35 protein-coding genes and 3 pseudogenes are annotated in these 45,640 nt (G+C 68.6%); 17 read left to right on the forward strand and 21 right to left on the reverse strand.

Going from position 1 to position 45,640, the window contains the following annotated elements:
• Window positions 1-333 precede the first annotated feature (333 nt).
• Window positions 334-1,305, forward strand: a complete 972-nt coding sequence (locus ACFYZE_RS35150; RefSeq protein WP_389003477.1) for a hypothetical protein — start codon at window positions 334-336, stop codon at window positions 1,303-1,305.
• Window positions 1,306-1,354: 49 nt separating this feature from the next.
• Here the strand turns inward: ACFYZE_RS35150 and ACFYZE_RS35155 are convergent.
• From ACFYZE_RS35155 to ACFYZE_RS35185, 7 genes and pseudogenes are all read right to left on the reverse strand, one after another.
• A pseudogene (locus ACFYZE_RS35155) lies at window positions 1,355-1,919 on the reverse strand (transposase).
• A 358-nt stretch (window positions 1,920-2,277) separates the two neighbouring features.
• Window positions 2,278-3,120, reverse strand: a complete 843-nt coding sequence (locus ACFYZE_RS35160; protein ID WP_389003480.1) for an SDR family NAD(P)-dependent oxidoreductase — start codon at window positions 3,118-3,120, stop codon at window positions 2,278-2,280.
• 34 nt (window positions 3,121-3,154) lie between these two features.
• The gene (locus ACFYZE_RS35165; protein WP_389003483.1) at window positions 3,155-3,709 is read right to left on the reverse strand and encodes a flavin reductase family protein; all 555 of its coding nucleotides are present in this window, start codon (window positions 3,707-3,709) and stop codon (window positions 3,155-3,157) included.
• Window positions 3,710-3,714: 5 nt separating this feature from the next.
• A complete protein-coding gene (locus ACFYZE_RS35170) occupies window positions 3,715-4,233 on the reverse strand; it encodes an acyl-CoA thioesterase (protein ID WP_389003485.1) in 519 nt (172 codons plus the stop codon).
• Window positions 4,230-10,088, reverse strand: coding sequence for an SDR family NAD(P)-dependent oxidoreductase (locus tag ACFYZE_RS35175; RefSeq protein ID WP_389003488.1), 5,859 nt, complete (start codon window positions 10,086-10,088; stop codon window positions 4,230-4,232). Before ACFYZE_RS35175 ends, ACFYZE_RS35170 begins: the two co-directional genes overlap by 4 nt.
• Window positions 10,085-10,291, reverse strand: a complete 207-nt coding sequence (locus tag ACFYZE_RS35180; RefSeq protein WP_389003491.1) for a hypothetical protein — start codon at window positions 10,289-10,291, stop codon at window positions 10,085-10,087. Before ACFYZE_RS35180 ends, ACFYZE_RS35175 begins: the two co-directional genes overlap by 4 nt.
• Before the next feature lie 26 nt (window positions 10,292-10,317).
• A complete protein-coding gene (locus ACFYZE_RS35185) occupies window positions 10,318-12,159 on the reverse strand; it encodes an NAD(P)/FAD-dependent oxidoreductase (RefSeq protein WP_389003493.1) in 1,842 nt (613 codons plus the stop codon).
• Window positions 12,160-12,538: 379 nt separating this feature from the next.
• Here ACFYZE_RS35185 and ACFYZE_RS35190 point away from each other — a divergent pair, with 379 nt between their 5' ends.
• A complete protein-coding gene (locus ACFYZE_RS35190; RefSeq protein WP_389003496.1) occupies window positions 12,539-14,056 on the forward strand; it encodes an MFS transporter in 1,518 nt (505 codons plus the stop codon).
• 276 nt (window positions 14,057-14,332) lie between these two features.
• Window positions 14,333-15,151, forward strand: coding sequence for a maleylpyruvate isomerase family mycothiol-dependent enzyme (locus ACFYZE_RS35195; protein ID WP_389003499.1), 819 nt, complete (start codon window positions 14,333-14,335; stop codon window positions 15,149-15,151).
• An 82-nt stretch (window positions 15,152-15,233) separates the two neighbouring features.
• Here the strand turns inward: ACFYZE_RS35195 and ACFYZE_RS35200 are convergent, their stop codons facing one another.
• A complete protein-coding gene (locus ACFYZE_RS35200; protein ID WP_389003502.1) occupies window positions 15,234-15,953 on the reverse strand; it encodes a helix-turn-helix transcriptional regulator in 720 nt (239 codons plus the stop codon).
• A 414-nt stretch (window positions 15,954-16,367) separates the two neighbouring features.
• On the opposite strand from ACFYZE_RS35200, the gene ACFYZE_RS35205 reads away from it, so the two are divergent.
• Window positions 16,368-16,775 (forward strand): SgcJ/EcaC family oxidoreductase, encoded by a 408-nt coding sequence (locus tag ACFYZE_RS35205; RefSeq protein ID WP_389003505.1) that lies wholly within the window; start codon window positions 16,368-16,370, stop codon window positions 16,773-16,775.
• Window positions 16,776-16,867: 92 nt separating this feature from the next.
• Here the strand turns inward: ACFYZE_RS35205 and ACFYZE_RS35210 are convergent, their stop codons facing one another.
• Entirely contained in the window at window positions 16,868-18,403 is a 1,536-nt protein-coding gene (locus ACFYZE_RS35210) for a GMC family oxidoreductase (protein ID WP_389003508.1), read from the reverse strand.
• A 141-nt stretch (window positions 18,404-18,544) separates the two neighbouring features.
• On the opposite strand from ACFYZE_RS35210, the gene ACFYZE_RS35215 reads away from it, so the two are divergent.
• On the forward strand, window positions 18,545-19,612 hold the full coding sequence (locus ACFYZE_RS35215) for an LLM class flavin-dependent oxidoreductase (protein ID WP_389003511.1): 1,068 nt from the start codon (window positions 18,545-18,547) through the stop codon (window positions 19,610-19,612).
• Window positions 19,613-19,667: 55 nt separating this feature from the next.
• On the opposite strand, the gene ACFYZE_RS35220 is transcribed toward ACFYZE_RS35215, so the two are convergent.
• Together ACFYZE_RS35220 and ACFYZE_RS35225 are read right to left on the reverse strand one after the other, a co-directional pair.
• The gene (locus ACFYZE_RS35220; RefSeq protein ID WP_389003514.1) at window positions 19,668-20,867 is read right to left on the reverse strand and encodes an acyl-CoA dehydrogenase family protein; all 1,200 of its coding nucleotides are present in this window, start codon (window positions 20,865-20,867) and stop codon (window positions 19,668-19,670) included.
• Between the two features lie 40 nt (window positions 20,868-20,907).
• Complete coding sequence (locus ACFYZE_RS35225) at window positions 20,908-21,762, reverse strand: SAM-dependent methyltransferase (protein WP_389003517.1); 855 nt, start codon at window positions 21,760-21,762, stop codon at window positions 20,908-20,910.
• Window positions 21,763-21,968: 206 nt separating this feature from the next.
• On the opposite strand from ACFYZE_RS35225, the gene ACFYZE_RS35230 reads away from it, so the two are divergent.
• A complete protein-coding gene (locus ACFYZE_RS35230; protein ID WP_389003520.1) occupies window positions 21,969-23,516 on the forward strand; it encodes a GMC family oxidoreductase in 1,548 nt (515 codons plus the stop codon).
• A gap of 64 nt (window positions 23,517-23,580) precedes the next feature.
• Here the strand turns inward: ACFYZE_RS35230 and ACFYZE_RS35235 are convergent, their stop codons facing one another.
• The 5 genes from ACFYZE_RS35235 to ACFYZE_RS35255 all read right to left on the reverse strand — a co-directional run bounded on the left by ACFYZE_RS35235 (window position 23,581) and on the right by ACFYZE_RS35255 (window position 27,905).
• The gene (locus tag ACFYZE_RS35235) at window positions 23,581-24,450 is read right to left on the reverse strand and encodes an SDR family NAD(P)-dependent oxidoreductase (protein ID WP_389003523.1); all 870 of its coding nucleotides are present in this window, start codon (window positions 24,448-24,450) and stop codon (window positions 23,581-23,583) included.
• Window positions 24,447-25,055, reverse strand: coding sequence for a carboxymuconolactone decarboxylase family protein (locus tag ACFYZE_RS35240; RefSeq protein ID WP_389003526.1), 609 nt, complete (start codon window positions 25,053-25,055; stop codon window positions 24,447-24,449). Before ACFYZE_RS35240 ends, ACFYZE_RS35235 begins: the two co-directional genes overlap by 4 nt.
• Window positions 25,056-25,061: 6 nt before the next feature.
• Complete coding sequence (locus ACFYZE_RS35245; protein WP_389003529.1) at window positions 25,062-26,378, reverse strand: ABC1 kinase family protein; 1,317 nt, start codon at window positions 26,376-26,378, stop codon at window positions 25,062-25,064.
• Window positions 26,379-26,511: 133 nt separating this feature from the next.
• Window positions 26,512-27,480, reverse strand: coding sequence for a sigma-70 family RNA polymerase sigma factor (locus ACFYZE_RS35250; protein ID WP_389003532.1), 969 nt, complete (start codon window positions 27,478-27,480; stop codon window positions 26,512-26,514).
• 104 nt (window positions 27,481-27,584) lie between these two features.
• Complete coding sequence (locus ACFYZE_RS35255) at window positions 27,585-27,905, reverse strand: NIPSNAP family protein (protein WP_389003535.1); 321 nt, start codon at window positions 27,903-27,905, stop codon at window positions 27,585-27,587.
• 197 nt (window positions 27,906-28,102) lie between these two features.
• Here ACFYZE_RS35255 and ACFYZE_RS35260 point away from each other — a divergent pair, with 197 nt between their 5' ends.
• Entirely contained in the window at window positions 28,103-29,167 is a 1,065-nt protein-coding gene (locus ACFYZE_RS35260; RefSeq protein WP_389003538.1) for a DUF1702 family protein, read from the forward strand.
• A gap of 6 nt (window positions 29,168-29,173) precedes the next feature.
• A complete protein-coding gene (locus ACFYZE_RS35265) occupies window positions 29,174-30,544 on the forward strand; it encodes a cytochrome P450 (RefSeq protein ID WP_389003541.1) in 1,371 nt (456 codons plus the stop codon).
• A 67-nt stretch (window positions 30,545-30,611) separates the two neighbouring features.
• On the opposite strand, the gene ACFYZE_RS35270 is transcribed toward ACFYZE_RS35265, so the two are convergent.
• The 3 genes from ACFYZE_RS35270 to ACFYZE_RS35280 all read right to left on the reverse strand — a co-directional run bounded on the left by ACFYZE_RS35270 (window position 30,612) and on the right by ACFYZE_RS35280 (window position 34,420).
• A complete protein-coding gene (locus tag ACFYZE_RS35270) occupies window positions 30,612-31,622 on the reverse strand; it encodes an enediyne biosynthesis protein (protein ID WP_389003544.1) in 1,011 nt (336 codons plus the stop codon).
• Window positions 31,619-33,592, reverse strand: a complete 1,974-nt coding sequence (locus ACFYZE_RS35275; RefSeq protein WP_389003547.1) for an ASPIC/UnbV domain-containing protein — start codon at window positions 33,590-33,592, stop codon at window positions 31,619-31,621. Before ACFYZE_RS35275 ends, ACFYZE_RS35270 begins: the two co-directional genes overlap by 4 nt.
• A 102-nt stretch (window positions 33,593-33,694) precedes the next feature.
• Window positions 33,695-34,420, reverse strand: coding sequence for a TetR/AcrR family transcriptional regulator (locus tag ACFYZE_RS35280; protein WP_389003550.1), 726 nt, complete (start codon window positions 34,418-34,420; stop codon window positions 33,695-33,697).
• A 112-nt stretch (window positions 34,421-34,532) separates the two neighbouring features.
• Between ACFYZE_RS35280 and ACFYZE_RS35285 the strand changes: the two genes are divergently transcribed.
• On the forward strand, window positions 34,533-35,708 hold the full coding sequence (locus ACFYZE_RS35285) for a carotenoid oxygenase family protein (protein ID WP_389003553.1): 1,176 nt from the start codon (window positions 34,533-34,535) through the stop codon (window positions 35,706-35,708).
• A gap of 403 nt (window positions 35,709-36,111) precedes the next feature.
• On the opposite strand, the gene ACFYZE_RS35290 is transcribed toward ACFYZE_RS35285, so the two are convergent.
• On the reverse strand, window positions 36,112-37,308 hold the full coding sequence (locus ACFYZE_RS35290) for a hypothetical protein (protein WP_389003556.1): 1,197 nt from the start codon (window positions 37,306-37,308) through the stop codon (window positions 36,112-36,114).
• Window positions 37,309-37,881: 573 nt separating this feature from the next.
• On the opposite strand from ACFYZE_RS35290, the gene ACFYZE_RS35295 reads away from it, so the two are divergent.
• Entirely contained in the window at window positions 37,882-39,387 is a 1,506-nt protein-coding gene (locus ACFYZE_RS35295) for an MFS transporter (RefSeq protein ID WP_389003559.1), read from the forward strand.
• Between the two features lie 553 nt (window positions 39,388-39,940).
• Here ACFYZE_RS35295 and ACFYZE_RS35300 read toward each other — a convergent pair.
• The gene (locus ACFYZE_RS35300) at window positions 39,941-41,008 is read right to left on the reverse strand and encodes a hypothetical protein (RefSeq protein WP_389003562.1); all 1,068 of its coding nucleotides are present in this window, start codon (window positions 41,006-41,008) and stop codon (window positions 39,941-39,943) included.
• A gap of 10 nt (window positions 41,009-41,018) precedes the next feature.
• Between ACFYZE_RS35300 and ACFYZE_RS35305 the strand changes: the two genes are divergently transcribed.
• The 7 genes and pseudogenes from ACFYZE_RS35305 to ACFYZE_RS35335 all read left to right on the forward strand — a co-directional run bounded on the left by ACFYZE_RS35305 (window position 41,019) and on the right by ACFYZE_RS35335 (window position 45,454).
• Window positions 41,019-41,699, forward strand: a complete 681-nt coding sequence (locus ACFYZE_RS35305) for a hypothetical protein (RefSeq protein ID WP_389003565.1) — start codon at window positions 41,019-41,021, stop codon at window positions 41,697-41,699.
• A 474-nt stretch (window positions 41,700-42,173) separates the two neighbouring features.
• Window positions 42,174-42,686, forward strand: a pseudogene (locus tag ACFYZE_RS35310) (winged helix-turn-helix domain-containing protein); the annotation flags it as partial.
• 75 nt (window positions 42,687-42,761) lie between these two features.
• Window positions 42,762-43,040: pseudogene (locus ACFYZE_RS35315) on the forward strand (transposase); the annotation flags it as partial.
• A gap of 495 nt (window positions 43,041-43,535) precedes the next feature.
• Window positions 43,536-43,835: a hypothetical protein gene (locus ACFYZE_RS35320; protein WP_389003568.1), complete on the forward strand. Its 300-nt coding sequence runs from the start codon at window positions 43,536-43,538 to the stop codon at window positions 43,833-43,835.
• Window positions 43,836-43,987: 152 nt separating this feature from the next.
• Window positions 43,988-44,458, forward strand: coding sequence for a hypothetical protein (locus ACFYZE_RS35325; RefSeq protein ID WP_389003571.1), 471 nt, complete (start codon window positions 43,988-43,990; stop codon window positions 44,456-44,458).
• A gap of 52 nt (window positions 44,459-44,510) precedes the next feature.
• A complete protein-coding gene (locus ACFYZE_RS35330) occupies window positions 44,511-45,020 on the forward strand; it encodes a hypothetical protein (protein ID WP_389003574.1) in 510 nt (169 codons plus the stop codon).
• Window positions 45,021-45,046: 26 nt separating this feature from the next.
• Window positions 45,047-45,454: a hypothetical protein gene (locus ACFYZE_RS35335; protein ID WP_389003577.1), complete on the forward strand. Its 408-nt coding sequence runs from the start codon at window positions 45,047-45,049 to the stop codon at window positions 45,452-45,454.
• The last annotated feature ends 186 nt before the right edge of the window (window positions 45,455-45,640 follow it).

A 45,640-nucleotide genomic window follows, 5' to 3' on the forward strand; every position in this document is an offset into this window, starting at 1 on the left:
CCGAGTACGAACGCGAGTGGTGGCGACAACAGGAAGCCACCCCCCAGTCCGCCTAAAACAAGATCACCGGACTCCACGAAACTCGGGGCAGCTCAAGTCAGCGGTGCCTTCTGTTGTGTATCCGACGCCCAGCCTGCGGCCGCGGCCGGGGAGGGCTACCTGACGCCTGTAGGCCCGCGCCTGTCTGCCGACCTGGTCCACCGACTGCCCAGCCACGTTCCGGAGACGTCCCCGCCTTCGGAAAGGCAAGCTCAAAGTAGTTGCGCCAGCAGCCGTCCCCTCACCATCGGCAGTCGTGACGTCCAGCACGCCAGGCCGCAGGAGGACACTTTCGTGAGTGAGATCCCCACAGTTCCGGTACCTGTCATCAGATCGCACAAGACCTCCCTCTTCGTCCCCGACAGCTTCCCGCGCAGGCGGGGGCTGATCGTGTTGCTCAGTCTGATCGGCGGGCTTTTCCTCGCTTACGCCTGGTCCGCCAAGCTCGTGGACGATGAGATCGGATTCAACACCGCCGACACGCTCCTCGGGCACGACGCAGGAGCCACGCCTATCGGCGGTATCGCCGCCGGAGTCGTCTTCGCGTTCGTCACCGGCCTGGCCGGGTCCTTCACGGCGTGCAACATCGCGGTCTTCGGAGCGGTGGGGCCGCTGATCGGGCAGAGCCAGTCGAGAGGAACCCGCTTCCTGCACACCGTCAAGCCGCTGGGATGGATGGCCGTCGGCATGATTCCGGTATCCGCTGTCTACGGAATGACAGTCGGTGTGGTCGGCACGCACATGCCACAGTTCTCGAACACCGTGAATCCCGCCGGAGGTGTCACTCCCAAGATCGCCCAGGCGATGATCACGTTCGGTCTCATCGGGCTCGTAATGATCGTCCTTGGCTTGGCCGCCATTGGTCTGGTCAAAGACCCGCTGGCAGCCGTCTCTCGTCGGTTCCGAAACGCGCCGCTGATCCTGATGGGTGCACTGGTCGGCGCCTTTCTGATAGGGCGGCCTTATCCTCTGTTCCGCAACCTGTTCCGGCACGCTGCGACCACCCACAACCCGCTGTACGGCGCGGTCGCCTTCTCCCTGCAGTCCATCGGCAACATCCTCGTCATGTCGTTGCTGTTCATCGCACTTTCTTACGGAGTCGGCGAACGGATACAACGCTGGCTGACCGCCAAGCCAGGGAGAGGCGCCACGTTGACTGCCTCGGCGTTCCTGGTCACCGGCGTCTTCACCCTCGTCTACTGGACCGTGCGGATTCTCGGCAGGCTCGACTACATCTGGTTCCCGACGGCGCCCTGGAACAACTGACAGCAGGGCTCTGCGTCGTCACGCTCGGATGCCCGAAGGCCGGCCGCCATCACCCTGGTGACCAGGCATCTCGCCCGGAAGGGCGCCACCTTCGGCCGACCGCGGAAACCGGCGCCGGCCGACGGCTGGTCACGGCCGCGAGCGTCCAGGACTCCGCCGCCGCAACCGCCCGCGGATTACACCGGCCACGGGAAAGGGCCCGCACGTGCGGGCCCTTTCCCGTGGGTCTCGGTGTGCTGGATGAGCCGTTGGTAGTCCCTCGCGTGACGGCGGGCGTGCATCATCCACGCCAGCGAGCGTTCGACGACCCAGCGGCGGGGCAGCACGACGAAGCCGGAGGCGCCCTTGGGGCGGCTGACGGGCCTGATGGTGAGGTTGAGGTGCCGTTTCGCCCAGTCGACGAGTTTTCCGGCATGGGGCGGGAAATCCGCCGACGGGCCCCGCCACTTGCAGCCGGTGGCCACGGCATAGCGGACCGCATCGACGATCTCGCGGCGGGGATGCTTCTCCGGCCGGTCGCCGTTGCTGGGCTCGCAGGCCGGGGTGGGCAGCAGTGGTTCGGTCAGCGCCCATTCGGCGTTCGTGGTGTCCGAGGGGTAGCGGCGACGACGCATGACAGGGGCCTTCGAATGCGGCGGGACCTCCCTGCGAGCGGCCCCGCCGCAGGTCAGGAGCTGGCGATGAGGTCGAGGGTGGACTTACACAGCGTCCGAGCGGCGACCGACGCCGACCACCCAGCGGGCCCCGCACTCCGGGCACTCCACCTGACCGGCCTTGCCCTGAACAGCTGCCAGGCGCTTGGGGCAGCCGCCGTTCCTTCCGCCACTGCCTGGACCGAGACACCGATGAACAGAACACGGCCCCAGGCCGCGCGTCCGGCCTGAGCCGTTCACTGCAACCCCAGCAGTTTTTTCCGGGCCGAAACTCATCCCATGCCAGCCCGATCGGTGCCGGTGACTGGTCGAAAGGTGGTCAGGGCGCCGGAAACTGCCTGGCCACAAACTTGTCAAAGGCGGCATCCGGCAGCGCTCGACGAAGCCCCAGCGCGCCGCGTGCCAGCAGGCCGACCGGGTAGCGGGCACGCGGGCGCCGCGAGACGGCCGCCCGCTCGACCACTCGGGCCACCGCCTCCGAGGTCAGGGCGAGTTGCCCGGCGGCCGTGCGCCCCTCGTGCACATCAATGGCCCAGGCCGCCAGCTTGTCGTAAAAGGCTTGGTAAGCGGAGTCCGAGCGGCCGGCGAACTGGGCGATCGCCGTGGTGAAGAACTGCGTGCGGACCGTGGCGGGTTCGATCAGGCTGACCCGGACATCGAAGGGAGCCACTTCCACGTGCAGCGTGTCGGCGTAGGCTTCCAGCGGGTGCTTGGTGGCGTGATAGAGCCCGCCACCGGGTGGCGAGAATCTGCCGAGGATCGATGAGATCTTCACGATGCGCCCGGTGTGCTGGGCGCGCATCCCCGGCAGCACCAGCTGAATGAGTCGTATCTGCCCGAAGACGTTGGTCTCGAGCGCCGGGCGTACGGTGTCCAGGGGAACGTCCTCGACCGTGCCGTGTACTGCGCTGCCGGCGTTGTTGACCAGCACGCCGACAGCACCGTGATCCTCGGTGATGCGTTTGACAGCGGTGACCATGGACTCCTCGTCCGTGACGTCCAGGCGCAGGGTGTGGATGCCCTGCGCCGTCAGGGCGTCAAGGGTGCCAGGGTCGCGGGCGGTCGCGTGGACGGGCAGTCCGGCCGCATGCAGCCGCAGCGCGGCAGCGCGACCGATGCCGGTGGAGCAGCCGGTGACCAGGGCTGCGCGGGAGGCTGCCATCAGCGTTTTCCTTTCCGGGGAGTGAGGGAGTTCCTTATATGGTGTGGTCGCGCCAGTCGGCAGGTGCTTCCAGCCGTCGGTAGGAGCCGGCGAAGAAGAGGAGAGCGTCGTCGTCGGTGCCGTCGCCGAGCTCCAGTACCTGGCCGAGGAATATCGAGTGGTCACCACCGTCGTGGACAGCCGCCAGGCCGCACTCGAACCAGGCCAGTGAGCCGGGCAGGACCGGGGCGCCGGTGCGAGGTGCGGGTACCGAGTCGACGGTGGCGAACTCGGCAGCGCCGCGTGGCCGGCTGCCGTCGGCGAAGTGGCGCGCCACACGTTCCTGCCGGTCGGAGAGCACCGACACCGCGAACGACCCGTGCTCCAGAATCGCCGCATGCATCGAGGCGTCTCGCATGACACACACGAGAATCATCGGTGGGGTCAACGACACTGATGTGAACGAGTTCGCGGTCATGCCGCGTGGCTCGTCCCGGCCGACGGTGATGACGGTGATCCCCGTGGCGAAGCGTCCGAAGACCCGGCGGAGTTCCCGAGGAGAGAGGTCCGATCCCAGCGCTGTCCCGGCGTGTCCGCGCTTCGCTGCCATGGCGATCAGGCCTCTCCGGGCCGCGTCGCCCCGTTCGCGGCGACGGGCATCGGCGCTCCGGCACGGTGCGCCGAGGAGGCGCCACGTGCCTGGTACCGGGTCAGTGCTCTGCGCAGTGACTCCGGAACCGGCGTGGGCAGGGTCGCCGCGTTCGGGCCGCGCATACACGCGACCCGTTGCCGCCCGCGTGCCACCAGTTCTTCCAGCCCCTCCCGCAGCCGCACGTAGTCGAAGGAGAACTCGACCTGTGTCTGGGTGAGGTCCTCCAGGCGCATCCGGATCGACAGCTCGTCGAACGCCGTGATCTCGGCCAGGAACTCGCAGTCCACCTTCAGGGTGAACAGCTTCAGATCGTTCTGAAGGTCGGCGATCACGTCCCGAGCGTGCTCGCGCAGGAACATCTCCCGGCACCGTCCCTGCCAGCGCAGGTAGTTGACGTAGTAGACGTTGCCCACGAGGTTGGTCTCCTCGAAACCGACCACGTGCCGGTACTCGTAGTACTGCCTCGGCCCGTACTGCTTCACTTGTCCGCCTCGCCTTCGCCCATAGCCATCGACACCGTGAACACCACCGGCTCCGCGACGCCGTCCAGCCGTGTCGCGAAGGAGGCGATCGACGTGAAGCCGCTGCGCAGTGCCGCCCACGGCCCGCTGTCACCGCCCGTCGATTCGGCGGTCAGACCCACCCGCGCATGACCGGTCTTGCGCAGGCACTCCACCGCGCCCCAGACACGGGTCGCCGCGACCGCATAGTCCTCGTCCCGCTCGGTGGCGAGCAGTGCGGCCAGTGCGGCACCTTCCGCGCCCAGCAGGGCGCGCCACTGGTCCTGGGTCCGGGGCGTGGCGACCTCCACGTCGCAGCCGATCGGACGGTCCCCGGCCACGGCGAATGTAACGCCCGCGCCGTGGGAGGCGGAGACCCGGAACCCGGGCACCAGCGGCATGCCGTCCGGCCGGTACCTGACTTCCGTCGGATGACCGAGAGCCCAGCTCAGCGCCCGCTGTGTGCCGGCGCGCCGTGCTGCGCGCGAGGCTGTCACCGACGGGTCGTCCGGGAACACCGCGGCGCGCAGCCCGGTCCCCAGGATCGGTTCGGCGTTGCGTTCGAGATAGGTGGTCACCAGGGCCGCTCGCCATGGGCCGGCGCCGCTCTGTTTCCGCACCGCCTGCAGTGTCAGCCCTTCCCACCGCTCGACCAAAGCACCTTCGGGATCGCGGACATCGACGTCGTACACGTACGTGTCACCGTCCCGCGACACCTCGGTGGCGTGCACCGCCACCTCCGTGGCTCGCTGCAGCCGATCGGCATCCGCAAGGAGCAGCCGTTTGACCGATGCCGGCAACAGTGTCGCGTCCGGCACACAGCACTGGATCGAGTGCATCAGTGCGTCTCGCGTCCCGGGATCGGTCAGCACCAGATCGGCCGGGTGGAACTCTCCGAACCAGTCGCGGCGTGAGAGGCTGGAGAGCTGTGCGACGCAGCTGCGGGCCGTGAGCTGCCGGTAGCCCAGCAAGCGCTGGAAGCGTGCGCCTTGGAAGAGAACGGATCCGTAGAGTTCGTCGGCCGGCCGCAGCGGGATTTCGGGATCCGAGGTCTCGACCGGTCCAGCGGCATCGGTGGTCGAGGAGATGTCGTAGCGCAGTGTGGCCCGGAAGTGGTCGGTCTGGAACCCTGTCTCACTGGAGCGCACTGCCGCGCGGACCGTGTCCGGGCCGTCGGCCAGGACGAGGACGCGCGCAGTGGTGCGGCCGTCGGCCGGCACGACGATCGGGCGCAGGAACTCCACATCCGTCAGCGCGGGCACCGTCGTGCGACCGGTCAGTGCCGAGGCGGCCTGGGCCAGGGCTTCGAAGCCGAGAACCGCCGGAAACAGCAGATCGCCGTCGAGTGCGTGGTCGCCGAGGTAGGGATCGTCTGCGGCGGACAGGTCGGCGTCGGCAATGAGCTCGATCCCCGGGTAGTGGACGCGCGGCCTTTCCAGGAACCGTCCCAAGGGCAGCTCGCGCGGCTCCAGCGTGATGGTGGGGAGCCCTTCGGCGCGTCCCATGACGACGACGGCGCTGGGGGTGTCGGGGTCTGTGATGAGGTCCTTGAGTATGGCGACGCCGTCTGCCACGGGGATCGGGGAGATCCCTTCGCGCATCAGCGATTCCAGGACACCCAGCCGCTCGCCCATTCCGGAACCGGACCACACCGACCACTCCACGGCCAGGCAGCGGCAGCCGGGGTTCTCTTCGCCGTAACGGCGCGTCAGGTCGGTGAGCCAGTCGTTGGCAGTGGCGTAGTCGCCTTCACCACGCAGCCCGGCCCGGCCGATGATGCTGCCGAAGGTGACCAGCAGGCGCAACGGCGCGTCGTCGATGGCCGTGAGGACGGTCTTCAGGCCGTCGATCTTCGGTGCGAGTGTACGGCGGAAGGTGTCCTCGTCCAGGTTGACGAGGGCCTGCGGCTCGTTGCGCCCGGCGCCGTGCAGCACCGCCGTGACGGGCCCCAGCTCGCGGCGGACCTCTTCGAGGGCGGCCTTGACCTCGTCCGCGGCGGTCACGTCGGCTCGGATGTAGCGGAACCGGACACCCGAGGCCCGCACGCGCTTCAGGTTCGCGGCCAGCTCAGCGTCCTCAGCCGGATCCGAGCGGCCCAGCAGGGCCAGCGCGGCGTCCGTGTCCTGCACAAGGGCCAGCGCGGCCTCCGCGGTGATGCCCTTGCCGCCGCCGGTGACCAGCAGCACATCGTCCTTGCCGAACATCGAAGGGGCCGCGGCGGAGCCCGCCGCCGGCAGGGCCCGCAGCACCGGCACCGAGCGCCGTCCGGTGGCGTCGTACCAGACCTCGGCGAAGTCCTCAGTCATCGCCGCGTCGGCCGCGATCCGGGCGGCCAGCTCAGCCGCCTCCTCCTGCGTCAGCGCCTCCGGGTCAGGCAGGACCACGACGGTCGTGGTGACGTCCGGTGCCTCCAGGTGCAGCGTTTTGGCCATGCCCGCAGCGCCCCGCCGGCCGCCGACGGTGACGAACCGTACGGGAGCGCTCCGGACCCGGGACAGCGCGGCCCGCACTGCCGTGATGAGCAGGGGGACATGTTCCTCGTCCGCTTCGCGCGGCAGACAGAGCAGCACGCCGTCACCGATCCCGGCCGTGCGCAGAGCCCGACACAGCGGCTCGGCCAGCGGGTGGGCCGCGGTGGCGAACAGCTCCCACTCGCCCCAGGGAGCGTGCGGAGCGTGCTGGGGGACAGGAACAGCCGGCTCGGTGGGCACCAGGTCCACGGCGAACGACCGCACCCACGGCGCGACTCCCGCAACGTATTCGCGCTCCCCCTCCCCGTCTCGTGCCGTGGCGGCGAGTTCGTCGAGCATCCTCGCCAGCTCGGCCAGGGTCGATGTGGCGTACGCGGACGTCGCCATGACCGCCGTCACACCGAGCTCCCCAGCGGCCTGCGTCACGATCTGGCCGACGGTGATGGAGCTGAGATGCAGCTCGTCGATCGGGTTGCTGTCGGGGGACACCGCGGTGATCGGCAGCTCCGCGCGTTCGGCCGCCAGGCGTCGCAGGACGGTCAGAGTGTCGGATTCCGCCGCAGGCCGCCGCCCCGGTGCGGCCACGATCTCAGCCGCTGCGGAATCGAGCGGCTCTTCGGGTGTCGCGAAGTCGGCCTCCGGCGCCGCCTCACAGGGACTGGCCAGGAACGAGAACTGTTTGTCCAGCGGCAGGGCCTTGACGTACCGGTCGCGGAACAGTTCCCCGTGCCGGACGGGTGCTCCGAGCACATGGGCCGCGGCAACCGCGTGGAACAGCCCGGCCAGCGACATGCTGTCGGATTCGATCGAGACCGCGGGCACGGCCGGCGCGATCTGCTGGACCAGGTTCCCCAGCACCCGCCCGGGCCCGACCTCGATGAACAGGTCCGTTTCGGCGGCCAGGGTCTCGACCGCGTGGCTGAATCGCACCGGGTCCAGGATCTGTCGGGTCAACAGCTCACGCACATCGGTGTCCGGCCGCAGCGGAGCCCCGGTGACCGTGGACACCACGGTCTTGGCCGGCGGAGCGAAGTCCTCCCCGGCCAGGTACTCGCGGAACGCCTCGGCGGCCGGGGCGACGGCCTTTGAGTGGAACGCGTGCGAGACGGCTATCCGCGTGGCCGGGACACCGCGGGCCCGGGCCCGCGCCATCACTGTCTCCACTGCCGGCGCCGGACCGCTGACCACCGTCTGCACAGGGCTGTTGAGACCGGCGATGACCACTGGGTCAGTGCCTATCAGGGCCTGCACCTCGGCTTCCGGGGCGGCGATCCCGGCCATCGCCCCGCCACCGGCACTGGCGGTGCTCATGATCCGGCCGCGCGCGGCCGCCGCACGCAGGACAGCGTCCTCGCTGAGTGCTCCGGCCCAGTGCAGCGCTGCCAGTTCGCCGAGACTGTGTCCCGATGCGCCGACGGCCTCGATGCCGAGTGCCGACAGCGCACGCAGTCCTGCCACCGCACCGGCGATGATCCGTGGCTGCGCGACCGCGGTCGCGACCTGGTCACCGCCGCTCGGCAGGTCCAGTTTGTCGTACAGCTGGTCCACCGTGGCGAATCGACGTCGCAGGGCACCACCGTCCGCCCCGCGTCCCGAGCCCTGCCCCGGGAACAGGTAGGAGATGCGTGGCGGCTTTCCGCCGGCACCGAGAAAGACGCCGCCGATCGGATCGAGTACCTGGCGCGCGCCGTCGTCGAGAAGCGCGATGAGCTTGCCGAGGCGCAGTTCCGCCTCCTCCGGAGAACGTGCAACGACCGCGGCCCGCACCGGCAGGCCCGTCAGGTCGTGCGACAACGTGGCGGCCAGATCTCCGAGTTCGGCGAACGACAGCTGCGGTACGAACGCCGCGAGCTGGGCGACACGGTCGCGCATCTCGGCGGTGCCGGATGCGTCGAGCAGCAGCAGCTCGGTGTCCTGGCGGGACCGCACAAGGCGCCGTGTCACCGACCCGAGGCTGCTGCGGCGCACACCGTCGGCGTGCTCGACGACGAGATGCGCGTTGATGCCGCCGAAGCCCATCGAGGAAACGGCGGCGCGGACCGGGGCGCCTTCCGGCCACAGTTCGGCGGTGTCCGGCACTCGCAGCATGGATGCGTCGCCGCCCAGCGCCGGATGCGGTTGGCGGTGTCCTGTGGCGGGCGGGATGATCTGGTGCCGGACCGCGAGAACCGCCTTGATCAGCCCGGCGGCTCCGGCCGCGCCTTTGGTGTGACCGATGTTGCCCTTGACGGTGCTGATCGCTGCGGGCGCCGCCGTCGGATCAGCGGCGCGGCGTGCGCCGGAGATCGCCTCCAATTCGGTCGCGTCTCCCACGGCGGTGCCGGTGCCGTGGCCCTCGAAGTAGGCGACGCTCTCCACGCCGAAGCCTGCGGCGGCGTACGCACGGCTGATCGCAAGCTGGTGCCCGGCGGCCTCCGGCCGGGTGATCCCGCCCTTTCCATCAGAGCTGTGGCCCCATCCGGCGATGGTCGCGTAGCGGAACCGGCCCTGGCGCACGGCGTCCTCGTCGCGCATCAGGACGAGCATCCCGCACCCCTCGCCGGGCCAGAAGCCGTTGGAGTCCTTGTCGTAGACCCGCATCTCGCTCGTGGACAGCGCGCCGGTCTTGGCGAAGCCCACGAGTTCGAACGGGTCGATGCTCAGGTCCACGCCGCCTGCGATCGCGGCGTCGACCTGGCCGGTGGCCAGTGCGGTGCAGGCGGTGGCGACCGACAGCAGCGAGGAGGAGCAGGCACCGTCGACGGTGTACCCGCCGCCTCCGAAGTCGAAGTAGTTACAGATACGGCCGGAGATGGTGTTGGCCAGGCCGCCGGCCAGGGTGTCCTCGTCGACGCGTGGGAACGGGGCCTTGTAGCGCTCTTCGAGTTGGGCCAGGAACTGGCCGAGGTCCGCCTCCGCCCAGCCACGCTCCCGCAACGCGGCTCCGACGGTGCGCTTGACGTACGGCCAGCGCAGGCGCATGAGGTTGGCTCGGCTGAACTCGCCGGTCAGGGTGTTACCGATGATGACGCCGGTCGCAGCCCGGGGCAGGCCCTGTCCGCGGGGGAATCCGGCGTCGTCCAATGCACGCGCCACGGTGTCCAGGGCGAGCCAGTGCGTCATGTCGGTGGAGCGGAACGTGCTGCCGCCGATGCGGTAGCCGACGCGATCGAACTCGAAGCCTTCCAGCACAGCGGCCATGCGGGCGTAGTGCCGGTCGGGAGCCGCGGGATCCGGCGAGTAGTAGTCCTCGGTGCGTATCCGCTCCTGCGGAATCCGGCGGAAGGCCCGCCGCCCGGCCAGAACGTTGCGCCACAGCTCCTCGGGGGTGTCGGCATCCGGGTACCGCAGGGCGATGCCGACGACCGCGATCTTCATGCTCTTCATGCGGCCACCTGCTCCCCGTGTTCCCGGTCGACCGAGAAGGCTGGCGTCACGGTGTTCTCCTTCTTCTCTCCTCCCGCACCAAGGGGTGCGGGAGCCCGCCCGGCCAGCCGCAGTACGGCCGTGATCAGGGCTGTTGCGGACAGCAGGTCGTCGACCGGGGCGGGTATGGGGACGTCCGGGTCGACTGCGCGGTTGGGACGCATGAGCGGTGTCCTCCTCATCTGGCGGGTTACAGGGAGGCGGTCTCGTGGTCGGCCGCGGAGGTGGTGGGCGCGGCCACGGGAGATGCCGGCGGGATCGGTCCCCAGGTCTTGCCGTGGGCGCTCATCGCAGCCGGTTGGTACTGCCAGTCGCGGTTGCGGGCGGCGACGATGTCTCGCACGGCCGATGTCCCGCGTCGCCACCCGTCGCGCTGGGAGGCCAGCGCGAAGCCGAGCGCCTGGCGCGCGTAGGACAGCAGCGGGAAGGTGCAGTTCTCCTTCCAGGCTGCTGAGCCGTGCATCCGGTACCAGGTGACGTGCCGGGCTCCGGCGGGGAGCGTGAATGTCGCGATCGCATGCTGATCGGGGTCGCCGAAACCCATGTACGGCGGCACGAAGTCGAGGGCACCGAGCCGCGCGAAGATCTGCTCGGCAGCCGCCGCATGAGTGATGCGGCCGCTCGCGGCGGCGTCGATGTCGCGCTGTGATGCACTGATGGCGGCGACCACCTCGGGCAGGTGGCTGCCCAGCACGCCCATGCGGGACGGTTCCGTGGTCCTGGCCAAGTACGCGGGATCGCCGCTCTTCAGGTAGCGGACGAGCAGCGACAGCGGGCCGAAGGCCCCAAGTACGTTGCCGAGTACCCAGTTGCGGTTCCAGGCGTTCCAGGTGTCGTAGCTGGCGAAGGCCTGGAACGAAGTGGCCACAATGCTGTCGTAGTAGTCGAACGCCCGATTGACGGTGTCCTCGATGTGCTGGAATCGCTCGGTCGCGAAGTCGTTCTCGGAGACCGCCTTCAGCAGCTCCTCGGCGATCAGGTCGACGGCGACCACGAGCACCGACATCCCGCTGGAGAACAGAGGGTCGACGAACCCGGCGGCATGGGGCAGCTGAAGAACCCGCGGCAGGAGCATGTGGGGTGACGAGTACTGCAGGCGGCCGGAGCGCACCCACGGTCGTACCGGCTTGGCTCCCGCGAAGTGGCGCTCGATCGTGGGGTAGGAGGCGACGATACGGCGGAACTCCTCCTCCGGAGATCCCTCGGGGTCGGGATGGCGCGTACGGTCCAGCATCAGGCCCACGCTGGCCAGCGGGTTCGTCGATTGCCGGTGGTTGTTGAACGGGATCACCCAGACCCAGCCCCCGTCGAAGACGTGGTGCATGGTCGCCTCACCGAGCGGAGAGGGCACCTTCTTGCGGGCTGGGCCGTCCAGCAGGAGGTCGGCGCTCTTCACGCCGATCATGTGCGTGTAGAGGGTACGGGTGTCGGTGCGAAACCGCGGGGTCGCATCCCGCATGGAGAACAGGTCGGAAACCAGCGACCGCATGCCCGAAGCGTCGATCAGGTATTTGGCCCGGTAGACCGTCCCGGCGGCCGCGCGCAGTTCCACTCCGTCGTCCCGCAGCGCGATGTCCTCGATTCGTGTCTGAGAGACGAGGTCCGCGCCGTACTGAACCGACATGGCGGCGAGGTAGGCGTCGGTGTCCTGCCGGAACAGGTGGGAATCCGGCCCTATGGGCGGCGTCAGTGTCGGCAGCTGGTTGATGTGGTCACCCTCATGCTCGCGGCCGGCGTAGTGGTACATGAAGCTGAAGGACCGCTTCACCCCGCATGCGCTGCTGATGTTGTCGCGCAGCGCGTGGAAGGAACCGAGCCAGCCGATCTCCGGGACTCCGTACTTCTCGCCGATGATCCGCAGCCGGATGCCTGTCTCCGGGATGAGCGACTCGCCGATGGCGAACCGTGGGTGTGAAGCCCCCTCGAGCAGCAGGGTTTTCACCCCGTGCTTGGCGAGGATGCAAGCGAGCATCGATCCGCCGATGCCCGAGCCCAGGATGGCGACGTCGTAGCGGTTGCTGGTCACGGTCACGGTTGCCCCTGCCTTCATGTGTAGTGCTGCACGCCACGCCGACCCAGCGTCGGGCAGGGGCGGACGGGCCGCCTACTCCTCGCTTGCCGTGCTCGTCCGGCCACCTGATCGAGGTTGGCACCCTCGGAGAAGTAGGGGCTGCGTGAGGCAGGCCACCATGTCGGTTGTATCAGCGCGCCGTGCGAGCGCGTTCTGCGCCGGCAGTCGAAGGCGGCAGGACGTCCTTCCGTGCGCCCGGCTTTCGCGACCGACGAGAAGGGTTCCACCGCCCATGACGGGACAGCCATCCAAGAACCGCGCTGTCAGAGGGTTCGAACATCCCTTGGCCTTTTGGCTCGGCACGATCGCGTGTACGGCTGGAGTCGCTCTCCACCTGCCCATGTACTTCAGCGCACACGACATGGGATACGCGATGGCCGGTATGCGGCCCGATGCGTCCATGCTCGCCGGTATGGCACTGATCGTGGTGGGCCTGGCCGCGGTGCTCTACGGCCTGTTGCCCGCGCGGAGAGACGACGTCCGGCGGGCCGCAGCCCGCATCCGGGTGACCGCGCTCGACGACGCGCCCCTTCGCAAGCAGCACGTGGCTCTGCTGGTCGCCATGAGCATCGCGGTCACCATCGACACGATGAAGCCGATCACCCTCTCCTTCGTGGCACCCGGCATGGCCAGGGAGTACGGCCTGCTGCCGGTGGACAAGCACGCGCACATCACCGTGGCGTGGCTCCCGCTCGTGGCCATCACGGGGACCGTCGTGGGCTCGATGGTGTGGGGAGCGCTCAGTGACCTCATCGGCCGCCGGGCCTCCATCCTTTTCGCCGGGGCGCTGTTCCTGACGACCTCGATCTGCGGAGTGATGCCGGGGTTCATCTGGAACCTTGTCATGTGCGCCCTCATGGGGATCGGGGCCGGCGGCATGCTGCCGGTCGGCTTCACTCTCTTGGCGGAGACCATGCCGGCCAGGCACCGCGGATGGCTCATGGTGCTGGTCGGTGGCAACGCAGTCGGCGCCTACCTGCTCGTCAGCTGGCTCAGCGGAGCCCTGTCCCCGCACTACTCCTGGCGGATCCTGTGGCTGATCGGCCTGCCGACCGGCCTGCTTTTCATCGCGATCAGCCGCTGGATTCCGGAGTCACCCCGCTACCTGATCGCTCGAGGCCGCACGGAGGAGGCCAAGGCCGTGATGGCCCGCTACGGCGCAGTGGCCCACGAAGTCCGCGACGACCGGGCCGTGAACGCGGAGGACGACGCGCGCGTCACGGACATCCTGCGCTCGCCTCTGGCCGCGACCAGCCTGACCATCCTCTGCCTGGGGCTGGGAATCGGCCTGGTGACCTACGGTTTCCAGCAGTGGGTCCCCACGAACTTGCAGCAGCTGGGCTACACCTCGGTGAAAGCCGACTACACGATCCGGAACGCGGCACTGATCGGCCTGCCGTTCACCGTCCTGGCCGCCTGGATGTACGGAACGCTGGGCAGCCGCAGAACGTTGATGTCGCTGTCCGCAGTCACAGCGGCGTCGCTGGGAGCGTTCGTGCTGTGGGGGGATCAGCTGGTGCACACCCGCTTCCTGCTGCCCTTGCTGCTGATGCTGCCGACAGCGGGCATCGGCTCGCTGGCCGCGACGGCCGTCGCCTACGCCGCGGAGCTTTACCCCACGCGGATCCGGACCCGGGGCACCGGCCTGGCGGCGGCGATGACGAAGGCCGGCGGCGTGATGATCCTCGCCGTTGTCGTCGGGATCAAGTCCGTGCCGTCGATCGGCACGACCGCGGTGATCGGCGTCGTCCCCCTGCTGGTGGCGGTGCTGGCGCTGTTCTGGGTGGGCCCGGAGACCAAGGACCGGCGCCTGGAGGCCATTGCCGAGGAAGGGCTGCTGGTGTCCCAGGCGAACTGATGACGCTCCCGGCGGGGGGGGGGGGGGGGGGGGGGGGGGCGGCGGGGCGGGCGGGGGGGGGGGGGGGGGGCGGGGGGGGGGGGGGGGGCGGGGGGGGCGGGCGGGGGGCGGCCGCGGGGGGGTGGGGGGGGGGCCCCCCACCCCGCCGCGGGGGGGTGTGGGTTTTGCGGGGGGGGGGGGGGGGGGGCGCCCCCCCCCGCGGGGGGGGGCCCGGGGGGGGGCGGGGGGGGGCCCCCCCCCGCCCGCCCCACCGCCCACGAGCGACGGGGTCGGCTTGTGGGAAAGAAAGCCTGTGACTCTCGAACGGAATCCAGACGGGGAAGCCGCCCGACGCGGCTTCCTCCACGATCGCATAGCCTGTTTCGGCGCGCACCCACGAGGACGAGGGGCCTGAGATTGATCGGTGACACTCAGTACGGGACAGCAGGGGAGCCCGGGGAAGCGGTCCTGCCCCTTCACCTGGCGTACTGTCACACTCGTGCCAGTCTGACGCGCCTGCTCACCAGCCGCCCGGACGCCGCAGTCCTTCCGGTGCCGGCATGCCCGGGCTGGACCGTGTACGACACCGTCGCCCACCTGGTCGCCAACTGCCGCTTGGCGGAACACAATCTGGTCGGCCGGCCGAAAAAGGCCGCCGGGGACACGCTGCCCGAGCTGCTGGTCGAGTGGAACCGCAGTGGCGAACGTGTCGAGCTCGGTCTGCGCGGCTCCTCGAGCGACACCGCGGGCTCGGTCCTGGTGATGGATGCCTACACCCACGAGTTCGACATCCGCCACGCGCTCGCATCCGAGCTGCCGAAGTCGCACCCGGCGGCCCGGGCAGCGTTCGACCTGGCGATCAACGGCTTCCGCGCGTCGGTGGTCCAGCTGAGGCGCCCGGCCCTGCGGCTGCAGACGATGGAGGCGCAGTGGGACGTAGGCGACGGCGAACCGACGGCTGTTGTGTCCGGGACTGCACATGACCTGTACCGGTCGCTCGTGGGACGACGGACCGTGCGGCAGATCAGCGAACTGTCCTGGAGCGACGATCCGGCGACATGGATTCCCGCCTTCAGCTGGGGACCTTTCCGGCCGCCTCAAGGGCCGGTGGAGTGAGCATCGCAAGCGGACCTCCCGTCGGCAGGCAGTAGCAGCACTTACCGACGAGAGGTCCGCGTCAGTCTGCGGGCGTCCTTAATCAGGCGGCGGTGTCCAGCGTCGGCATCAACCAGTTGTCCAGCTCCGGAAGTGCCAGCAGAACCGGCGTGTCGACGAGTGCCACGGGGCGCATTCCGATGTGGTGCCCGTCGAGCATGGTGTCCGACCGGACCACCAGCCGGTCGGTCTTACCGAGGAAGAGGGGCTTGCGGAGCCACGGCCTCGGATCGATGTCACGCACACCGACGGCGGCCGCACGCACGTACCACGTCCCGGAGGGAACGTGCTTGAGCGTATAGCGACCGGAGCGGTCCAGAATGTCGCAGGCCACCGGGAAGCCTTCCACCAGCGGGGAACTGAACGCCCCGACGTACACGCGGACCGGCTCGTCCGTTTCCGGCATGCGAATCGAGCCGGTGACCGTCCCATGGCCGTCCCCGTGCGGTGGACGGCCGCCCAGAGTGTGCAGGCCGTCCTGGGACAGCAGGCGATAGCGGCCTGGCGAGGTCCCGACACTGCGCGTGAATCGGCTGGTGAACGTGCCCAGGCTGTTGTACCCAACGGTGTACGCGATGTCAGTCACGTTCTGGGTCGTCTCCAGGAGCAGATTCTTGGCGCGGAACAGCCGGATCGCGGCCAGGAATCGGCCCGGGGATGTTCCGGTGATGGCGCGGAAGGTACGGGAGAAGTAAAATTTGCTCAGAATGGCTGAGTCGGCGATGTCGTCTAGTGTCAGCGGCTCGCTGTAGCGGTTCCACATGGTGGAAATGGCATGCTCGACTGCTAGTTGTACGACGTCCAAGATCATTCCCCCGCTCGGCACCGTGAACTGTCAGACTCCCGATTTCGCAATCAGCGCCCCCTTCACGACATCTCCCGCCACCCCCACGGCACGGGAGCAAGTCCTCAGCCCTCACCGCAGAGGCCGGACCGGCCACTGCCGCTCGGTACCGGTCAGCCGTCACCAGCCACCCCGGCAGAACCCGTTCGAGTTTCTCCTCGAACGCCCACAGTGACTTCTTCATGGCTGCCCTTCCTTGGCCGAACAGCACCCCCTTGCCTGTGACGGTCGTCACATAGCTGTGTGCAGAACCGCGATGAGTTCAGGCCGCCTCGCCGGTATGTACGGGTGGATCCGTGAGGGTCCCTGGACACGCGTGACAAGGAGAGGACCATGTCCGACAACCGCCTGCAGGACGAGACCGCGATCAGCACCGTTCTCGAAGCCCTTTACAAGGCGTGGGAGGCCAACGACGCCGACGCCTTCGTCGCCGACTACACGGAGGACGCGACCGCGATCCTCCCCGGCTCGTTCCGTCAGGGTCGCGAAGGGATCCGCCAGAGCATGGCCGGCGGCTTCGCCGGACCGCTCAAGGGCACCAAGACGTACAACAAGCAGATCGGGGTGCGCTTCCTCGGCCAGGACGGCGCCATCGTCGTCAGCGAGTCCGGAATCCTCTTCCCGGGCGAGACCGAGCTGCCCGCCGAGCGCCTGGTGTACGCCACCTGGGTGCTGGAGAAGCGGGACGGCCGGTGGCTGATCGCCGGCTACCACAACAGCCCTGCGAAGCCGAACAACTGAATGCCTGTCACACAGCATTGCTGATGGGTCGGTCCCGTCCCGCCCCAAGGGCAGAACGGGACCGACCACTCGGATGACACCGCGGGAACGGATCACCCGGCGCAGAGCATCGCAGCGGCACGTTCGGCGATCATTACCACACTGAGCAGCGTATTGGCGCAGACCATGGCCGGCATGACCGAAGCGTCGGCCACGAAAAGGCCTTCGACGCCATGCACCGCGCAGTGCTGGTCCACCACCGCGGTCTCGTCGTCGGCCCCGCCCATCCGTACCGTGCCGACCGGGTTGTAGGCCGAGTCCACCGCGGCATCGATGTAGGCCCGCAGAGTCTCCTCCGAGTCCAGGGTCCGTTCGTCCACCAGGACTGCTTCCTCGCCGTGGTCGAAGATCTTCGGTGACTGCGCCAGCTGCCAGCAGCCGCGCACGGCCTCCGACAGCAGTGCGTAGTCGCGTTCGTCCGACAGATATCCCAGGTCGATCCTCGGCGCGGCGGCCGGGTCGGCCGACTCCAGGACCACGCTCCCCCGTGAGTGCGCGCGTCGTGCCACCGCCATCACGCCGAACACGGTGCGCGCTCCGGCGACCTTGCGCAGCTCCGGGAAGTGGTGGGTGAGGTCGAACCGGTTGACCATCGCGTAGTACATGTCGTTGAAGCGGTGGTCCGGCTGCGAGGATGTTGTCCGCAGTACGATCTGGCCGGTCGACTTTCCTTCGTTCTCGGCGCCGGGCTTCGGGGTCAGGAACACCCCGATGCGAGGCTGGTCGGTGAGCCCGGCCCCTACGCCGGGCCGGTCGGAGTGGACCTTTATGCCCAGACGTCGCAGGGCGTCGGCCGGGCCGACCCCCGAGCGCCACAGGACCGCCGGAGACCCGATCGCGCCGGCAGCCAGGATCACGCGTCGCCCCGACAACTCCGTGCCATCCACCACCACACCGACCGCCCGGCCGTCGCGGATCACGACTCGGTCGACGAGCGCACCGGGGATGACGCGGAGGTTGGGCCGGTGCCGGGCCGGCCACAGGTACGCCATGGCGGTGGAGACACGCACTGAGGCCTCCCGCCTGGTCGACGGTATGGGGCCGACGCCGCTGGAAGAGGGATGGTTGTGGTCCGGTGCGTAGGGGTGACCGGCGGCCAGGCACGCCTCGAGAAAGCCCTGTTGGACGGGCGTCAACTCGTCGTCGCGCCAGCGTCGGATCGGCAGGGGGCCGCCGGACGCGTGGAATTCCCGGTCGCCGTATTCGGCGTCGTCCTCAACAGCGGTCAGCACCGGAAGAGCCCGCTCCCAGTCCCACAAGGGGTTGCCGAGTGCCGCCCACTCGTCGTAGTCGGCGGGTGTGCCCCGGATGGCGACCGTGTTCCCGACCGCTGACGAGCCACCCGTGACCTTGCCCTGCGGCAAGGGCACCCGGCGCCGTGCGGTGAGCTGGGCGGTCAGGCCCCAGGAGTGCCCGGCCAGCGCCATGGTGTTCGCGTCCAGCAGGTCCGACGGCGTGGTATCGGGGTTCTGGTAGTGCGGGCCCGCCTCGATCAGGGCGACCCGTCGATGGCCGTCTTCGCTCAGCCGTGCCGCGAGCACGGCCCCAGCGCCGCCGGCGCCCACCACGATGTCATCGAACTGCGGCATGTGTCCGCTCCTCTCTCCATGGATCAGCGTGCTGGCATGCCGCTTGCACGGGCTTCTCCGGCCTTGCGCAGCCTGGGAGAAGTGCCGGGCCGCAGCCGGACATACCGTCGCGAGGAGTCACGACGTTGACGGGAGACGGAGATGGCTGTGGAAGGTGCAGGGAAGGGCAAGCCGGGTCTGGCCGTACAGGCGGGGTCGGTGCCCCTGGCGGTGGAGGTGGCCGCGGAGGCGGAACGACGCGGACTGCCCTCGTTCTGGTCGAGCGAGTTCTACGACCGCTCGGCGGTCGTGACACTGGCCGCGGCAGCCACCGCCACCTCGCGCATCCGGCTCGGCTCGGCGATCGCGTGGGCGCTGGGCCGGACACCGGTGACGCTGGCGACCGAGTTCCGGTCACTGGACGAGCTTGCGCCGGGACGGGTGGCGCTGGGCCTTGGGACGGGAAACCCGCAAGTGATCGCTGACTGGCACGGTCTGGATGAGACCCGGCCGGCGGAACGGCTGATGGAATTGGTGCCCCTGATCCGACGGATCTGGGACGTGCACACCACGGCTGTCGAGCACGACGGCGCGTTCTATCGCTGCCGTATCGCCGCGGATCCGGCGCTCCCCGACTGGCCGGTTTCGGCAGAGACCGAGGGTTCCGAGCCCACCGGACGCCGTCCCAGGATCCTGCTGGCCGGCGGCCGCCGGGCGATGATCCGTGCCGCGGGCGCGGTCGCCGACGGCCTCGTAGGCCTGCCACTGTGCAGTCGCGGTTTCGTCGAAGAGGTGGTACGCCCTGAACTGGCCGACGCCGCGGAGCGCGCGGGCCGTCCACCAGCCGTGCCCATCACCGGGATGATCATCTGTGCCGTCGCCGAGGATTCCGCGCGGGCCCGGTCCTTCGCCGCCGCTCAGGTCGCCGTCTTCGCCGCCCGCCGCTCCGCCGCCCCATTGATGGACTTTCACGGCTTCGACAATGAGGTCGCCGGCATCCGCGAGGCCCTGGGCCGAGGCGACTTCCCGGCGGCAGCGGCTGCGGTGTCCGACCGCATGCTCGACGCCCTCGCCGTGTACGGCACCCCCAAGGAGGCGCAGGAACGCTTCGCCGCGGGCTTCGACGGTCTCTACGAGGAGCCGCTGCTGTTCACCGCCGGGAAGGGCATGCCCCAGGGCGCCTTCCGCGAGAGCCTGATGGCCGTCTGCGACGCGTTCGCAGCCGAATGACACGAATGCGCCGCGCGATCGACATGATCGCGCGGCGCGCTCGTCGTCGCGCTGATCAGCGGCGCATCACCAGCCGGCCGTTCATCAGGTAGTCACCGACGGTCTCGAAGTGCGTGTACGACAGCGCGATGTGCTTGGTCACGGAGTTGACGTCGCGGAAGCAGCGTTCCAGTCGGCTCGTCTGGTACAGCGACGTCGTGCCGGCCAGTGTGTACACCGTCTCCACGGCCGACGTGGTGCTTTCCGCGAGCGCGGCGGAGGCCAGGCGTATCAGCGAACTGAGCTCATCGCCGCCCGCCCCCGCCGCAGCGACGACCTGCCTCGCCGCCTCGTACAGCATGAGCCGCGCCCCGTACACGGCTGTCTCGCAGCGCGCGAACCGCTCCTGCACCACATGGTTGTCCGCCAACGTGCGCGTCCCGCTCGCCGGTGTCTTCGCATGGGCCGTCTCGCGGAACGTCTCCAGTGCGTCCCGCGCGATCCCGAGGGCGACCGGCGCGGTCGAGAACGGACCGAAATCGAAGTACCCCACCGGATATCCGCGGGACGCACGCGCGGGCGGGGCCTGGGCCATCTGGGCCTTGCGCACTGCGAGTTCCTCGGGGACGAAACGCTCGTCCAGCTGGAAGTGGTTGCTTCCCGTGCCCCGCAGGCCGACGGTGTACCAGGTGTCGCGGAAGCGTACCGAGGACGCCGGCACGAACAACATCACGATGTCCGGGCCGGCGGGCGTCATAACCGGCTTGCCCCTCTCGCTGACCAGCGCCGTGCATACCAGCCAGTCGGCGTGCGCGGCCCCGCTGGCCATGGCCCACTCGCCCTGCAGCAGATAACCGCCGTCGACGGGCTCGGCCATACCGGACGGCTTGACTCCGCCGACGACGAAGCCTTCGCTCTCCAGAAACAGCCTGCGGGAGCTGTCCTCGGGCAGGTAGTCCGACAGCCGGCCGATGGCCCCCTGGACACCGATCTGCCACGAGACCGAGGCGTCCAGGCGTGCCAGTGCCTCCAGCACCGCCATCCCGGTGTCCAGTGCGGCCTGTTCGCCGCCGAACTCCTTGGACACCCACATCCGGGTGAAACCGGCGTCGCGCAGTGCCTCGAACACCGGGAGCGGCATGCGGCGATCGGACTCAGCGGCGGTGCGGTGCTCCTCGATCAGGGGAGCCAGCTTCTCGACCCGGGCCAGCCAGTCCGCCTGCTCGGCCGTCAGCGCGGGATCCGGCAGCCGCGGCCGTTGCGGTCGGTCCGTCATGGGAGTCGTTCCCTTCGTAGGCGCATCGGCCAAGCCGTCTTCATCGCTTGCGTGCGACACCGACCCACATCGGCAGCGGTGCGGGGCCGGAGGTGTCGGCGGGGCGCCAGTTCTGGGTTTCCACGACGCCGGGTTCGACTGTGTCCATACCGTCGAAGAACCGCGCCACCTCGGCCCTGGTGCGGCGGACCACGGCCTCCCCGAGCTGCTTGTCGAGAGCGTCGAGCGTGGCGTTCATCTCCGTGTCCTCGTCGTCCTTGGCGAAGTGGGACACGGCCACGTAGCTGCCCGGTGTCATGGCGTCGAGGTAGGCGGCCAGCAGCCGTGCGCCCTCGGCGAAGTCCTCGACGAAGTGCAGCATGCCGAACAGGACCAGTGCGACCGGCTGGGAGAAGTCCAGCGTCCGCGAGGCCCTCGCCAGCACGTCCTGCGGGTCGTGGAAGTCCCCCTGGAGGAAGCTCACACCACCGTCGGTGTCCTCGGCCAGCAGGTGCCGGGCGTGTGCCACGACGAGCGGGTCGTTGTCGACGTAGACGACCTTCGCGTCCGGCGCCGCCGAACGGGCCGCCAGGTGCACGTTGTCCATGGTCGGCAGCCCGGAGGCGATGTCCAGGAACTGTCGGACACCGCAGTCCTTGACCAGATGACGCACGATGCGGCCCAGCGCGCCACGCGCATGCCTGATGTCGACCTTCACGCCCTCCACCCCGCCGGTTTCACCGGGCCAGCCGGCGAAGGCGTGGGCTGCGGCCTGCCGGTCGCACTCGAAATTCGCGGTACCGCCGAGCAGGTAGTCCAAGACCCTCGGTACGTGCGGGATGCGTGGGTCGATGCCCTCGGGGGCGGCATCGGTGACCGTCGCACCCTCACGGTGCGAAGCAGCGCTCTGAGACACGGTGCGTCCTCCTCAACCGGTGCGGCCACTGCGGCCGGGATGCGTCCAGCCTGACCGCGGCCGGATCGCGCGGCTTCTCCGTGCGTGCCTTGCCTGCGACGGCGGTGGGCAACGGGTGAGTAGCCCGGCCCGAGGAGCCGGTGTCAGGCTCGGCGCGGGGCTGCAGAGTGCTGCGCCCGAAGGCCCACAATCCCCGAGGACTGCTCATGACGGCTCATTACGACGACATCATCATTGGCGCCGGGTCGGCCGGCGCGGTGCTCGCGGCCCGGCTGTCGGAGGACTCCGCCCGACGCGTGCTCGTGCTGGAGGGCGGAGCGGACTTCGTGCGGCCGCAGGAGACGCCCGAGGACATCTTCTACGGCCGGACCATGTCGTTCGCGGACCATGACTGGGGCTACCGCGCGGATATCCGGGACGGCCGCAAGATTCGCTACCCCCGTGGCAAGACCACCGGCGGCTCGTCCGCGGTCGGTGCGACGGTGGCGCTGCGCGGGGTTCCGGCGGACTACGACGACTGGGCGGCGGCCGGAAACCCCGCATGGTCCTGGTCGCAGGTCCTGCCCTACTTCCGCAGGCTAGAGAACGACCTCGACTTCCCGGACGGACAGGTGCACGGCCGCGGCGGGCCGGTGCCGATCCGGCGCTGGCGGCCGGAGGAACTGGCGCCGGGACAGACGGCGTTCGTCGAGGCGTGCCTGGCGGCCGGATTCCCCGAGGTCAGGGACCACAACGATCCGGAGTCCACCGGCGTCGGTCCGATCCCGTCCAGCCGTCCGGACCGCGAGCGGCGGGCCACGACCGCCACCTCGTACCTGCAACTGGCCCGCGGCCGCGAGAATCTTCATCTCAGGGCCGACACGATGGTCGACCGGGTGGTGTTCCAGGGCGACAAGGCGGTCGGCGTCATCGCCGCGGCACCAGGGGGCTCCTACGAGCTCGTCGAGGGACGCAGGATCATCCTGGCCGCCGGGGCGGTGGCTTCCCCGGCGGTCCTGTTGCGCTCCGGCGTGGGCCCGGCGGAGGACCTGCGGCGCCTTGGTGTCGAAGTCCGGGCGGACCTTCCCGGGGTCGGCACGCATCTCGTCGACCACCAGCGCACGGGGGCGTTCATGGTGGCGCGGCCGGGTGCCGTCGATCCGACCGGACCGTTCCTGCAGGAGATCCTGCGCACCACGTCGCCTTGCTCGGGCGAGTTCAACGACCTGCAGTACTACATGGTCAATTACTTCGACCTGGCGCACTTCCCCGAACTGCAGATGCTGGCGGGTGCTCCGCAGATCCTCGGAGTGATGGTGGTGGCCCAGCGCCCCGCCTCTCGGGGCCGGATCAGCCTGACCTCCGCCGATCCGGCCGCACAGCCTGTGATCGAACTGAACTTCCTCGATGACGAGCGGGAGCTGGACATCCTCGTCGACGGTGTGCGCACCGCGTGGCGCCTTGCACAGCATCCGGGAATCACCGCCCTGGGACAGGGCTTCGTCGTGCTGCGGGAGGCGATGATCGACAACGACGACATGGTGCGGCAGTACGTGAAGACGAGCCTGGACAGCGCCTACCACCCGGTCGGCACGGTGCGCATGGGCCCCACGTCGGATCCGTCGGCGGTCGTCGACGAACGCGGCGCGGTGCATGGTCTGGACGGCCTGTACGTCTGCGACGCATCGATCATGCCGGCCACCGTCCGGGCGAACACGAACCTCACGTCGATCATGATCGGGGAGCGGACCTCGGACTGGCTCCGGGAGAACTGACGCGACCGCTGAGCAGCGGCTCCGGAACCTGCCCGTTCCGGAGCCGCTGTGTGTGCGACGGCGGTCAGGGGGTGGGAAAGAACCGTGAGACGAACGCTTCCCAGGCTCGGTCACCGAAGATCGCACGTTGCGGTCGCAGCAGCCTGACCGGGATCCCGATCCGGTAGCGGATCCGCGGCCTCTTCGTGGTGATCGCCTTCTCGACGACCGCGGCGACCTCGGCCGCGCGTACGGAAGTCCGGCCCCGGCCCTTGGGCCGCTCGACCTCGCGGTAGGCGCCGTGCCATTCGACGAAGTGTTCCCAGAACTGCGCGTACAGGTCGCTGTCCGTGGCCAGGCCCAGATCGCCGACGGTGGTCGGGACGAACGCACCGAGGATGGGTGAGGGTTCGATGACCACCACCTTGATCCCGCTCGGCGCGACCTCGAGGCGCAGCGAGTCGCTGATGGCCTCCAGCGCGTGCTTGGTGGCCTGGTAGTAACCGCGGCCCGGGGTGGCGAACAGGCCGAAGATCGAGGACATCATCACGATCCGCCCTGAGCGCTGTTCTCGCATGCCGGGCAGCACCAGTTGTGTCATCCGGGCCAGGCCGAAGAAGTTCGTCTCGAACTGCTGGCGCACCGCGTCGACCGGGGTCTCGCCTATGGTGCCGTTGAGGCTGTACGCGGCGTTGTTGATCAGAACTCCGACCGCGCCGTGTTCCTCGGTGATTCTGTCCACCGCGGCGGCCATCGACTGCTCGTCGGTGACATCCACCCGCAGCGTGGTGATCCCCTGCTCGGCCAGGTCCTTCAGGCCCTCCAGACTGCGTCCGGTGGCGTAGACCGGCCAGCCGGCGCGGTGCAGCCGCAGGGCGGTGGCGCGGCCGGTGCCGGAGGAGAGCCCGCTCAGGGAGCTCACACCGGTGATCAGCACCGCGCGGGAGGGACTCATGACTCGCTCCTCGTCGGGACGTCCTGCTGCGAGATCCGGCTCGCCGTCACCGAGGTGCCCAGGCCCAGGCCGTCCACCATGCGGGTGATGAAGTTGAACAGGGCGGTAGTGAAGAAGGCCTCGAGCAGCTCGTCGGTGCTCCAGCCGGCGTCCAGTGCCTGCTGCCAGTCGGCATCGGTGATTTTGTACGGCTCCCGGCACAGCTTGCCCAGCAGACGCAGCAGGACCTTGGTGCGCTCGTCGAGCGGCAGGTCCTCCGGGGTCTCGGCGGCGCCGAGGGCCGAGGCCAGTTCCTCCGAGCCACCGAAGACCTGGAGGAAGAAACTGTGGGTGCCCACGCAATAGGGGCACTGGTTCACCTTCGACGTCCAGGCACAGATCAGCTCCCGCGTCTGCCGCGGCAGTACGCCTTCGAGGAAGATTCCCTTGTATCCGGAGAGGATGACCTCCAGCAGGTCCGGCCGGGTGGACACCAGCCGGAACATGTCAGGGACGAACGGCAGGTCGGTGACGTGCTTGACCTCCTCGTACAGTTCGGCCAGGCGCCCGGTGGCCTCCTTCTCGTCGATCAGCGGGACCCGGACATAGGCTGTTGCGTCGTCCATGCTCATTCACCCTTTCAGGACGGAAGCGGTACCTCGTGGAACGTTGCGGCGGCGGAGGACCGGAACAGCCTCTGCCTGGAAGTCGACGTCCGCGTCGAAGTTTTTGATCATTCCCTCGATGACCAGCAGCGACAGCAGGGGGAAGGCGAATTCGGGCGCGGGGTACAGACCGAAGCGGCGTTGCAGGTCGAAGAGGTGGCCGGCGAAGCGTGCCAGGTCGAAGTCACCGGACCGGCTGCCCGAGGTCTGCTCGACCAGTGTGCGCAAGCCGGCCCGGAAGCCCTCCAGGTCGCAGTCCTCGGCGATCTGTGCGGCACTCTCGATGACGATGTGCGCGCACATCCAGCCGTCGCCCATTGCCATATTGATGAAGAAGTCCGCGAAGGAACGGCGAACCGTCTCGGGCAACCGGACGACGAACCCGGCATCCAGGACGACCAAGCCGGCGGAACGGTCGACGTACAGGTTGCCGGGGTGCATGTCGCAGTGCACGAGACCATCGATGAACAGCATTTCGTAGACCGCGGCCAGGACCGCGCGTACCACGCAGCGGCGCGTGTCGGCGTCCAGATCTGCCGGCTCGAACCGCATCAGGTCGTCGATGTATTCCATGACCACGGTCTCGGACGTGCACAGCTCGGGCAGCGGAGCGGGAATGCGGAGGTTGTCGAATTCCGCCAGGTTCCGCCGCAGTGCGGCCAGCGATTCGGCTTCGGCGACGAAGTCCAGCTGCTGCAGGATGGCGCCGCCGACCTGCTCGTGCATGAGCGCGAACGGCATCCTGCGAAGCCGCGGCAGTCTGCCGAGCAGGCGCATGGCCAGCGCGGTGAGTGTGAAATCCCGGTGCATCACCCGGTCGATGCCCGGACGGCGCACCTTGACGGCGACACGACGGCCGTCGAGGGTCACCGCCTCATGAACGGTCGCGATGCTGCCGCAGGCCACCGGCTCCCAGTTGAACTCCCGGAACGGCCACGGTCGGTGTGCATAGGCGTGCCGGACGGCGCGTTCGATCCTGCGCCGACTCGGCGGTCGGGCGGCGTCGGTCAGGCGTCCCAGGGCGCTGGTGACTTCCTCGGGCAACAGATCTCGCCGGGTGCTCAGCAGCTGGCCGATCTTGATGTACGAGGGTCCCAGCCGGGTCAGGAGCCTGACCCACCGTTCGCCGTCGTGCAGCCCGCGCCCCCGGGTGGAGCGCGACAGGCGCGCGGCGACGGCCGACCCGACGAAGACGAGGCCGAAGCCGGATGCGGTGGCGCCCACACGGACGCAGCGCAGCACCAGTCCGGGCAGCCCGGCCACGCGGGTGGTGATCACCCTCATGTTCGCCCCTTCGTGTCGCAGGTCACGGCGAGGGCGACGCACCGCCGCCCGATCCGATGGTCTCGGCCGGGTCGGTGTGCCCACTACTCCCTTCGTGCCCTGTGAGCTGCTGCGCAGAGGCGACGCAGGGACGTCAGGCGTCGAGTTTGCCGGCCAGGCCGAAAGCTGCGAAGACGTCGGCGTCCTGGAACACGGAGTTTCGGCTGATGCCGGAGGAGGTGACGGTGAACACCTGGAGGGTGTGCAGTTCGTAGGCGCCGCTGGGGCCGCGGCGGTAGGCGGCGAAGGCCGGGTGGCCGTTGGCGCCGACCGGCAGCAGCTGCCAGCTGGTACCGGCCTTGGTGAACAGCCAGTCCATGAACCGGGCGTAGTTCTCGCGGCCGACGAACCAGTTGAGCATGGGGGGCATCTCCATGAGGACGTCGTCGGCGAGCAGCTGTTTGAGCCGCTCGACGTCGGCTTCCTCGAAGGCTTCCATGTACCGCTCGACCCACAGGCGCTGCTCGGCCTGCGACGGCTCGGTGACTCGGTCCTCCAGGACGCCCGCGTCCTGAAGCCGGGCGCGCGCCCGTTGCAGGGAGCTGTTGACCGACGCAGTCGTCGTATCGAGAATGCCGGCGGCCTCGGCGGCCGAGAAGGCGAGCACCTCGCGCAGGATGAGCACCGCACGCTGCCGCGCGGACAGGTGCTGAAGTGCGGCGACGAACGCCAGGCGCAGGCTGCTGCGGTCGATGGAGGCGCCGGCCGGGTCGCCCAGGCCCAGCAACGAGTCCGGGATCGGCTGGAGCCAGGTGACCTCGCCACCGTGGACGAAGGGTTGGAGCGGGTCGGTCTCGGAGACCAGTCCTGACGGGAGCGGCCTGCGGTTGCGGCTTTCGAGCGCAGTCAGACAGGCATTGGTCGCGATCCGGTACAGCCAGGTGCGCAGCGAACTGCGGGCCTCGTCGTACTTGCTCCGCGCCCGCCATGCCCGCAAGTAGGTCTCCTGCACCAGGTCTTCGGCGTCATGGACCGAGCCGAGCATCCGGTAGCAGTGGGCCAGCAGCTCCCCTCGATACGGTTCGATCTGGCGGTCGAACTCCTCCGTCGTCGCCGCGGTCACGCTCAAACCCTCCCCGTCCGGCTGTCCGGGCGACCCTACCGCACGGGGATGCCACCGGAGCGAGGAATGCCCCCCATCGGCTCAACAGTGATCTTACGAGGGCGTCACAGGAATGGTGCGGGGTTGGCGATCCGTCGGCGGATCCGTTCCACGATGGGGCCATCGGCCTCGCTGGCCGCCTTCGCCTCGAGCCAGTCCGGGTCGGTCAGGTAGGCGGCCCACTTCTCGGCCATCTGGGCGTACGAGTCCCATTTCAAAACGTACACCAGCTCATTGTTTCCGTTGTCGCCGATCTCCGTCACGGACATGAACACACACTCCATGCCGTGCTTGGCGAAGAGCGGTATGCCGACCTCTCGGTTGCGCCGGATGAGGGCATGCATGCGGCCCGGGACCGCGGTGTACTCACGGATCTCATAGATCATCGATTTCGCCTTTCGCGCGCACACGGGCGCCGTCGTGAGGATTAGACAGCCCCGTCGCCGCCCGCGACTTCTCGGATGTTGCCCTCGGCGCGTGCCAGGGCAGGTCGGGCAACCCATGAGTAGGGGGCAGGCCCCGCCGGCGCGAGGATGCGAGGGAAAGCCAGGCATTCCGGACCTGACGCCGAGAGGGGCAGTCAATGGCCAGCAGGTGGGCGGCACTCAGGCGCCGCGTCCTGACACCGAACACATCACAGACGAAACTGTCGACACGCGGCTTCTACGAGAAGAGCCCGCAGGCCAGAGATCAGCTGGAGCAGGCCGGAGCCATGTTCCTGGCGGGCTTCGCTTTTGCCGCAGAGGCGGAAGCCCCACGCCACGCCGAGACTGGACTGGAGAAACTGCCGGACGGGGTCCGGGGCTTCGCCTATGAAGGCGCAGGCATGGCGTTCGCGATCCGTGACGCCATGGCGCCGACGCGCAGCCGTAAGAACGCCGCGTTCCTCCAGGGACGGGGCAACGACCATGTCTACATGGTGTACGTCGGCGCCGGCTGGGCCCTGGGGCGCTTGCCGGGGCTTTTGTGGAACCGTGCGACGGCCGCCCTGCCGGATCCGGTCCTGCGCTGGCTCGTCCTGGACGGGTACGGGTTCCACCAGGCGTACTTCCACACCGCCAAGTACGTCGACCGTCAGTACGTGCAGCGCGGCTTCCCCTGGCCGGCCAAGGAATCGGCGGGCTACGCAAACCGGGTCATCGACCAGGGCATCGGCCGGGCCATGTGGTTCGTGCACGGGGCCGATCCGCGCCGGGTGGCCGGCGGCATCGACGCCTTCCCGCAGTCCCGCCGAGCCGACCTGTACGCAGGCGCAAGCCTGGCCGCGACCTATGCGGGCGGCCTGGAGGAGGCCGAACTCCTCGTGTTCCGGCAGCGGGCGCGGCACTACCTGCCCCAGGTGGCTCAGGCAAGTGCGTTCGCGGCGACGGCACGGGTCCGCAGCCATCTGGTGACACCGCACACCAGACTCGCCACCGAGATCCTGGCCGGGACGACACCGGAGAACGCGGCCAAGGTCTGCCTGGAGTCGTTCCCGGACGTCTCGGAGCGGACGCCCGCCGGCGAGCCGGCATTCGAGGTCTGGCGGCAGCGCATCGCAACGGCGCTCACCGCACGCACGTCGACGGAACAGCTGACGACAGCCGACGCGAAAGGACGCGCAGATGACGGCAGCACCGAATCCGACGAGCACACCGGTCACCGGTGATCGCCGATGACCGCCACAGCCGCAGCGACGCAGCAGGAAGCACACCGCGTACCACCCGGTCCCCGCCGGATCGCCGCCCTGGGCCTGCTGACCCGGATGGTCCGCAACCGGCTGGAGGTCATGGAGCAGTGCGCCGCCGACTACGGTGACGCGGCGCGGATTCCCCTCGGCCCCAAGACCCTGTATCTGTTCAATCACCCCGACCACGCGCGCCACGTCCTGGCCGACAACGCAGCCAACTACTCCAAGGGCATCGGCCTGGTCCAGGCCCGCAGGGTGATGGGCGACGGGCTGCTGACCAGCGAGGGCGAACGGTGGCGCAAGCAGCGCAAGACGGTCCAGCCGGTGTTCCAGCCCAAGCGGATCGCACGGCAGGCGGAGGTGATCGCCGACGAAGCCGAGGCCCTGGTCCGGCGGCTGCGTCAGCGGATCGGCACCGGACCGGTCGATGTGCGCGACGAGATGACCGTCCTGACACTCGGCGTCCTGGGCCGGACCCTGCTGGATGCTGATCTGAGCGCTTTCGACTCGATCGGCGGTTCGTTCGAGGCGGTCCAGAACCAGGCCATATTCGAGATGATGTCGCTCGGAGCGGTCCCGCTGTGGCTTCCGCTGCCGGGTGCTCTGCGTTTCCGCAAGGCCCGACGGGATCTCCAGCGGATCACCGACGCCCTCGCCGCCGGGCGGGAAGGACGCGCCGGCGGCGACGACATCATCAGCCGGCTGATCGAGTCAGTGCGGGAAGAGCCCGATCCGCGCGTGGGGCGCCGGCGCATGCGCGAGGAGCTCGTCACGCTGCTGCTGGCCGGCCACGAGACCACGGCGTCCACCCTGAGCTGGGCCTTCCACCTTCTGGACCGTCACCCTGAGGTCTGGGAGCGGGTGCACGCCGAGGCCGTGGAGGTGTTCGCCCGTGGCCCGCTGACCGCCGATTCGCTGCACGGCCTGCAGTACACGACGATGGTGCTGGAAGAAGTCATGCGGTTGTATCCGCCGGTGTGGATCCTGCCGCGGATCGCTCGCGCTGCCGATGAGATAGGCGGCTACCGGGTCCCGGCCGGCGCCGATGTCCTCATCTGCCCGTACTTGCTGCACCGGCATCCCGCGTTCTGGCAGGACCCGGAACGGTTCGATCCCGATCGTTTCGCTCCGACGGCACGGGGTGGGCGGCACCGCTACGCCTACCTGCCGTTCGGGGCCGGGCCGCGGTTCTGTGTCGGCAACAGCCTGGGGATGCTGGAGGCGACGATCGTCCTGGCGACGATGGCACGGGAACTGCGGTTGCGGACGGTCCGCGGCTACGAGGTGGCCGGAGAGCCCATGCTGACCCTGCGCGTGCGCGGTGGCCTGCCGATGACGGTCCAATCCGCGAAGTGAGCGCCCGGAAACCCTTTGGGCCCGGCTCCTTGGAGCCGGGCCCTTCGGTTGGCGGTCGTTCAGGACATCATGTGGTCGCGGAGAGGGCTGAGGGTGCCTCGGCGCCCACAGCGGGCACCGTGAGCCGGCTTGCCTTGCGTTTCTGCCGCAGGTGCACGGCCCACCAGCCCAGACCTCGGGCCCCGCACACGATGGCGGTGGCGAAGAAGAGCGTGTAGACGACGTTGGCCACCATGAGGGCGCCGTAGACCATCGCCACCGAGCCGCCGAACATGAACTGGGCCCGGCCCTTGGTCGGAGTGGTGCCGGGATCGGAGATCATGTAGTTACTGAACAGGACGAACGGAACACCGGTCATCACGCCGAGCGCCGAGAACAGTGACACGTCCCAGATCCAGTGCCGAAGGAAGGCCTGGATCGCGAAACCGCCGAGCCAGCCGACGATCAGCGCGGTCCGTTTGGTGAGCGCGGTGTTCAGGATCGTGCCCGCGGTTGCGATGATCAACGCGATCATCACGCGGAAGAAAGTGTTGGCGTTCTCTGTGAACTCGTACGGCTGAGCCACCGCGACCCAGGAGCTGAACGCCAGCAGGGTCACCACGATGCCGAAGTTCGACGGGTTCATGTAGTGCCGCATCCGTCCGGCGATCGGGGCTTGCAGGATGTATTTGCCGCTGACACCGACGATGACACCGAAGATCACCGGGCCGACCCGGTCGTTGGTGTAGATCAGCATGTTGACCGCGAGGCTGGTGATGTGCGCAGGCAGCAGGAACTCGTACGGTCCTCGCAACCCGCGGCCCCGGTAGCGGGCCGGACGGCGTTGGGCCCAGGCCGCTATGGTCTCCAGCGCCAGCTCGGTGGTGTAGCCGACCGCCAGAGCGATGACGGGGAAGATCCACGCCTGCTCGAAGCCGAGCAGTGTGTAGCCGAAGATGTTGAACACGCTGATCGACAGGGCGAAGTTGCGCAGCGCGATGTAGTGGGGGTCCTTCGGTTTGGCCCCGGACGTGGCGGCCGGCTGTGGCCGGGGTCCGGTTTCGCTGCCCGGCAGCGGGCCGGAGACGGTCGCGGTCATGACTTCGAACCCTCCTGCACGGAGTCGGTGAGGATCAGTGTGTGGTTGCCGGGCTTGAGAGTGATGTCCTGCCGGTGCGGTGCGCCGTTGTTGTCGTGCCACTGGACGGTTGCGGTCACCGGGCCGTCGTAGCTGCCCAGACCGAACCGGACCTGGAAGCTGCGGTAGCCGTCGTGGCCGCTGCCGCCGTCGAGCTGCGAGATCTGCGTCTGTCCCGGGGCGCGGACGGTGACGGTGGTGCCATAGGCCGGTGTGCCGGGGCCTTCCAGACCGGTGTTCGCCCGGCCGTCCGTCGAGGGACGGTAGAGGTTGAGTGTCAGCGCGTTGCCGACCGAGGCTTTGTTGGCGTAGAACGACGGCGGCCCCCACTGCCGGGCCACCGCGAAGTCCAGGTGACCGCTGCCGGTGGTGTCGGCCAGTGCGATACCGCGGGACGGGGTGTCGTCGCCGAATCCGAGTTCTTTGCTGATGTTGACGTACTTGCCGCTGGAGTTCTTGGCGAAGAACGCAAACACCTGATGCCCTGAGACATCGTCACCCGGCTGGAAGTTCGGCCACATCGCCGGGTTGCTCAGCAGGTCGTCGTTCATGGTGGCCATTTCCTGCATCCACGGCCATCGGTCGATCGTGCCCTGCAGGAAGCCGAGTGCCTGCACGGCCTCCTGGTTGCCGTCATTGAGGAAGTCGCCCAGCTTCACGTCCCAGGCCCACCCGCTCCACGCCAGGCCGGCCTCGGAGGCCTGCTGGCTGAACGGGGCCGTCCCTGAGGACAGCTTCTTGGCCATCTCGGCGGTCGAGGAGGTCTTGTTGACGAAGTAGAAGTTGCTCTCCTCCAGGCCCCACGGCTGGGTGATGTTGCTGACCATGAAGTCGAAGTGGCCCTTGCGGTTCATGTCCGCGAAGTCCACACCCATCCCCTTGAAGGAGCCGTTGCCGAGCACGAACGACTTCGGTGTTCCCGGTGTGCGCCGGCCTCGGGCCTCGGTGAACGACAGCCGGTTCGCCGTGGACCGGTTGTAGAGCAGGTGTCCATGGCCGAAATCGTTTCCGACGTACACCTCTGGCTTGCCGTCACCCGTCAGGTCCGCAGTGGCCAGGGCAAGGGTCCAGCCGGCGCTGTCGTGGAACGGGACTGCTCCGCGGTCCTCCACGTAGTGCACCGACGGCGACTCTCCTGAGGTCGCGCCGACCCAGCGCAGCAGATGCAGACCCCCGCCGTTGTTGGCGTTCGACAGGGAGTCGGGCATCTGCATGTTGTTCTGCCCGTGCGGGTCCAGGATCGCGCTGTCCGGGAAGTAGTTCCCGACCACGAGCGACGGGTGACCGGTGCCGGCCAGGTCGGCGATCGCCACCGCATCGGTGTTCCACCGCGGCCCGACGTAGCGCCCCTCGGCGTCTACTCCGGCCACCACTTCCTGCCGTGTGTACGACCCCGGCGCCACCGTGCCGGCCTTCGCCTTCGGCAGGAACAGGATGGGGGTGCGGCCCCAGTAGAAGACCAGCAGGCCGTTCCGGCCGTCGCCGGTGAAGTCGCCGATCATGCAGCCGGTCGGCGCCATGGTGTGGTCGACCGGCAGCGGCGCGGGGTCGAGTACGAAGGGGGTGAACCGGTCGCTCGCTGGAGCGGTCGGTGTGTAGGTGACGACGACGTCATTGGTCCGGGTGTCGACCAGGCACATGCTGTCGGCGCGACCGTGGCCGGTCAGGTCGTTGATGGCGACGCTTGCCCCCACCGCGGACATCCAGGACCGGATCTTGCGGTAGGCCGGGTTGACCACCCGGACGGTGTTCATCTTCTGCTGGTCATAGCCGGGCGGCATGGCGATGGGCATCTCGGTGAAGGAGTACTTCGCAGCCGTCTGCGAAGCCTCACCGGCTTGGGCCGGGTTCCCGACCATCACGTACACGGCGAAAATGGCGAGGATCGCGATCAGCCCCGGGATCAGCGTTCGTAGTCTTCCGCGAAGCACGGGCGCACCTTCCTGGTCCGGCGACGGGCAGTACCCGACCACCATCCAGGCAACGGCGATCGGGCCGCTTCTCTGGCGTTGCCGCGTGGCGCGTGACGGACGTCAAACCGAGCGGATGCCGTCCTCGGCATCGCAAGCCGTCGCCCGCTCCTCCCTCGTGCCGCCGGCGTCGGCGGCGCTCAGGGCACGGTCAGCGATCGGGATGGAACGGTGCATGGAGGCCTGTGCCCCCTCGAAGCTGTCACCGTTTCCGATGAGCAGGCTGCGCACCTGGGCGCCGAAGCAGGCATCGGCGTCGTACGGCTCGAAGAGGTAGCCGCCGAGTTCGAGGGTGACGATGCCGTGCAGCGCCGTCCAGAACTGGTGCGCCACCAGCTCGGCATCGCCCTCGCGGAACCGGCCGGCTGCCATGCAGCGCCGCACCGAGGCGATGAGGATGTCCAGGACGTAGCGGCCATGGCGGCGGTCGTCGTCGGTGAGAGAGAACCCGGCGACAGTCAACAGGCCGAGCATCACCTGGTACAGGTGCGGGTCCTTGAAGGCGTGCCAGCGGTAGACCCTGCCGTGTGCCACCACGTCGGCAACCGGGTCGTCGGAGTCGCCGATGGCGGTCATGGTCACGTTCAGACGGGCGAAGCCCTCGCGGACGACGGCGCGCACCAGGTCGTCCATGCCACCGAAGTAGGTGTACACGGCCATCGTGGAGGTGCCGACCTCCTTCGCCAGGCGGCGGGTACTGAGGCCGGCGGGGCCTTCCTCGGCCAGGACGCGGGCTGCGGCTTCGAGCAGGGCGTTGCGCAAGTTCGGCTGTGCACGACGGGGACTCACGCTTGACATGGTGCAACATGCGCGGCGATATTTACATGACACCGTTACATAACGGCGATATTGGTGGTGAGCTCGGATGGCCCCAGGAGTCCCGTACTCTTCGAACGCACCGATGAGCACCGGCTTTGACCCGATGGACACCGAGGTCCGTGAGCTGCCCGTCAAGGGAGAACTCCCACAGGAGTTGGACGGCACACTCCTGCGCATCGGACCGGACCATGCCGACGGCCAGCCACTGATCGCCGCGTTACGCATCCGGCAGGGTCACGCCGAATGGTTCAGAACCCGCCGCATCCGCACCGACCCCGTCTGCCGGATCACGGGAGACCTGCCGTCGCCGGGCCCACGCCGCTGTCCCTCCGACAACACCGACGCCGCCCTCATCCAGCACGCCGGCCGGACCCTCGCCCTCGGGGACGGAGTCCTGCCCTACGAACTGGCACCGGACCTGACGACAAAAGCCAGGTACGACTTCGACGGCACGCTGCCGGCGGGCTTCACCGCCCGTCCTGTGCACGACCCGGTGACCGGCGAGCTGTTCGCTGCCGTGCTCGACGGCGAGCCACCGCGTCTGTGGTACTTGGTCGTCGATGTCCGCGGCCGGATCCGCAAGCGTGAGCCCGTCACGTCCTGGCAAGGACACCACCTGCCGGCGCTCGCACTGACGCAGCGGCACGTGCTGTGCCCCGAGCCGACGCGGATCGGCGTCATGCCACGCGAAGGCACCGAGCGGGATCTCGTCTGGATCACTGTGGGGGAAGGCGGCATCGACCGCGTCGTTAACGCCTTCGACCGGCCTGACAAGCGGATCACGTTGGATGTCGTGCGGCGCTGCCGGACGGGGCCGGTCCTGTGGCGTTGGACTCTGGATCCCGGTGCCGCGACGGCATCCGGCAGGCTTCTCGTCCGCGACGCCTGCACATCACCCGTGATCGACCCGCGGTACCACGGCTCGGAGCATCGCTACTGCGTGATGCTGAAGGCCGACAACTCGCCTGTGCGGGACGACGTACTGGTCCGCTTCGACCTGGCCACGGGGAGTCGGCAGACTTCCCCTACGCGCCTGGGCCGGCTCCTCACCGCTCCGGTCACCGTGCCACGCTCCCCGACGGCTCCGGAGGGCACCGGCTGGCTGCTGGCGTTCGCCCAGGACACGATCGACGACAGCAACACCATGGTGGTCCTGGACACCAGCGACTTCGGAGCAGAAGCTGTGGCCCTCGTGGACTTGCCGTCGGTCCCCCACCGGGCTCTGCACGCAGCCTGGACCGTGACGTCGGCGTGGTGATCAAGTTCGGGGCGGCAGCGCGATCGAGCTACCGGAACCCCGGCCCCTCCAGGAGCCCGGGGCCGGCACGGGCGGAGTTCCTCCACAGCGGCGCGAACCGTCTCGATGACCGACTCCAGGCGCTCAGCGCGCCCAGCGAGGATGTGGGCGGAGTCGGTGCGCTGCCGTCCCCTCGCCTTGGCCAGACCGGCGGCCTTGAGCCGCTCATGAGCCCAGGACCGGCCCGCGCCATCGGTCTGCTTCCGTATCGTCGGGTTCGGCGCGGCGATCGCCGTGCGGAGGTCGTCGGCGACCGTGCCCGCAGCCCGGATCAAACCGGCGCGCGGCCGTCGTCAACGCGGAGATCCGCGGGGCCACCGTCATCCGGTCGTGCCCCGCTGATCTCCCGCCGTCGGTCCGCCGGCTATGCCGTCATCAGTGCCGCCTCGAATTGCTTCACCACGTCGTCGATCACCTCGGCGCGGTGGAACGCGGTGTCGTAGACCAGGTCAAGGGTGAGCCGCCCGCCCACGGTCGAACCGTAGAGTGCCGGAACCGGCCCGCGTGACGTCCCGGCCCACCGGCTGTCGGTGACCCGTAGGCCGTCGGGCACGGGGTACTCCTCGATGATGCCGATGTTCGACACCATGAAGGAGATCGGCGGCAGCGGCGCGGGCTTGCCGGCGGCTCGCTGGGACACCAGCCTGTGCTGGATCTCGTCCCGGTCCAAGGCCGCCTTCAACTGCGCGGCGATGCGTCGGCCCACCTCGACGGGCTGATCACCGGCGTCGACGCCGGTGGAGGACACCAGGCGGGCTACACAGCAGAACGGCGCGTCCGGCGCGATCGGCGGATCGACCCGCGGGCGCAGGTCCACGGCGAAGGCCGGCGCGACCGGCATCGGCCCGGCGTCGGCGAACTGGGCGCGCACCGCGCACGCCAGCGCCCCCGCCAGCAGGTTGGTGATGGATATCCCGCTCCGACGAGCGGCGGCGATCAGCGCAGCCGTTGCGTCCGGCTCGAAGCTGAAGCTGCGCACCGCCGGCGCGCCGGGCGCAGCGGCGTCGCCGGCCAGCGTCAGCGGCGGATCGGCGTCGGCCGGGGGCTGCACCGGCCCTGGTTCGTAGGCTGCGAGGAGCGCCTCCTCCAGCGACCCTTCGAACGCGGACCTCCCGGTCGGTTCGGGCACCACACCGCGCAGCAGGCCGGTGTAGTAGCTCAGCAGCCGGCGCAGCAGGAGCGTGTTCAAGCGGCCGTCACTGCCGGCGTGGTCGCCGGCGAGCGTGAGCACCGCCGACTCCCCGTCCTGGGAGAGCGAGACGCGGTAGACCGGGCGGTTCTGCGCGAGGGAGACGTTCAGCTCGTCCGCGAGGCCGTTCGACCCTGGCTCCACCATGACCAACCCCGGTCCCTCATCGGCCAGTTCCAGGGTGATGTCGTCGTCGGTCCGACAGAAGGAACAGCGCAGCAGCGGATGGTCACGCTCCAGCAGACGCACGGCCCGTTCCATGACTGCCGCGTCCACCCTCCCCTCCAGGGCGACGCTCGCCACGACCGGCCCGATACCGAAGAGATAGAACATGGACTCGAAGAAAGTGAGGGAACGTCGCTCGCTCGTCATCTGCGGACCTTGACCTTTCGTACGTCCGGTAGGAAGGGATCTTGTCGAAGCGCCCGGTCCGCCGACGACACCAGACGTGAACGGCTTGGAGGGGAGGTCTCGCCGCACCGGCGAGACCACGGGCCGTCCACTTCGCTTAACCTCTCGGCTCGGCAGGGCCGGGCGGCGGAGAAGGCCGCCCAGGTGCGCTCAGCTCGTCGATCATGCTGGGTGCACTCCCGTTCTGGGTTTGCGTCGTGGCCCGGCTCGCCGGTGGATGAGCGGCATCCGGGCACGCGCAGCGAAAGGGCCGCTGCCGCAGCAGGACGTCACACCACGTCCGACCTGGCGGCGAGAGCGGTTGGAACTCGACTCGGGAGCCTAGCCACGGTGCGGCGGGCGGGGCTTCTTCCTGAGTGCCGCGCAGGACGCGGCGTGCGGCACCCGCTCCGGACTGCGCGACCGAGTCCCGTCCGACCGTCGGCCGCGCAAGGCCGATGAGTTTCGCACCCCCGGCCGGTATATACCCCGAGCTTCGGCCGACGGCGATACCTGCGCCGCGACCGGAGGTGCAACCAACGAATGGAGAGAACCATGACCACGGCAGGGTCGGCCGCGCATCCGGCCGCAGCACCCGATGCACACACCGGTCGGCGGTGGATGATGCTCGTACTGCTGCTGCTCGGGCAGTTCATGGGCCTGGTCGACGTGTTCATTGTCAATGTGGCCATGCCCTCGATCGGCACGCAGCTCCACGCCTCCGGCGCGTCCCTGCAGTTGGTAGTGGGCGGTTACACGGTCGCCTACGCGATGCTGCTGATCACCGGTGCCCGGCTGGGCGCCCTGTACGGGCGGCGACGGATGTACCTGCTGGGCGTCGTCGTGTTCACCCTCATGTCCGTGGGGTGCGCGTTCGCCTCGAACGCCATCGCGCTGGTGGTGTTCCGATTCGCCCAGGGAGCCGGCGCGGCCGTCATGGTGCCGCAGATCATGAGCGTCATCCAGATGCAGTTCACGGGCAAGGCCCGCGCCCAGGCGCTGTCCGCCTATGGCGCGGTGCTCTCGACCGGTGCCGCGGCGGGCCTCGTCCTCGGCGGGGTCATCGTCAACGCGAACCTGTTCGGGACCAGTTGGCGTCCGGTCTTCATGGTCAACCTGCCCATCGGCCTCGTACTGATCGCGCTCGTGCCGCGCCTGCTTCCCAAGGACGTGCCGAGCGGGCGGCAGCGGCTGGACCTGATCGGCCTGGCCCTGGCGATCCCCGCAGTGTTCCTGCTGGTCCTTCCCGCGGTCCTCGGACGCGAACTGGGCTGGCCTGTCTGGACGTTCCTCTGCATCGCCGCCGGAGTCGTCCTGGCGGTCGTCTTCGTGCGGGTCGAGCGGCTGATCGCGGCTCGCGGCGGAGAACCGCTCCTGAACTTCGCCGTGCTGCGCGCAGCCGGAATGTCGGCCGGTCTGGCTACCGTGGTATGCGTCCAGCTCACCTACGGCGGCTTCCTGTTCGTCTTCACCCTTCACCTGCAGGCCGGGCTGGGGCAGAGCGCGCTGCGCGCCGGACTGACCTACATCCCCATGTCCGTCGCGTTCGGCCTGACCGGCTTCTACTGGCGCAAAATCCCCGAGCGGCTCCACCCTGTGCTCGCGCCCACGGGTCTGGCGCTCTCCGCTCTGTCCTACGGGCTGATCGCGGCAGCCATGCAGGACGGGACCGGCGGCGGGGCGGCGATGTGGATGGGGACGATCCTCAACGGTGTCGGCATGGGCCTGTCGGTGAGTCCGCTTCTGACGCAGTCGCTGGTGAACGTGCCGATGGACAAGGCGGTGGACGCCAGCGGCCTTCTGACCACCATTGTCCAACTCGGTCAGGTCGCGGGGGTCACGGTCTACGGCGCGCTGTACCTGACCCTCGTCAGCCATGTCGGCGTCGGCACGCCCGCGCACGGCCTCGGATCCGCCATGGCGACGACCGCGACCTGGATTCTGGTGGTGGCTGCGCTCGGCGTGATTCCCGGGGTGGCCCTGACGCGCGTCGTCCTTCGGGCCGCACCCCCGAGGAGGCCCCAGCCGGTCGCCGCGCCTGCCCCGGTCACCTCGGACTGAGCCCGTCGCCTCACCTGCCCGGCCGCGCGGCGGCTAGCGGGGTGGCGCGAGCACTTCGTGTCCACCCCGGCCGGCCTCCGAATGATCCGCACCGAGAACACGGCCCGGTGAAAACGAGATCACCAGCACGCGCCGGCCTCATGCCTCGGTCTGGCCTCCAAGCGGGTGAACCACGACGGCATGGACCGGTGAGCGGCTGGAGTCGCATCATGGGCGAGCCCAGCGCAAGGTCGGCACGCGCGGTGCACCAGCCGCGGGGTGGCCGGTCCGGTCCTGCTCACAGGCAGGTCCATCGCATGCCGATGGCGGATAGTTGTTCGTGTCCGGTGGCGGTTTTTCTGATCAGTGGCTGGTGGGCTGGCCTGCGTTGATCAGTTTGGCGTGCTGGTGTGGTCGGGGGCGTGGGTGTTTCGGTGGGGCACGGGTGGGGGTGTGGGCCTCGCTGTGTGGGGTCTGGTCTGCGGTTTTGTCAGATAGCGGGCTGGGTGATCAGGTCGTGTCACTTGCGGTGACCGGTGATCAGGTTGAGTAGTTGTTGGTGTGAGGCGTGGTCCTACGTCTGCTGGGTGGTGATGCGGCATGCGGGGCATGCTTTGGGGCTGCGGGGGCCGTAGCGGTGGATGGGGGTGGCACACAGCATGCAGGGGCCGATTTCCCAGGGTGGGCACCTCAGTTCTGCTGCGATGACGAGGCGTTCGCGGGGGGACAGTCGGAGGGCGATGGGTCTGGTGGGTTGGAGCAGGGTGTCGTGGGGGGTGTGGTCGAAGGTGTGCAGGCCGGTGGCGGAGGACGTCTCGCGTCGCGGGCGTGGGCTGCTGGTGTGGGGGCCTTCTTCGCCGTAGCGGCAGGAGCTGTCGAGTTCTTGTTCGGTGTAGGTGACCGGTTCGTCGTCGGGTGGGCCGGCCTCGGGCGGGGTGTTGGTTTCGCCCGTGATCTCGTGCCAGCGCTTAACGTCGCGGGCCAGGGCCCACAGGTAGGAGGTGCGGTGGGGGTCGTGCCGGTTGCGGGAGCGTACGGGCAGGTGCTCGCCGTCAGCGCTGGTGACGATGAGTTCGTCGAGGGGGGTGGCGCGTTCCTGTGGGATGCACAGGGCGGGCAGGAACCAGCCGCTGTGCCACTTTCCGCACGCCCTGCCGTTTTCGGGACATGAGCGTTCGCTGGTGGGGGTGCATTTCCAGATCTGCAGGTGGCGGACGCCGCCGCGGATGATCAGGGCGAGCGGGGAGATGATGCGCTGCCAGGGCACGTCGTCGACGCGGGTCCAGGGGGCGCGGTCTATCAGGGCAGAGGTGGCGTCTGCGGTCACCCACAGAGGTGCGATGTTGCGCTCGCGGGCCTTGGCGGACCGCCGGCGCACGGTACTGGCGGTGATGGGGGAGTACTGGGCTTCCCATCCCACGCGTGCGCGGGCGCCGGTCACCAGCACGTCGGTGATCACCCGTCCGTCCTCGGATCGCGCTTCGGTCTGCACGTCCAGTCCGTGGCGTGATGCGGTGCGGGCGATCCGCTCTTTCATCGCCTTGTGCTTGTCGCTCTCCTGCGGCGTGGCGACGTGGGTGAGGGGCAGGTGCGCCGCTACCCACATCACCTTGCCGCCACGGCGCTGGCGCCGGACGAACATCCACGGCGTCTTGCCGTGCTACCCACATCACCTTGCCGCCACGGCGCTGGCGCCGGACGAACATCCACGGCGTCTTGCCGTCCAGGGCGCACTGGCACTGTCCGCCCTTGTAGTCCGTCAGGCACTGCAGCAGGTCCCGGGGCCGCTGACCGACGGGCTGGGTGATCTCCTCCAGCAGTCCGTCGTAGTGCGGGTTGTCGAGGTCTTCGTGCGTCAGGTTGATCTCTATGCCGTACCTGGTGTGAAACACCCCCTCCTGGAAGTGTTCATGCCTCGCCGGTCACCGGGCGAGATCAGAGCGCAGCTGCCACGACGCCGCACGCGCTATCGGCGGACACCCGTGATCCGAGGACTGTCCGCCTCGGCGAATAGGCAGATCGCCGTCTTCGAGCGCAGTCGCGGCATCCCCGCGGGCGAGGTCGCACACGCGTTCCGCCGCTGGAGTGCCACCGCTCGACGCCCACTTGGGGACGTCGATCCGTTCTACGAGACCGGCGACACGGACCTCCGCAGCGACGACTACCACGTCCGCACCCTGCTGGAAGGCACGCTCCATACCTTGAGCAGAAAGGCACGACGCGAGTTGAGCACCGTCATCGACTCCGCAGACGAACGCATCCTCCGGCGCACGCTCAACAACCCCTTCGCGGACCCAGACCTCCCTTGGTGGATGAGTCGAATCGGTGTATGAGCGCCCAGCCGTTGCTACTTCTGACCGATACTTCGCGGGCTCTCAGGCCAGACCTGCTGCCAGCAGTCGTCGACCTTCGTTCCTAGATCTCACCTACGCAGCCAAGAGTCCGTGTAGCTACGGCACCGGATCCGCGTCCCGGATGCGGATCCGGATGCGGTCCGGGCTGCGCATCCGGCTGCGCAGCCGCAGCAGGTGGCGACAGCACGTCCAACTTGCCCGGTCAATTGACTGGCCTTGAGTCGACAGCGGAGCCACTTGCCCGGGTGGTTGACCGCCTTGACTAGGGGTTGAGCCCTGGCATGAGCCAGGTGAGCCGGAGCTGAGCCGTCACACACCAGCGCTGAGCCGCGCGGCCCCCGCTTCTGTCATGAGCGCCCAGCTCGGGCCCGCCAGGAGGCCGTCTACCTACTGACCCTCAAAGCGTGGTGTCGTAGGGCTGACGCCTCATGATCCCTGCGGTATGCCGACTGCATGAGGTATGCGCAAGGTGGCGGACTGACCGACGAACGGCGAGCCTTCCGCGAGAAGTTGAGGATGGAGGCGGCCGAGCGGTTCAGGCAGGGCGACGGGAACCCGGTCATCGCTCGCGACCTGCGGGTCAGTGTCCGGTCGGTTCAGCGGTGGCGCAGAGCCTGGTCGAAAAAGGGGCCGAGGGCCCTGGCCTCCAAGGGGCCGGCGTCGCTGCCGCTGCTCAGTGACGAACTGTTCGCCGTGCTCGAGCGGGAGCTGGCCAAGGGGCCGGTGGCACACGGCTGGCCGGACCAGACCTGGACCCTGTCGCGGATCAAGACGCTGATCGGGCGCCGCTTCCACAAGAGCTACACCGTGCAAGGGGTGGCCGCCCTGCTCAAGCGGCACGGCTGGAGCTGCCAGGTCCCCGCCCGGCGGGCGATCGAGCGGGACGAGAACTTGGTGGCCGGCTGGGTGAAGGAGACCTGGCCGAGCGTGGAAGGACCGTGGCGGCGCTCGACGCCTGGCTCGTCTAAGAGCTTCTCCTGGAAGGACTACCGCGACCTCATTCAGACCGCCCACCAGCAGCTCGGCGGCTCGATCGTGCTGGTCTGGGACAATCTCAACACCCATCTGGCGGCCGGAATGCGCCGCTACATCGCCGACCGCGACTGGCTCACCGTCTTCCAACTGCCGCCCGCACCCGACCTCAACCCGGTCGAAGGCATCTGGTCCGTCCTACGACGCACCACCACAGCCAGCCGCGCCTTCGCCGACCCCGACGACCTGATCACCGCCGTCCGGCGCGGCCTACGCCAACTCCAGTACCGCCCCGACGTCCTCGACGGCTGCCTCACCGGCACCGGCCTCCGACGCCAGCCACCATGACGACATCACGCATTCAAGGTCAGTAGCCCACCACGAGGCTCCGGGAGCGCCCCGGGGAGCGATGATTATCTAGGGTTGTCAAGCGAACCCCTGGTAGTCGACATCCAAGCCTGTAAGGCACGTTAGGCAAGTTCAGCGAAAGCATCGCTGCCCTGCGCGAGGCTGCGGTGCGGGGACCAGAGCCAGGGGTTCAGTTCCGGTGGTCGCCGACGGGGAAGGTCAGGGCCCAGGGCTGGCCGTCAAGGCGGGTGGTCAGGGCGCATCGTCCGCTTGGTCGCTGCCCTCCGCGTGGGCGTCGCCACCACCCACCGGTACGTCGTCGAGTAGGGCCAGCAAATCCCAGGGTGCGGCCAGCCTCTCCCTGCCCACGTGGCAGAGTACGACTCGGACCGATGTGAGCTGGCCGTCGCTGTCGGGAAGGCGGCGTCGTCACAGCACCCACGGCATCATTGTCCTCGAAGACTGACGGAAGCTTAGATCGGCAGGGGGAAGTAAGTGGCTCAGGATGAGGGTCTGGATCGGCAACTGCAGGCGATCGAGGCGGGACTGCGCCGCGATGACCCGCGGCTGCATGCGAAGTTGGCGGAGTCCGGTGCGTTGTTTGCGGGCGTCCGGCTGGTCATAGCCGTGGGCGTCCTGGTGCTGGCGTTTGCGGTGCTGACGCAGATGAGCAGTCTGGGGATCGGTGCTGCCTACTTTGCTGTCGTTTTGTTGATCATCGGTGTGACCGAGACGGTCCGGCGGGCCCTCCAGTTGAGAGGCCTTGTCATGGGACGTCGTGGACAGCGTCGGTGATGGCGTTTCCACGCTAAACGGTCTCGGGAAGGGCGTGGGTGAGCGGCTGTCTCATAAATGGTGGACACCTGTGCGACCGCTGATCTAGGGTCGACTCGCAGGTTCTCCTGACGGGGGTTTCAGTGTTCTCTGGTTCGACCGACCAGTTTGCAGTGTCTTTCACTTTCAGGGCTGGATGGTGTCGCCTCAAGCTGAGCGTAGGCGGAGAGGTCGCCGTCTACCGGGCTACAGGAATCGAGGACAACTTTTTCGCCGACCTCGTGCGGGCGGTAGCGCATATCGCCTCTGGCGGGGCCGTGGCTACGGTCCTGTGGGGTGACGAGCCGGGAGGGGTGTTCCTCGATTTCGGCAGATCCGGCCCCGACCATGCCGCCATCGCCGTGCACGAGCTGGGCCTTCCGGAATGGCTCACGCCGGCTGATCCGCCCTGGATTCCGGTTCGCGGCAACGCTGTGGTAGCGGCCCGAATTCCGGTAGTGACGTTTCTGACCGCATTCATGGATGCATTCGCAGATGTCCGAGAGTCGGCCCCTGAAGGGCCGATCCCGGGCTGGTGCGGGGGTGTTCCGAAGCCGGAATTCGAGGCCATTCGCCACGAGATTCACCGGCGACGCTCAGCGTAGGGAAAATCTGCGTCCCTGGTATATCCATACTTGCATGAGGGGGAATTTTAGCGTGCGCGCATTCAAGCGCTTTGCCGTCGCTGCTTCCGCAGCAGCGGTGCTGGCTGTCCCGCTGGCCACCGCAGCAGCCGCAGCAGCCAATGAGCCGCGTCAGACTGATCCGCCCAGCGGAGCCACCCCGTGGAGCGACTGCTTCTACGGCCACCCGCTCCCGCACGAGAACGCCTACGTCGACAGTTTCGGCAACGACCACGTCGGCATCGGTATCACCCTGCGTTGCGGCAGACACGACTCCGGGGGTGTCGACGGCTGGGGCGTGCGGCACATCAAGGACGGCCACGGGTACGACGACTACACCGACTACTGCATCCAGTTGATCGTCACCCATTCGACGTCTCTGTCCCCCGGTTCCGGTGCCCGCAACATGGCGTTCAAGTACAGCGCCCACGGCATGACCGGAACCGTCATCTACAACGTCGACACCAAGAACATCGTCACCGCCTTCACGTCAGGAACGCGGGACAGTGGTGACTGGCACGGGTGTGTTTCGAAGTTCAGCTGATGACAGGAACAGAACAGGAGCATGCCGTGCGCAAGCAGATTCGAATAGGTTTGGGTGTCACCCTGGCCGCAGCCTCCCTGTACCTCGCCGCGCCCGCCAGCGCCGCTGAGGCATCACCTGCCAATCCCCGAACAGCCAGCGGGTGCACAACCAACGACGACGACTCCAGGACATCCTGCATCGACGTCGAAGGCCACAAGCTCCACGTAGACCGTGTCGTTGCTGACGAGTCCTGGGGCGGGTCTGGCCACCACTGCGCCACCCCTCGGCTGTATGCCAACGGCCGACTGTTCGCGACGGGCTCCAATCGTTGCGGTACCTTCAGCGCCGAGTGGGTGTTCCCGCTCAATGAGGAGTTCAGCAACAACACCCATCTATGCACCTCATGGAGTGACGAACCCTCTCTGCGCCCTTGCGAGACCGTTCACGACTGATTAGCCTCGATTTTGCATGAGGGCCCGTCAGTTCGCTGACGAGCCTCTCTGCTTGTTCAAGGCGGGGGGACTTTGCACCTGGGCAGGCTAACCTCGAAGTTTCGTGACGGTCCGCCGACGGAGTCGGTGGACCGTTTTCGCGCCGTGGGCTGAGGTTGGGCAGGCTGAGGGCCCGAGTGTCGTCTC

The organism is Streptomyces sp. NPDC001796, from assembly GCF_042892355.1.
GTDB lineage: Bacteria > Actinomycetota > Actinomycetes > Streptomycetales > Streptomycetaceae > Streptomyces.

Coding starts and splice junctions, on each gene's coding strand:
- ACFYZE_RS35165 (WP_389003483.1), bottom strand. CDS start 3,709: ATGGCAGCGAAGCGCGGACACGCCGGGACAGCGCTGGGATCGGACCTC.
- ACFYZE_RS35210 (WP_389003508.1), bottom strand. CDS start 18,403: ATGCCGCAGTTCGATGACATCGTGGTGGGCGCCGGCGGCGCTGGGGCC.
- ACFYZE_RS35230 (WP_389003520.1), top strand. CDS start 21,969: ATGACGGCTCATTACGACGACATCATCATTGGCGCCGGGTCGGCCGGC.
- ACFYZE_RS35235 (WP_389003523.1), bottom strand. CDS start 24,450: ATGAGTCCCTCCCGCGCGGTGCTGATCACCGGTGTGAGCTCCCTGAGC.
- ACFYZE_RS35205 (WP_389003505.1), top strand. CDS start 16,368: ATGTCCGACAACCGCCTGCAGGACGAGACCGCGATCAGCACCGTTCTC.
- ACFYZE_RS35255 (WP_389003535.1), bottom strand. CDS start 27,905: ATGATCTATGAGATCCGTGAGTACACCGCGGTCCCGGGCCGCATGCAT.
- ACFYZE_RS35160 (WP_389003480.1), bottom strand. CDS start 3,120: ATGGCAGCCTCCCGCGCAGCCCTGGTCACCGGCTGCTCCACCGGCATC.
- ACFYZE_RS35290 (WP_389003556.1), bottom strand. CDS start 37,308: ATGACGAGCGAGCGACGTTCCCTCACTTTCTTCGAGTCCATGTTCTAT.
- ACFYZE_RS35215 (WP_389003511.1), top strand. CDS start 18,545: ATGGCTGTGGAAGGTGCAGGGAAGGGCAAGCCGGGTCTGGCCGTACAG.
- ACFYZE_RS35190 (WP_389003496.1), top strand. CDS start 12,539: ATGTACTTCAGCGCACACGACATGGGATACGCGATGGCCGGTATGCGG.
- ACFYZE_RS35300 (WP_389003562.1), bottom strand. CDS start 41,008: ATGTTCGTCCGGCGCCAGCGCCGTGGCGGCAAGGTGATGTGGGTAGCG.
- ACFYZE_RS35200 (WP_389003502.1), bottom strand. CDS start 15,953: ATGTGGAACCGCTACAGCGAGCCGCTGACACTAGACGACATCGCCGAC.
- ACFYZE_RS35260 (WP_389003538.1), top strand. CDS start 28,103: ATGGCCAGCAGGTGGGCGGCACTCAGGCGCCGCGTCCTGACACCGAAC.
- ACFYZE_RS35180 (WP_389003491.1), bottom strand. CDS start 10,291: ATGCGTCCCAACCGCGCAGTCGACCCGGACGTCCCCATACCCGCCCCG.
- ACFYZE_RS35265 (WP_389003541.1), top strand. CDS start 29,174: ATGACCGCCACAGCCGCAGCGACGCAGCAGGAAGCACACCGCGTACCA.
- ACFYZE_RS35285 (WP_389003553.1), top strand. CDS start 34,533: ATGAGCACCGGCTTTGACCCGATGGACACCGAGGTCCGTGAGCTGCCC.
- ACFYZE_RS35240 (WP_389003526.1), bottom strand. CDS start 25,055: ATGGACGACGCAACAGCCTATGTCCGGGTCCCGCTGATCGACGAGAAG.
- ACFYZE_RS35175 (WP_389003488.1), bottom strand. CDS start 10,088: ATGAAGAGCATGAAGATCGCGGTCGTCGGCATCGCCCTGCGGTACCCG.
- ACFYZE_RS35245 (WP_389003529.1), bottom strand. CDS start 26,378: ATGAGGGTGATCACCACCCGCGTGGCCGGGCTGCCCGGACTGGTGCTG.
- ACFYZE_RS35270 (WP_389003544.1), bottom strand. CDS start 31,622: ATGACCGCGACCGTCTCCGGCCCGCTGCCGGGCAGCGAAACCGGACCC.
- ACFYZE_RS35295 (WP_389003559.1), top strand. CDS start 37,882: ATGACCACGGCAGGGTCGGCCGCGCATCCGGCCGCAGCACCCGATGCA.
- ACFYZE_RS35220 (WP_389003514.1), bottom strand. CDS start 20,867: ATGACGGACCGACCGCAACGGCCGCGGCTGCCGGATCCCGCGCTGACG.